This is a genomic window from Escherichia sp. E4702, assembly GCF_963883545.1.
Lineage (GTDB): Bacteria > Pseudomonadota > Gammaproteobacteria > Enterobacterales > Enterobacteriaceae > Escherichia.
In genome coordinates this window covers 1-54,855 of record NZ_CAWORF010000006.1, presented here as the reverse complement: position 1 = coordinate 54,855, position 54,855 = coordinate 1, and the positions used below count along the sequence as shown (strand labels likewise).

At 51.8% G+C, this 54,855-nt stretch carries 66 protein-coding genes and 2 pseudogenes (1 of these 68 only partly in view); 24 read left to right on the top strand and 44 right to left on the bottom strand.

The genetic code is table 11. The features are described from left to right. On the top strand, window positions 1-83 hold the 3' portion of the coding sequence (locus AACU94_RS03045; protein WP_089648813.1) for a hypothetical protein. It extends 400 nt beyond the left edge of the window; 83 of the gene's 483 nt are visible here — the last part of the coding sequence; its start codon lies beyond the left edge, outside the window; its stop codon occupies window positions 81-83. Between the two features lie 26 nt (window positions 84-109). On the opposite strand, the gene AACU94_RS03040 is transcribed toward AACU94_RS03045, so the two are convergent. From AACU94_RS03040 to AACU94_RS02910, 27 genes and pseudogenes are all read right to left on the bottom strand, one after another. Then, window positions 110-328 carry an ogr/Delta-like zinc finger family protein gene (locus tag AACU94_RS03040; protein WP_000980501.1) on the bottom strand — a complete coding sequence of 73 codons (219 nt, stop codon included), beginning with the start codon at window positions 326-328 and terminating at the stop codon, window positions 110-112. Window positions 329-397: 69 nt separating this feature from the next. Then, window positions 398-1,498: a phage late control D family protein gene (locus AACU94_RS03035; protein WP_135488919.1), complete on the bottom strand. Its 1,101-nt coding sequence runs from the start codon at window positions 1,496-1,498 to the stop codon at window positions 398-400. Further along, window positions 1,495-1,979: pseudogene (locus tag AACU94_RS03030) on the bottom strand (phage tail protein). Before AACU94_RS03030 ends, AACU94_RS03035 begins: the two are co-directional and overlap by 4 nt. Continuing rightward, window positions 1,976-5,053, bottom strand: a complete 3,078-nt coding sequence (locus tag AACU94_RS03025) for a phage tail tape measure protein (RefSeq protein ID WP_135488918.1) — start codon at window positions 5,051-5,053, stop codon at window positions 1,976-1,978. Before AACU94_RS03025 ends, AACU94_RS03030 begins: the two are co-directional and overlap by 4 nt. Beyond that, window positions 5,046-5,165 carry a GpE family phage tail protein gene (locus tag AACU94_RS03020; protein WP_000763312.1) on the bottom strand — a complete coding sequence of 40 codons (120 nt, stop codon included), beginning with the start codon at window positions 5,163-5,165 and terminating at the stop codon, window positions 5,046-5,048. The genes AACU94_RS03025 and AACU94_RS03020 overlap by 8 nt, the downstream gene beginning before the upstream one ends. Window positions 5,166-5,179: 14 nt before the next feature. Continuing rightward, complete coding sequence (locus AACU94_RS03015) at window positions 5,180-5,482, bottom strand: phage tail assembly protein (protein WP_001281016.1); 303 nt, start codon at window positions 5,480-5,482, stop codon at window positions 5,180-5,182. Window positions 5,483-5,536: 54 nt separating this feature from the next. Next, window positions 5,537-6,052, bottom strand: coding sequence for a phage major tail tube protein (locus AACU94_RS03010; protein ID WP_001207656.1), 516 nt, complete (start codon window positions 6,050-6,052; stop codon window positions 5,537-5,539). Between the two features lie 9 nt (window positions 6,053-6,061). Then, the gene (locus AACU94_RS03005; protein ID WP_135488917.1) at window positions 6,062-7,234 is read right to left on the bottom strand and encodes a phage tail sheath protein; all 1,173 of its coding nucleotides are present in this window, start codon (window positions 7,232-7,234) and stop codon (window positions 6,062-6,064) included. 228 nt (window positions 7,235-7,462) lie between these two features. After that, on the bottom strand, window positions 7,463-8,473 hold the full coding sequence (locus AACU94_RS03000) for an acyltransferase family protein (protein WP_064732948.1): 1,011 nt from the start codon (window positions 8,471-8,473) through the stop codon (window positions 7,463-7,465). Window positions 8,474-8,600: 127 nt separating this feature from the next. Further along, the gene (locus AACU94_RS02995) at window positions 8,601-9,197 is read right to left on the bottom strand and encodes a tail fiber assembly protein (RefSeq protein ID WP_000133488.1); all 597 of its coding nucleotides are present in this window, start codon (window positions 9,195-9,197) and stop codon (window positions 8,601-8,603) included. Beyond that, a complete protein-coding gene (locus AACU94_RS02990) occupies window positions 9,197-10,624 on the bottom strand; it encodes a phage tail protein (RefSeq protein WP_135488916.1) in 1,428 nt (475 codons plus the stop codon). The genes AACU94_RS02995 and AACU94_RS02990 overlap by 1 nt, the downstream gene beginning before the upstream one ends. Continuing rightward, window positions 10,621-11,226, bottom strand: a pseudogene (locus tag AACU94_RS02985) (phage tail protein I). The gene AACU94_RS02990 and the pseudogene AACU94_RS02985 overlap by 4 nt, the downstream one beginning before the upstream one ends. Next, a complete protein-coding gene (locus AACU94_RS02980; RefSeq protein ID WP_001676502.1) occupies window positions 11,219-12,127 on the bottom strand; it encodes a baseplate assembly protein in 909 nt (302 codons plus the stop codon). Before AACU94_RS02980 ends, AACU94_RS02985 begins: the two are co-directional and overlap by 8 nt. Further along, on the bottom strand, window positions 12,114-12,473 hold the full coding sequence (locus tag AACU94_RS02975; RefSeq protein ID WP_135488915.1) for a GPW/gp25 family protein: 360 nt from the start codon (window positions 12,471-12,473) through the stop codon (window positions 12,114-12,116). Before AACU94_RS02975 ends, AACU94_RS02980 begins: the two co-directional genes overlap by 14 nt. Continuing rightward, the gene (locus AACU94_RS02970) at window positions 12,470-13,048 is read right to left on the bottom strand and encodes a phage baseplate assembly protein V (RefSeq protein ID WP_135488914.1); all 579 of its coding nucleotides are present in this window, start codon (window positions 13,046-13,048) and stop codon (window positions 12,470-12,472) included. The genes AACU94_RS02975 and AACU94_RS02970 overlap by 4 nt, the downstream gene beginning before the upstream one ends. A gap of 68 nt (window positions 13,049-13,116) precedes the next feature. Further along, entirely contained in the window at window positions 13,117-13,563 is a 447-nt protein-coding gene (locus AACU94_RS02965) for a phage virion morphogenesis protein (protein WP_064670454.1), read from the bottom strand. Further along, window positions 13,556-13,987, bottom strand: coding sequence for a phage tail protein (locus AACU94_RS02960; protein ID WP_021514968.1), 432 nt, complete (start codon window positions 13,985-13,987; stop codon window positions 13,556-13,558). Before AACU94_RS02960 ends, AACU94_RS02965 begins: the two co-directional genes overlap by 8 nt. Further along, window positions 13,950-14,198, bottom strand: coding sequence for an Rz1-like lysis system protein LysC (gene lysC, locus AACU94_RS02955; protein WP_223931488.1), 249 nt, complete (start codon window positions 14,196-14,198; stop codon window positions 13,950-13,952). The genes AACU94_RS02960 and lysC overlap by 38 nt, the downstream gene beginning before the upstream one ends. Further along, window positions 14,083-14,511, bottom strand: a complete 429-nt coding sequence (lysB, locus tag AACU94_RS02950) for an Rz-like lysis system protein LysB (RefSeq protein WP_135488913.1) — start codon at window positions 14,509-14,511, stop codon at window positions 14,083-14,085. The genes lysC and lysB overlap by 116 nt, the downstream gene beginning before the upstream one ends. After that, window positions 14,508-14,885, bottom strand: a complete 378-nt coding sequence (locus AACU94_RS02945; protein ID WP_000730946.1) for a DNZ54_00345 family protein — start codon at window positions 14,883-14,885, stop codon at window positions 14,508-14,510. Before AACU94_RS02945 ends, lysB begins: the two co-directional genes overlap by 4 nt. Before the next feature lies 1 nt (window position 14,886). Continuing rightward, the gene (locus tag AACU94_RS02940; RefSeq protein ID WP_135488912.1) at window positions 14,887-15,399 is read right to left on the bottom strand and encodes a lysozyme; all 513 of its coding nucleotides are present in this window, start codon (window positions 15,397-15,399) and stop codon (window positions 14,887-14,889) included. Continuing rightward, on the bottom strand, window positions 15,380-15,595 hold the full coding sequence (locus AACU94_RS02935; protein ID WP_000171568.1) for an HP1 family phage holin: 216 nt from the start codon (window positions 15,593-15,595) through the stop codon (window positions 15,380-15,382). Before AACU94_RS02935 ends, AACU94_RS02940 begins: the two co-directional genes overlap by 20 nt. A 3-nt stretch (window positions 15,596-15,598) precedes the next feature. After that, window positions 15,599-15,802, bottom strand: a complete 204-nt coding sequence (locus AACU94_RS02930; protein ID WP_000868175.1) for a tail protein X — start codon at window positions 15,800-15,802, stop codon at window positions 15,599-15,601. Then, window positions 15,802-16,266, bottom strand: coding sequence for a head completion/stabilization protein (locus AACU94_RS02925; RefSeq protein WP_000673523.1), 465 nt, complete (start codon window positions 16,264-16,266; stop codon window positions 15,802-15,804). Before AACU94_RS02925 ends, AACU94_RS02930 begins: the two co-directional genes overlap by 1 nt. A 95-nt stretch (window positions 16,267-16,361) precedes the next feature. After that, entirely contained in the window at window positions 16,362-17,012 is a 651-nt protein-coding gene (locus AACU94_RS02920) for a phage terminase small subunit (protein WP_000059183.1), read from the bottom strand. Window positions 17,013-17,015: 3 nt separating this feature from the next. Continuing rightward, on the bottom strand, window positions 17,016-18,074 hold the full coding sequence (locus AACU94_RS02915) for a phage major capsid protein, P2 family (RefSeq protein ID WP_000742496.1): 1,059 nt from the start codon (window positions 18,072-18,074) through the stop codon (window positions 17,016-17,018). 16 nt (window positions 18,075-18,090) lie between these two features. Beyond that, on the bottom strand, window positions 18,091-18,924 hold the full coding sequence (locus tag AACU94_RS02910; protein ID WP_135488911.1) for a GPO family capsid scaffolding protein: 834 nt from the start codon (window positions 18,922-18,924) through the stop codon (window positions 18,091-18,093). Between the two features lie 142 nt (window positions 18,925-19,066). On the opposite strand from AACU94_RS02910, the gene AACU94_RS02905 reads away from it, so the two are divergent. Together AACU94_RS02905 and AACU94_RS02900 are read left to right on the top strand one after the other, a co-directional pair. Beyond that, window positions 19,067-20,833: a terminase ATPase subunit family protein gene (locus AACU94_RS02905; RefSeq protein WP_001098422.1), complete on the top strand. Its 1,767-nt coding sequence runs from the start codon at window positions 19,067-19,069 to the stop codon at window positions 20,831-20,833. Continuing rightward, entirely contained in the window at window positions 20,833-21,870 is a 1,038-nt protein-coding gene (locus AACU94_RS02900) for a phage portal protein (protein ID WP_135488910.1), read from the top strand. Before AACU94_RS02905 ends, AACU94_RS02900 begins: the two co-directional genes overlap by 1 nt. Before the next feature lie 616 nt (window positions 21,871-22,486). On the opposite strand, the gene AACU94_RS02895 is transcribed toward AACU94_RS02900, so the two are convergent. The 12 genes from AACU94_RS02895 to AACU94_RS02840 form a co-directional block, all read right to left on the bottom strand. Beyond that, window positions 22,487-23,227 carry a GIY-YIG nuclease family protein gene (locus AACU94_RS02895; RefSeq protein ID WP_240726429.1) on the bottom strand — a complete coding sequence of 247 codons (741 nt, stop codon included), beginning with the start codon at window positions 23,225-23,227 and terminating at the stop codon, window positions 22,487-22,489. A 191-nt stretch (window positions 23,228-23,418) separates the two neighbouring features. Beyond that, a complete protein-coding gene (locus tag AACU94_RS02890; protein WP_135488908.1) occupies window positions 23,419-23,652 on the bottom strand; it encodes a DinI family protein in 234 nt (77 codons plus the stop codon). Between the two features lie 10 nt (window positions 23,653-23,662). Further along, window positions 23,663-23,851 (bottom strand): hypothetical protein, encoded by a 189-nt coding sequence (locus AACU94_RS02885; RefSeq protein ID WP_103253965.1) that lies wholly within the window; start codon window positions 23,849-23,851, stop codon window positions 23,663-23,665. A gap of 158 nt (window positions 23,852-24,009) precedes the next feature. Beyond that, the gene (locus AACU94_RS02880; protein ID WP_135488907.1) at window positions 24,010-26,424 is read right to left on the bottom strand and encodes a replication endonuclease; all 2,415 of its coding nucleotides are present in this window, start codon (window positions 26,422-26,424) and stop codon (window positions 24,010-24,012) included. After that, on the bottom strand, window positions 26,421-27,278 hold the full coding sequence (locus AACU94_RS02875) for a DNA adenine methylase (protein WP_135488906.1): 858 nt from the start codon (window positions 27,276-27,278) through the stop codon (window positions 26,421-26,423). The genes AACU94_RS02880 and AACU94_RS02875 overlap by 4 nt, the downstream gene beginning before the upstream one ends. Then, on the bottom strand, window positions 27,275-27,577 hold the full coding sequence (locus tag AACU94_RS02870; protein ID WP_053902321.1) for a DUF3850 domain-containing protein: 303 nt from the start codon (window positions 27,575-27,577) through the stop codon (window positions 27,275-27,277). Before AACU94_RS02870 ends, AACU94_RS02875 begins: the two co-directional genes overlap by 4 nt. Continuing rightward, a complete protein-coding gene (locus AACU94_RS02865; protein WP_000752613.1) occupies window positions 27,574-27,801 on the bottom strand; it encodes a TraR/DksA family transcriptional regulator in 228 nt (75 codons plus the stop codon). Before AACU94_RS02865 ends, AACU94_RS02870 begins: the two co-directional genes overlap by 4 nt. After that, entirely contained in the window at window positions 27,801-28,034 is a 234-nt protein-coding gene (locus AACU94_RS02860) for a DUF2732 family protein (RefSeq protein ID WP_001244163.1), read from the bottom strand. Before AACU94_RS02860 ends, AACU94_RS02865 begins: the two co-directional genes overlap by 1 nt. A gap of 67 nt (window positions 28,035-28,101) precedes the next feature. Continuing rightward, window positions 28,102-28,443 (bottom strand): DUF5347 domain-containing protein, encoded by a 342-nt coding sequence (locus AACU94_RS02855; RefSeq protein WP_000963473.1) that lies wholly within the window; start codon window positions 28,441-28,443, stop codon window positions 28,102-28,104. Next, complete coding sequence (locus AACU94_RS02850) at window positions 28,407-28,607, bottom strand: phage filamentation protein Fil family protein (protein ID WP_000956182.1); 201 nt, start codon at window positions 28,605-28,607, stop codon at window positions 28,407-28,409. Before AACU94_RS02850 ends, AACU94_RS02855 begins: the two co-directional genes overlap by 37 nt. Before the next feature lie 7 nt (window positions 28,608-28,614). Then, window positions 28,615-29,124: a phage regulatory CII family protein gene (locus AACU94_RS02845; RefSeq protein ID WP_020937144.1), complete on the bottom strand. Its 510-nt coding sequence runs from the start codon at window positions 29,122-29,124 to the stop codon at window positions 28,615-28,617. A gap of 32 nt (window positions 29,125-29,156) precedes the next feature. Beyond that, window positions 29,157-29,405: a Rha family transcriptional regulator gene (locus AACU94_RS02840; RefSeq protein ID WP_135488905.1), complete on the bottom strand. Its 249-nt coding sequence runs from the start codon at window positions 29,403-29,405 to the stop codon at window positions 29,157-29,159. 116 nt (window positions 29,406-29,521) lie between these two features. Between AACU94_RS02840 and AACU94_RS02835 the strand changes: the two genes are divergently transcribed. The 9 genes from AACU94_RS02835 (at window position 29,522) to csiR (ending at window position 40,798) form a co-directional block, all read left to right on the top strand. Next, window positions 29,522-30,154 carry a phage repressor protein CI gene (locus AACU94_RS02835; protein ID WP_135488904.1) on the top strand — a complete coding sequence of 211 codons (633 nt, stop codon included), beginning with the start codon at window positions 29,522-29,524 and terminating at the stop codon, window positions 30,152-30,154. A gap of 2 nt (window positions 30,155-30,156) precedes the next feature. Continuing rightward, entirely contained in the window at window positions 30,157-31,182 is a 1,026-nt protein-coding gene (locus tag AACU94_RS02830) for a site-specific integrase (RefSeq protein ID WP_001547641.1), read from the top strand. A 369-nt stretch (window positions 31,183-31,551) separates the two neighbouring features. Continuing rightward, window positions 31,552-32,807, top strand: a protein-coding gene (locus tag AACU94_RS02825) for an IS3 family transposase (RefSeq protein ID WP_135488903.1) whose coding sequence is annotated in 2 segments (ribosomal slippage) — window positions 31,552-31,903 and window positions 31,903-32,807 — 1,257 coding nt in all. Because the reading frame shifts where the segments join, the coding sequence is not laid out codon by codon here. Window positions 32,808-33,360: 553 nt separating this feature from the next. Then, a complete protein-coding gene (gene glaH, locus AACU94_RS02820) occupies window positions 33,361-34,338 on the top strand; it encodes a glutarate dioxygenase GlaH (RefSeq protein ID WP_135488902.1) in 978 nt (325 codons plus the stop codon). Between the two features lie 19 nt (window positions 34,339-34,357). Further along, window positions 34,358-35,626, top strand: coding sequence for an L-2-hydroxyglutarate oxidase (lhgO, locus tag AACU94_RS02815; RefSeq protein WP_135488901.1), 1,269 nt, complete (start codon window positions 34,358-34,360; stop codon window positions 35,624-35,626). Between the two features lie 22 nt (window positions 35,627-35,648). Then, on the top strand, window positions 35,649-37,097 hold the full coding sequence (gene gabD / locus AACU94_RS02810; RefSeq protein ID WP_135488900.1) for an NADP-dependent succinate-semialdehyde dehydrogenase: 1,449 nt from the start codon (window positions 35,649-35,651) through the stop codon (window positions 37,095-37,097). A 13-nt stretch (window positions 37,098-37,110) separates the two neighbouring features. After that, window positions 37,111-38,391, top strand: coding sequence for a 4-aminobutyrate--2-oxoglutarate transaminase (gene gabT, locus AACU94_RS02805; protein WP_135488899.1), 1,281 nt, complete (start codon window positions 37,111-37,113; stop codon window positions 38,389-38,391). 326 nt (window positions 38,392-38,717) lie between these two features. Continuing rightward, window positions 38,718-40,118 carry a GABA permease gene (gene gabP / locus AACU94_RS02800; protein ID WP_135488898.1) on the top strand — a complete coding sequence of 467 codons (1,401 nt, stop codon included), beginning with the start codon at window positions 38,718-38,720 and terminating at the stop codon, window positions 40,116-40,118. Between the two features lie 20 nt (window positions 40,119-40,138). Then, the gene (csiR, locus tag AACU94_RS02795) at window positions 40,139-40,798 is read left to right on the top strand and encodes a DNA-binding transcriptional regulator CsiR (RefSeq protein ID WP_130217237.1); all 660 of its coding nucleotides are present in this window, start codon (window positions 40,139-40,141) and stop codon (window positions 40,796-40,798) included. A 6-nt stretch (window positions 40,799-40,804) separates the two neighbouring features. Here the strand turns inward: csiR and kbp are convergent, their stop codons facing one another. Beyond that, window positions 40,805-41,251, bottom strand: coding sequence for a potassium binding protein Kbp (kbp, locus tag AACU94_RS02790; protein ID WP_064529911.1), 447 nt, complete (start codon window positions 41,249-41,251; stop codon window positions 40,805-40,807). Between the two features lie 82 nt (window positions 41,252-41,333). Then, window positions 41,334-41,492 (bottom strand): YqaE/Pmp3 family membrane protein, encoded by a 159-nt coding sequence (locus AACU94_RS02785; protein ID WP_000508177.1) that lies wholly within the window; start codon window positions 41,490-41,492, stop codon window positions 41,334-41,336. Window positions 41,493-41,674: 182 nt separating this feature from the next. Here AACU94_RS02785 and AACU94_RS02780 point away from each other — a divergent pair, with 182 nt between their 5' ends. Together AACU94_RS02780 and AACU94_RS02775 are read left to right on the top strand one after the other, a co-directional pair. Then, on the top strand, window positions 41,675-41,974 hold the full coding sequence (locus tag AACU94_RS02780; RefSeq protein WP_130208087.1) for an ArsR/SmtB family transcription factor: 300 nt from the start codon (window positions 41,675-41,677) through the stop codon (window positions 41,972-41,974). 9 nt (window positions 41,975-41,983) lie between these two features. After that, window positions 41,984-42,508: a rhodanese family protein gene (locus tag AACU94_RS02775; protein WP_130259147.1), complete on the top strand. Its 525-nt coding sequence runs from the start codon at window positions 41,984-41,986 to the stop codon at window positions 42,506-42,508. Window positions 42,509-42,554: 46 nt separating this feature from the next. On the opposite strand, the gene stpA is transcribed toward AACU94_RS02775, so the two are convergent. Next, window positions 42,555-42,956 (bottom strand): DNA-binding protein StpA, encoded by a 402-nt coding sequence (gene stpA / locus AACU94_RS02770; RefSeq protein WP_064529914.1) that lies wholly within the window; start codon window positions 42,954-42,956, stop codon window positions 42,555-42,557. 662 nt (window positions 42,957-43,618) lie between these two features. Between stpA and alaE the strand changes: the two genes are divergently transcribed. Further along, window positions 43,619-44,068, top strand: coding sequence for an L-alanine exporter AlaE (gene alaE, locus AACU94_RS02765; RefSeq protein ID WP_130208083.1), 450 nt, complete (start codon window positions 43,619-43,621; stop codon window positions 44,066-44,068). A 37-nt stretch (window positions 44,069-44,105) separates the two neighbouring features. Here the strand turns inward: alaE and AACU94_RS02760 are convergent, their stop codons facing one another. Beyond that, complete coding sequence (locus AACU94_RS02760) at window positions 44,106-44,450, bottom strand: DUF2002 family protein (RefSeq protein WP_130208081.1); 345 nt, start codon at window positions 44,448-44,450, stop codon at window positions 44,106-44,108. A 151-nt stretch (window positions 44,451-44,601) separates the two neighbouring features. On the opposite strand from AACU94_RS02760, the gene AACU94_RS02755 reads away from it, so the two are divergent. After that, window positions 44,602-44,931, top strand: coding sequence for a DUF883 domain-containing protein (locus AACU94_RS02755; protein WP_001295174.1), 330 nt, complete (start codon window positions 44,602-44,604; stop codon window positions 44,929-44,931). Between the two features lie 55 nt (window positions 44,932-44,986). On the opposite strand, the gene pdxR is transcribed toward AACU94_RS02755, so the two are convergent. Next, a complete protein-coding gene (gene pdxR, locus AACU94_RS02750; protein WP_135488897.1) occupies window positions 44,987-46,321 on the bottom strand; it encodes a MocR-like pyridoxine biosynthesis transcription factor PdxR in 1,335 nt (444 codons plus the stop codon). An 87-nt stretch (window positions 46,322-46,408) separates the two neighbouring features. Here pdxR and AACU94_RS02745 point away from each other — a divergent pair, with 87 nt between their 5' ends. The 8 genes from AACU94_RS02745 (at window position 46,409) to proX (ending at window position 54,452) form a co-directional block, all read left to right on the top strand. After that, window positions 46,409-46,840 carry a carboxymuconolactone decarboxylase family protein gene (locus AACU94_RS02745; RefSeq protein ID WP_000209788.1) on the top strand — a complete coding sequence of 144 codons (432 nt, stop codon included), beginning with the start codon at window positions 46,409-46,411 and terminating at the stop codon, window positions 46,838-46,840. A gap of 207 nt (window positions 46,841-47,047) precedes the next feature. Then, window positions 47,048-47,293: a glutaredoxin-like protein NrdH gene (gene nrdH, locus AACU94_RS02740; RefSeq protein ID WP_001223227.1), complete on the top strand. Its 246-nt coding sequence runs from the start codon at window positions 47,048-47,050 to the stop codon at window positions 47,291-47,293. Continuing rightward, on the top strand, window positions 47,290-47,700 hold the full coding sequence (gene nrdI, locus AACU94_RS02735; RefSeq protein WP_000080944.1) for a class Ib ribonucleoside-diphosphate reductase assembly flavoprotein NrdI: 411 nt from the start codon (window positions 47,290-47,292) through the stop codon (window positions 47,698-47,700). The genes nrdH and nrdI overlap by 4 nt, the downstream gene beginning before the upstream one ends. Next, entirely contained in the window at window positions 47,673-49,817 is a 2,145-nt protein-coding gene (gene nrdE / locus AACU94_RS02730; protein ID WP_135488896.1) for a class 1b ribonucleoside-diphosphate reductase subunit alpha, read from the top strand. The genes nrdI and nrdE overlap by 28 nt, the downstream gene beginning before the upstream one ends. Before the next feature lie 9 nt (window positions 49,818-49,826). Beyond that, a complete protein-coding gene (gene nrdF, locus AACU94_RS02725) occupies window positions 49,827-50,786 on the top strand; it encodes a class 1b ribonucleoside-diphosphate reductase subunit beta (RefSeq protein WP_135488895.1) in 960 nt (319 codons plus the stop codon). A 357-nt stretch (window positions 50,787-51,143) separates the two neighbouring features. Continuing rightward, window positions 51,144-52,346: a glycine betaine/L-proline ABC transporter ATP-binding protein ProV gene (gene proV, locus AACU94_RS02720; protein WP_135488894.1), complete on the top strand. Its 1,203-nt coding sequence runs from the start codon at window positions 51,144-51,146 to the stop codon at window positions 52,344-52,346. Continuing rightward, on the top strand, window positions 52,339-53,403 hold the full coding sequence (proW, locus tag AACU94_RS02715; RefSeq protein WP_130208067.1) for a glycine betaine/L-proline ABC transporter permease ProW: 1,065 nt from the start codon (window positions 52,339-52,341) through the stop codon (window positions 53,401-53,403). The genes proV and proW overlap by 8 nt, the downstream gene beginning before the upstream one ends. Window positions 53,404-53,459: 56 nt before the next feature. Continuing rightward, window positions 53,460-54,452, top strand: coding sequence for a glycine betaine/L-proline ABC transporter substrate-binding protein ProX (proX, locus tag AACU94_RS02710; RefSeq protein WP_001216525.1), 993 nt, complete (start codon window positions 53,460-53,462; stop codon window positions 54,450-54,452). The last annotated feature ends 403 nt before the right edge of the window (window positions 54,453-54,855 follow it).

Sequence of the window (54,855 nt, the reverse complement as noted above, 5' to 3'; positions counted from 1 at the left end):
CAGCCAGGATGAAAGGCACTATCATCATAGATGAGCCTGGCTTTATACATTTTCTTGAAACAGGTGAGATCCCAGATGAATAAAAACCTGCCGTAGCAGGTTCTCTTTCTCAAAAATTCATATGCCCCTGACCACCTGGCAATGGATGTGGAGGGGCTGTAGCAATCAATGCAGGTGTCACAATAAACCGGACCACTGTTTCATGGGTAACAAAAGTGCTCCCGCAGTTAATATTTTGGCACTGGCAGTAACGCTCTTTGGTGCTTTCCGTTACTTGAAAACTGCTCCTTGTGTGCGCCGCATGACCACACTTTGGACAATTCATCATATCCAGATCCCTACCTTTGCTATCAGCAATCATTGCAATGATACACAAAATATCAATATTGAGAACCATTTATTCCATTTCAAGACCGTCAATCTTCACTTCAAGCTCCAGACTGGTCGTAAAACCGTTATCCGGGCTGACGGTATGTGTCAGAGTCGTAATAGTCCATTCCGCATCATCTATCGGCTGTTTAAAGCCAATGACCTTCACAGGCATTTCCGTGTAGAGATCTGCCCGCCCTTCCGCCAGTTGTAGCGAGAATGACGCAACACCGCGTTGCAGGCGTTCCCACTGCATTTTCGCTGCCCGTTCAGCGTTGCTCCGGTTGGCATAAGTGCGATTAAGTACCAGCACGTTTTCATCCGTACCCACCAGGTAATCGCCCTGCTTCGCTTCCGGCTCTTTCTTCGGCTTCTTGGTCCTGCGCTTACGCTTCACCGTAGTGTTTTCTTTCTTCGCGGGTTCGCGGGTATGCAACCAGCTGGCAATGACGCCCGTGTAGGCTCCGCGATCTGCCAGGGTAAAGCGGTGACTGTCGCCGTCCTTACGTGTGATAGTGATCACCGGCAGTGGTTTACCGCTGGCACTTTTACCCTGTCCCTGCCGGATAAATAACAGATTGCCATTTTTCACCGACGCAATAGCACCGTACTGGCGCGCCAGCCGCATCAGAAAACTGCCATCACTCTCATTAGTCTGGTCTATATGATCCACGGGTTTATCAGACAGGTCTTTACCCAGAGCCATCTTCAGTTTGTGCCGCGCAGCTATTTCCTTCACCACTTCCCCGACAGTGGTCTTGTGCCACGATTTTTCACGGCGGGTATTCAGCGTTTCCCGAAAATCAGCACTTCGCGCCCGGATAGTCAGGCGGTCCGGTGCGCCAGTGTGTTCAATTTCATCCACCGTGAATGCCCCTTTCGGGAAAAGTGGCTGCCCTTTCCATCCCAGCGCCAGCGTAATGACCGCACCACGACGCGGCAGCACGATTTTTCCATCGGCATCATCCAGTTCCAGATCAAGCTGGTCCGCTTCAAAGCCCCGGTTATCCGTCAGCGTCAGCCCCATCAGGCGGTTGTCCAGCACAGTGGTGATATCCCTGCCCTCAATACTGATGCTGAATGCCGGAGTTTTGTTGCCTTTGTTAAGCAGTTCAGAGCTGAAATTCACGACAGCAGCCCTCCCACCGTTTTACTGATATCGCTTAATGCAGATGTTGCCGTGTCCTGCAGATTATTCAGCTGCGCACTGAGATCACCGAACATATCGGACAGGGATTCATCCACCCGTTTGAGCGACAGGGTGAACTCAATCCGGCGCGGCATACCGTCGCGGAAAACTCCGTTTTAGTCTGATTCAGTCCCTCAATCACATACATGCCGTAAATCGTGCCGCTGCCTTCAATCAGGGGCCATGCTTTCCCCTGTTCTGCCATCTGCTCCAGTGCCAGCAACGACAGCCTGCCGCCTGTTATCTCCGGCATAAGAACACCGGAAAGCGTCAGCATGTCGTTGTCCGGTCCCAGAAACTGCGTGGACGGACGACGATTTACCCGACTGTTTGCCGCATGTCGCCAGCTGCGTTGATACTGCAGCTCCTGATACGGTACGGTGCGCAGCATAAACACGTACAATCCCAGCACCATCATCATGCGTCGTATCCCCCCTGATCGCTGTAGTTACTCCTGGCCTTTGCCTTCAGTCTGCGTTCACGTTCATCAAGCTGGCGTGCCACCTCCCGCGCAATATCCTGCGCACTTTGTCCTGGCTGCGTCTGGATGATGATCTGCGTCGGTGCCTCAATCCGGTGAACGGGCGGCACAGCAGCTGCGCGACTCACCATCGCTTCGCCGCCTTTCGCGGGAAGTGCCAAAGGGTGCAACGGTGGAAGCTCTGCTGGCGCGGCAGCAACACCCATCATTCCGGCAACAACCGCAGCCAGTGCAGCTGTATTTCTCCGGCTGGTCACGTTTGCCGGACCGTTAACAATTTCAGGCCCGTTTTCACCGACAATGCCGAACTGCCCGCGCGGGATATACCCGCCGCTGTCATACATCCCCGCAAAGCCATATCCCCATGACGGAAAACCACCCGATGGCATCATCACTTTACCGTCTGCATTCACCGTCGCAGGTTGCTGACGCGTCACGCTTTCCGGCAGTTTCGCTTTTGCAGCCTCTTTACTGACAATGCCGAGTTTCTCCAGCAACCAGGAAACGCCGGATTTCAGCGAGTCCAGCGGATGCATGACCATATTCAGCCCTTCCGCCAGTGCCTCCCCGAATCGTCGCCCCATTGCCGCTGCACTCTGCAGTTCGGCAGAGGTCGACTTAACAGGCGTCAGCAGGTCAGTAAACCAGCCCCACAGCGCCTGCACTTTGTCTCCAATCCACTGGAACACAGGCTTAAGTGGTTCGAATGCGGCACTGATGGGACCAGCCGCTGCTTTGAATCCTTCCACCACGCCACCGAGAAATGCGGTGATGGGTTGCCAGTATTTCCAGACAACCAGCGCCACGCCTGCCAGTGCAGTAACCACAAGACCTATCGGACTGAGCAGAGCACCTAACAGACCAGATATGGCATACAGGGCCACGCGCAGCATCGCCAGCGGACCGGATGCCAGCACACGAAGCACCGCGCCTGTGGCAGTCAGCCCGCCGCGTAGTGCTGCCAGAGGATTCATAAACATCACAGCAACAGCACGTAAACCGGATAATCCAGACCGCAATAGTGCAACCGGCGCACCTGCTACAGTTTTCAGGACATTCCCCGTCAGTGATGCCGTGCGGCGCAAAGACGACAACGGCGCAGTAAGTAAACCCGCAGTGCTCCCCGATGAAGCAAGCCCGCGTCGAAGCACTGCCAGTGGCGCGCCTGCCAACCCGGACAACGCGCTGCTGGTTCGTGTTACTGCATCCGTAACGGAAGGTAACGTTTTGATACCCAGCACAGAGAATCCCAGACGGATCACTGCCAGCGGCCCCAGCACTGCAGCCAACACCACCGCTAAGGTGCCGAGGCCCACTGTCACCGCAGCCACAACCGCTGCTACTTTCATCAGTGTGCCCGTCAGTTCCGGGTTAGCTTCCACCCAGCGGCGCAACGCCCCCGTGACGCTTTTCACCGTGTACAGAATATCCATCAGCGGCTGGCGCAGCGTTTCGCCCAGGCTGCTGAAGGTGTTCTGCGCTCCGGTTTTGACCAGCAACCACTGCGCAGAAAGTGAATCCTTGTTAATGTCGGATTCTTTCTGCATGGAGCCGAGCGCATCATTGCCCGCTGTCAGTTTTAGCTGGCGCTGCAGTTCCGGCAGGTTGTTTGCCAGTTTCGCCGCGTCATCGCCAAACTCTTTACCAAACAACATGGTCATGGCAGACAGACGCTTATCCTGCGGCAGTGCGTTCACCTTCTCCAGCACACGCTGGATAGTTCCCATCGCATCCTTCGTCATCTGCTTTTCAATCACTTCAGGATTGAGTTTCAGCAGATTCATTCCTTCAAAGAAACTCTTACTTTGCATGGTGGCAATGGACAATTCACGCACCATCGCGTTTGCTGCACTGGCTGCAACCTCCGGCGCAGCGCCCAGTGTCAGGAAGGTGGAACCCAGCGCCGCCGCTTTACGATAATCCAGACGGTCAGCCACACCGCCCAGGCGTTGCATGACATCAATGATGTCCGCTCCTTTCGACATGGCGTTATCATCCAGATAGTTCAGCGCATCACCGAGCTGTTCAATATTGCGGGTAGGGATTTTGTAGAGCTGGGCGATTTTCCCCAGACTTTCTGACAGTTCATCCGCTGGCAGTTCAAAGGCTGTTGCCGCCTTTGCCGCCGTGCTGGCGAAGGCCAGCAGGTCACGTTTCTGGTCTTCCCAGCTGTCGTCAGGGTTTGCGACGTTCATGCGCGCCCCACCTTCAACCAGTGCGGCGAAGTCCACCGCACCGTTTTCCATCGGCAACTGTTCGCTGGCAGCCTTGATGGCATCCTGCATTTCATAAAAACGCGCAGTGCGGTTGCCATTATCGTCACGCAGACCATTGACCTGCTTTGCCACACCTTTCATGGCATCTTCCATGCTGGTATAGCTTTTTACTGCCGCCATCACTGGTGCGCCCATTGCCAGCCCTGCAGCCGTGGTGGTGGCTCCGGCACCTGCAATCCGATCCCTTACTTCAAGACGCCTGGCGTAAGCCCCCCGGGCGGCGTGCATTTTTCGCTGTTGCTCCCCGACACGTCGTAACCTCGCTTCCTGCTCAGAAAGCTGCCTGTTATAACGCATCGTTTCACGGGTAATGCGGGCCGTCGCACTGGCGCCATCATTAGCTGAAATACCAGCACGATAAAGTTCTGCACGCACAAGCGCCGTCTGCTGCTGCAGCTTTTTCTGGCGTTCTTCCAGGCGCTGAACAGCCAGCCGTTGACGGCCCAGAGCAACAACCTGACGTTGCGAAGGCGGCCCCATTGATCCCAGTTCATGACTGAGTAAATTTGCACGCTGGCGGGCATAGTTCAGCCTGTCGCCTAATTTCTGATTTTCTGCCTGCAGCTTTCGGAAGCTGTCCAGACTGCTCCCGGCCTGATCAAGCTGCTTTATTGCATCGCGGGATTTTTTGACAGCAGCAGCCAGTTCTCTTGAACTGGCCTGCGCGGATCGAAATGGGCGGGTGAGCTTGTCAACCGCATTCAGAATCACCTGCAGACGCAGGTTATTGTCACTCATGGCTGGCCCCGCTTCTCTGAATCGCTTTATACCGCCATTCCAGCACTTCGGTCAGCGGCATAACGTCAGTAACGGATGGCGGCCAGTGAAAGATGGTGGCGATATCTGCCACCAGATCGTCAACCGTCAGGCTGTCGGTAAACCGGCAAGCACCGACTTCTTCAACAAAAAAGTGACAACCTCAACCGACATGGCAGTGAGATCTGCCGGGTCCATCTCTGCGATTTCCTGTGCAGTCAGTGCCGGACTGGAGATGCGGGGGATCACGGTCATCATCGCGTTCACATCCATATCCATAATGGCCTGCAGGCGTGTGCCGCGCAGCGCACCAGACTGCGGTTTACGCAGCACAATTTCGGTAATTTCTGTTTTACCGCGCATGATGGGGGTATCCAGTTGAATGGTCTTTTCAGTCTGCTTATCGCTCATTTTGTTGTCCTGTAAATTGGGTTCTGGCGCGGTATTCCGCGCCGTTCAGATACTTCAGAGGCCGAGGGCGTTGCGGTGCGCTTCCATCAGGTCCACTCCGTCCACAATTTCCACCATGTTGATAAGGTCCACTTCATAGAGCACCTCACCATTGATGGTCAGCTTCGCGTAGCTGTTGGTGCTGGTCACTTTGGTGGTGTTGCTTTCGCCCGTCTTCCACTCGCCGGAATCCACTTCTTTGTGACGTCCACGCACCACAAGCTCCACGGCCTGCACTTCCCCGGTATCGTCACGCTGGATAGAGCCGGTAAAGCGCAGCTGGATGCCATCCACCGTAGCTTTGCCCATCTGCTTAAACAGCAGCAGTTCAGTACCACCAATGGAAAATTCTGTATCCAGTGCGCCGTCATCCAGCCCCAGATCCACATCCACCGCCCCCGGCATACCGCCGCCGCGATACTTCTCATATTTGCGGGTGAATTTCGGCAGCGTCAGCGACTCAACGATCCCCTGCCAGTTGTTCCCGTCGTTAAACAGGTTCAGGTGTTTTAATTTGCGTGGTAAAGCCATGTTGTCCCCTTACGCGCTGACCTGGCTGGAGAAATTCACCAGGTACTGATCGGTGATGCGCTGTCGCAGCATCAGGTTTTCAAGTGGCGGCACTGGCGTGTAGTCGTAATCGATGGTGAGCTTCCCGGCTTTCAGAGTGTCTTTATCGTTCACCGACTCGTCCAGCCAGCAATCACCACCAATGAGATAGCCCTGACTGACCAGGCTACGCATTTTGGCGCGGATACCTTCGATAATGTCGCGGGCCAGCGACGGGTTCAGCGGTTTGTCCACCGCCCACATGTGCGCTTCTGCCATCGTGTCCATCAGTACCTGCGCCGTGCGGGTGTAGTTTTCGAAGGCAAAGAGCGGGTCATCACTCAGGCAGCGGGACCCCCAGAAGCGGAAACCGTCTTTGCGCACAAGCGTGGTGACGTCGTTCTGGTTCAGCAGACCTGCATCTGTTGCCGGGTCCTGCAGATCCCAGAACACATCAGCAGAAATTCCGGTGACACCGTTCACGCCCACGTTGGACAGGCTTTTGTGCCATCCGGTCTGCTCGTCAATTTTGGCGCGCAGGCCAAGCGCACGCGCGGTGGCATATGCCGTTGCTTCGGCATTCAGCACCGTGTCCCAGCTGATAAAATCCGGCCAGATCAGCATCCCTTCACGCTGACTGAAGTTTTCGCGGTAGGTAAGCACTTCTTCCACTGTTTTGCAGCCATACGCCGACAGGTAAGCAAACCCGCGCAGGCTTTGCGCCACGCTCAGCAACTCAGTCGCAACGGCTTTGTTATCGTGACCTGGCACGCCGAGAATGCGCGGTTTAACGCCGAGCTGTGACTGGGCAGATAACAGGGCTTTCATGCCTGTTTTTTTACCCTCGGCGGTCACTGCGCCAATGATATTGGTTGTGGTTTCTTCTTCCGTTTCACCCTGTGGCACACGCACAACAACGGTCACGGGTTTTGCCTGGTCAGCGATGGCATCCAGCGAACGGGCCAGCGTGCCGGACTCACCCGCTTTACCGCTGGCGGTCAGTACATCAGTGATCAGCACGGGTTTATTAAGAGGAAACATTTTTGCATCGGCATCATCGCCCGTGCAGACCATGCCCACGATGGCGGTGCTCACCGTGGTAATGGATCGGGTGCCTTCGTTGACTTCAACAACGCGCACCCCGTGGTGGTAATCCTGAGCCATAGTGGCGAACCTCCTGATTGGTTTAGGCTTCGCCCTATGTTGTATTGATTACGCCATGCAGACAGCTGATGTGCGTTGTACGGTTAATCACACAACGTCGCAGGAAATTTTCGGAACGGCGTTGATAACTAAAAACGTTGTTCTGGGATAGGGGGCACTTTACAGGACGGGAATTAATACTCGTTTTAAAAGGCTTCGTCGGTTGACGAGAGCCTTTTTTGCTTTTACTTAAATATTTTGATTCTGATAAGCCTGCGTTATTCTTTTCATAAGCTTATGTCTGAACGATTCCAAGGGAGATTCAATGCAATGATAGGCAATAGCCCCACCGCCAATACATAAAGCTATAGTAACTAAGTATGCAGTAACATTATCCAAAAATTTAGGATAAACAATAAAAATTATCATTATATGAAACAAATAAATTGAAAAACTATATTTCCCCAAATCCGCCATGATTTTTGAAGATAAAACCGCGCTTACATACCCACTGGAATTTACTTGCAGATATACAAAGAGAGCAATAAATGGCCCTAATACCACAAATTTATTACCCAGCCAACCATTAGCCCCCTGAAAAGGAGGGGTCAACATTATAAATATTAATATAATCGCAATTGACACCCCATCACTAACGAGAGATGATATTTTAATTTGAAAATAGTTATACATAAACGCAATTATAATTCCATACATAAAAACAGGAATATAATACGGTAGCCTACCGTTGATTTCGTCATCCGTATAAGGGTATATAAAAGCGAACGCTAAGGTTAACAATATCAAAAACAACAAAGAATATTTTCTACCTGCAACTTTCTGGATACTAGATGCGAGATAAACCACAATCGGCAACAAAAAGTAAAACTTGAATTCTATCGGAATAGTCCAGAGATGGATGTAAGTACTATCAAATGAAATTATCGATTTCATTTTCTCTAAATCATAAAATCCCATAAGGTAATAAATTAATACTGCAATATAAAAAATCGGTAATATCCTTATTGTTCGCCCTAAAAGATAACTCAACACATTCAAAAACGAAAAACCAGAATTAATAAATTTATGTGTCAACAAAAAGGCGCTAAGAACAAAAAACAACCAAACACCGGGCTGCCCCGTACCTCCAAGATGATCATGAAGTGAGGGAAAGAATAGTCCCGTAGCATGCATCACCACAACAATCATCAAAGCGAAACCTCTCACGCCATCGGCAGAACGTATTTTATTCTCTTTCATATTGATTTTTTTATTAAAAAACGAGAATCTAATATTATCACAGAAACAGACAACAAACAGCCTCCCCCTCGTATTCATACCATATAGGCAGTGTGGGGGAGGATGATACTAACCATTTAATTCTCAGTCACTCGGGCTTCCTCGGCCACGTTATATCTGGCGCAGTTGACGTGTCTACCAACTGCACCGCTTTGATGTAATTCATCCAAGTGATTAGTCTGACTTTATCTTCATCACTGATAATTCCTAATTGTAGTTCTGTCTGCCATAGATTGATTGTTAGCTGAGCCTTTGCCAGAAGCTCCGCTTTCTTCTGATCAGCAGTTTCCACGTCAACCTCGTGCTGCATCTCGGTATCTGTCACCCATGCACTACCGTTCCACTTATCGTATGGTGTAGCAGGAGGTAGTTTCGTAGTTTTTTCTGGGTAATCGCCGAGCACTGTTACAGCTATTTTTTTGCCAGTTTCGGTGCTGTAAACAGTCTCACCTCGATGATCAGCAATATATTCCCACGCGGTAAGATCCTTAGTCCGGCAAATGGTTAACCCTTTTTTACTTTTACCCGGCATATCAATGCATGAATTAGCTGGAATCCCAACCCCTACAGCAAGAAATTCAACACTAGAAGAAAGATATTCACGAGTTTCAATATCAAAGTTAAACACCGTTATATTGCCAGATTCCACAGCTATAAACTCATTATTTAGTTTCGCTTCTGTCATTATGCTGCTCTCACAATGTAATTAAATGAAATATTCCGTGGACGTGTTTCTGCCGCTGTTCGTGTTATCGTACTTGAATCTAAGTGAGCCTGTTTATATTGTGAGATGCTTGTTGCCTGTGTAACAATACCGTCTCCGCTTTCACGATCTATACCCGTAAAAGCTCCATCAGCATAAGTAAACATACCGTTTGTACCATAGCCAATGGAGCCGATAATCGGCTGCATAGCATCAGTCTGAGACGTTAGAACCTGACGTCCAGCGTCTACGCCACGCCCATCGTCCCAGCCGCGAATAAACTCACTGCGTAGATCTGGTAATTTTAATGACGGATAAACCTGCGCCAGTTTCGGATATTGCGAGGAACTGAATGATGCTCCATTACACTTCAACCAACCTTCCGGCGGTATTGCAGTAGGCCACGGAACAGGAACACCGACTGGCAACGCACTGCCCTCCCCAAGATGAAGGTTTTTTAGAAAAGCAGAAACATCGGCAATATCAGCGCCATTAGCTGCTTTGTTCATTTTTCCCGCCAGCGCACTCATTACTGTTGTCGCAAAGTTAGGATCATTCCCCAGCGCAGCAGCCAATTCATTTAACGTATCCAGCGCCTCCGGCGATGAACCGACCATCTCGGCAACTGCCGCTTTCACAAATGCCGTGGTGGCAATCTGCGTATTGTTCGCCGTTTGCGCTGCAGTCGGAGCCGTCGGCGTTCCGGTCAGGGCCGGACTTGCCAGTGGAGCTTTCAACGCCAGTGCGTTATTTAGCGCAGTGACCACCGCCTGCACAAATGCCGTGCTAGCAATCTGAGTCGTGTTAGTTCCCGCCGGTGCTGTTGGCGTTTTCGGCGTGCCAGTCAATGTTGGGCTGTCTTTGGGCGCATACTGCGTATGAGGATCTGCAGCAGCAAGATGCTTTGCCATCAGGTCATCCACATACACCTTAAGCTCAAGCACCTTGTCATCCACATACTTGCGGGTTGCCAGCACCACTGAAGGGTCAATTTTCAGTGTGATATTATCGGTACTGCTGGTAATCAGCACCATGCGCACGGTCTGGGTGCGCCCGCTGCCTTCAGCTAGTTGCGGCTTATAGCTTTCCGGGCAGTTTCCCACGGCAATCAATGCCCCTGATTCATCAAACAGGCCCACTTCACGGATCCACCAACCGCCCTCGTTTTCGGGGATCACCTGTTCAGCAATAATCTGGCTGCTGTTCTGCGGGTCGATATAGAGCATATTCAGCGCAGCCCGGCGTTTCTCATTTACCAGTGCCGTCTGCTTTGCGTCCGGCGTTGGTAATGTTCCGCCGCCATCGCCTACCGCCATATGGGTAATTTTAAGCGGCACACCAAGTGCAGTGGCGCTGGCAAGTTTCGCCGCACCAATCTCCGTCAGCAGGGTATAAAATTTTGTGCTCATGGATTCACTCTCACTGTGTCAATAACGTGGACTGCCCCGCCCTCATGCGCGGTGCCGCCAGAAATAATCGTTTCGTTGATATACGGATAAATCGTGATTTCTTCGCCAAGATAACTGGCGGCCCCCACCCAGTGCGGGCCACTGGTCTGCAGATTGATGGACATGCCGATCATGTGACGGCTACATGGTTTGGCATCGCTTATCAGCCGCTCAAGTTCCAGATAGGTATCTTCAGTGATGCCCTGGTCCTGCACACCAATGTCCAGGCGAAACGTGCCGGGTGCTTATCCGGTCTGCCACCACTCAATAATGCGGATCAGAAAGCCGAACGGCTCCACCACCCGCCGCACGGCACTGGTGGTTCCTTTATGCTGATGGATATAAAAGGCATCCTTTACCACCTGGCGTTTGACGCTTTCCGTCCAGTCCTCGTCCCATCGATCCACAGAGAACGCCCAGGCGAGATAAGGCAGGAAACTGACCGGACAGGTAGCCGGATCCCACAGGTCACGCAGAGGCACCTGCAAATCAGAAATCCCGCTGCAGGTTTGCGCCAGTCGGCGCTCCAGTGGTGTTGAACCCGGTGGCAGCAGACTATTCATCCGTTCCTCCGTTGGTTACGCTCCACTGCGTACATGATGCCGCCTGTGTTTTGTTCAGGACCACATCCGCCAGCGGGGAAGCCAGCTCCACACGCTGCACCCCCTCAACATGCAGGGCGGCAAAGATGGCACTACGGCGAATATCCCGGCCAAGCCGCGTCTGACTGGCGATGTACTTCTGCAGACTGGCTTTTGCCGCAGCCATTACCGGCTCTGCTTCCGGCCCCGGATAGAGAAAAATGGTGGCTTCCACGCGGTACGGGATGATTTCTGCGCTGCGAACCGTCAGACGGTCAGCCACCGGGCGGACATTCTCACTGTTCAGGGCTTTCTCCACCACATCCAGCAAATCTTTTTCTGCTGTTCCGTCGCCTTCACGGCTCAGGACAGTCAGTACCACCTCTGCAGGTGCCGGACTGGTTGCACTGGCATCCGCCACCCGACCGTCGGCGCTTCGGGCATGAAATTCATAAGCGGCAGTTGGTCCCGCAACTGAAAGCCCCTCAAAGGCTGCAGGCACACGCAGGCGTAACGCTTCATCGCTTTCCATCACTGCCGCAACGGGCGGCACAGCGTCATTATCAGCAGGCGTCACCGTCAGGCGCTTCACGTTGTAGTTGGCAGCGAGCTGGTCCAGATCGCCGCCCATCGCGTAAGCCACCATCACCGCCTGCGCGGCTTCGTTAATGCGCTGGCGCAGAAGCAACTCACGGTAAGCGTTCTCCTGCAACAATTTAGTGACGGGTTCAGATTCCAGTTCCAGCGTACGCATCACTGCTTCCTGCTCATCTTTCGGATGAAGCGCCACAAATTCTGCCTTGCGTTCGGCAAGCAGCGTCTCAAAGTCTGGCACATCGACAATCTGCGGCGCAGGCAACTGCGAAAGGTCAATCACTGCCATTCTCTGCTCCTGTTGATACGGAAAGTGACACAGGCACACCGTTATTACGCCGCCCGGTCAGCGCCACCACCATTGAACCGTCAAAATTGCTGTTGATGGTGATGGAATCCAGCGTCAGCCGTGGCTCCCAGCGACTCAGCGCCACATACACTGCCGACATGACCTGCAGGCGTAACGCCGGATTTTGTGGCTGATCTATCAGTGCCGACAGCAGGGAACCATATTCACGACGGGCAATACGGCTACCCTGCGGTGTCAGCAGAATGTCCCGCACCGACTGGCGCAGATGGTCAATATCAGTAATGGCTTTACCGCTGGTATTGTTCATCCCGCTATAAAGCGTCATACCGGACCTCCGGTTGTGTCGCCGCCTTTCAGGACGCCAGTATGCTGATGTGCATCAACCACGATCCCGTTAGAACTCATTGCACCGCCGCCCTGGGTAACGCCACCATTGATCACCACTTCACTGTTAATACGTGTGCGGTCAGCATCCAGTACAAACTCACTGGTTTTCAGGGTTATGTTGTCGGCAGCCTCAATGACCATGGATTTGATGCCCCTGACATACCAGCGCCCGGTGGTGGGTTCGTATTCAAACCAGCCACCGTCAGGATGTTCTGTCACGCAGGCTTCCGCCGACGTCGACGGTGGCGCGAACTGATTCGAATAGACAGCGGGCAGCGCAAAGGCGGTTTCCAGATTGCCTCCCAGACTCAGCAGTACCACCTGCTCACCTTCCGATGGTCGCCACCATGTGCGGGCATTCCCGGCACGCAGCGTCAGCCAACTGATCCAGTTAGTTTCAAGGTCGCCCGTTTTCACCCGACACAGCCAGTTTTCCCGGTCCACTTCGGTGACTACACCTGTGCGGATCAGATTGGTGATAAGGCGCATGATTTCGGTTAATTGTGCGTTCATAGGGAAAGGTTGCCATCAGGGGAAGAAAGGCGGCAGTGCTGCAACTTGTATCAGTGCTGATACAAAGATCACCCCGCCAGCCATTGCAGAATCATGTCACGGGTCATTGCCTCAACATCATCATTTACACCCAGAAGGCGACGCTCTGCGTAACGGACCTCCGGTCCCTTACGACTGACGCGATCGCGCAGGCCGTAGTGATGAACACGGGCAATGCGCTGTACCTTGCCTTCAAACTGGACGCTGGCAGAGTCGGCGCTGGCGGCAGTTTTCAGGTATTTTGTGGTGCGCAGCTTTGCAAACATCTGACGTTTGATACGGCCTTTTTTACTGCGTGCTGTTACTCGCCTCGGTTCATAGCTGCTGCCATCAGGATTGCGCTGCATCCTGATGTTCTGCTGCTGTGTCCGGCGCAGTTCCTGCGCCAGCTGGCGCATCATGCGGCTTCTGGCGGCTGGTTCCAGATTCGCCAGCAAGGCATTCAGCCAGTCGTCCACCTTCTGCAGTTCAGCCACGTTTCACCGTCCACATTTCATCAGGTTCATCGGGTTCCGCTACCGCTTCAACACTCGACACACTCCCGTCAGTGCTGACCAGCACACGCTCCGTCAGTTGCAGGTTCAGGCTGATATCACAGACATCATTGCGCAGAATATCCACCTCAAAGGTGAATAACTTTTCCCGTAACGCCGGGTTATTGATGGCATCGGGCTGGTTATCACGCAGCCACAGCAAAACCGGGGCCATCAGCAGATTCTGGTCGCCGCTGAAATCCTCAATCACCGCGTTCAGGGTGTAACGGTACTCCCACGACATGGAGCTGGCCCCCGTGGCAACCAGCGAACCGTTATCCACAAACAGATGCAGTTTGTCCGGGTTATTGCGGACATAAGGCACCGCTTTATTGAGGGCGTGGCGCAGGGATTGTGGTTTGTTCACTGTTTCTCTCCTGACACGCAATAATCATGTCCACTTTGTCTGCACAGACCGCCCAGGCGGCCTCCGTTTCATCCAGCAACGCGTTCAGGTCACCGTTAGTGCGCGGCGCTGCCTGCCCCAACCGACACGGCGTCACTCGCGGACAACCACTGACGGTAAGCTGCACCTCCGGTGAGTGTGGGGCGTTCCCGCAGCCGGATAATGTCAGCAGGCAAAGGAGTATCAGCCCAGCGGCGTAAATCCTCGTTCTCACGTTTCAGTTCCTCAATCCGGTGTTGTCGTTGTCTCAGCAGTGCGCTGGTCTGTTCAGCTTCGGCATAGAGCCGCGCCTGCTCCCGGTTATTGGTTTCAGTCAGAATGGACAGGCTGATAAGCTGGCTGTTGCTCTTTGCCAGTGCCTGGCTTTTGCTCTGCAGCTCGTCTGCCTGCGTGCTGATGGTCTGGCTGGCATCAGCCAGCCGCCACGTCTGCCAGCCCAGCGCCGCCAGTAATAACGCCAGCACAACCAGCAGCAACCGGTTCATGCTGCTACCTGTTGCGCCATCTGATTACGGGTGATCCAGAAGGCAATAACGGTCAGTAGATAAAAGACCAGGGTAATAGCCCACCCCGTCCAGGCGAGACTGACGACAATCAGCAATCGCATCATCCAGCTGATAAATACGTTTTCTTTTCGGGTAATTGTCTTCAGCAAAGATGCCCTCAACTCCTGCCAAAGCGGGCCGTTCTTAATTAACGCAGCCAGTGATACCGGAATTACCGCCCATGTCAGCAGACAGGCTACCCAGACACCAGATGCTGCCAGTACCGGAAAAATCCCCTGCGGATACACCATTGCGGCGATTAACAGCGCTATCCATAACATCAGAAACAGTCCGCTGATTACTTTCTTTTTCATTTCAGTTTGCTCCCTGTAAGCACCAGGCCATCTCCCGCGCACGGCGGTTATCCAGCCCCTGATTAAACACACCTTTTACATACACCCAGCGCGGCAACTGTCGGCACGCATCCGCCCAGCGCCGCTGATTGAGCAATTTCACCAGTGTGGAACTGCAGGCATTGCTAGTTCCCACGTTGAAGGCAAACGACACCGTAGCGTCATACACCTTCTGTGGTGGCTGTTGCTTCACACACCTTTCCAGTGCCCGCTCCACACGCAGCACGTTGGAGATCAGCCCTTCTGCTGCCTGTCGTTCCGTGATTGTTTTGCCGGGAATGACGCCCCATGTATTACCAATGCCGTCGGTCCAGACACCCGCGCTGCACTGATACGGCTGCAGACGACAGCCTTCGTAATCAGCAATCAGTTTCAGCCCCTCCACGGAGGTGTGAAGCTGCTGAAAACCCGGTAGCGTGGCAGCAATAGCCAGCACGGCCCCGATAAGGCAGCGTTTAACGATTGATGGATTCATAGTCCTCCCGCGAGATCTGCCCGTCGCGCAGAAGCTGGTAGGCTTTGTGTTTGTAGTACCAGTTGATAGCCAGCATCAGCACACCGATCATCAGGCCGCCCAGCGTTGAGGCATCCTTGATGGACAAATCGCCCAGCCAGGCCAGCACGACGGCGATGCAATACGTGATAAAGGCGCTGATTCGCTCAAGCGTCATAATTCAGTCCCATAGCTGGACGGTCTGCACGGTGGTGGTAGTCGGAATGTCCGGCAGCTCCACCTGCAGCCCGTGAGGTAAAAAGGGGCCGTATTCGGCAAGCCCCGGGTTTGCCTTCAGTACCTGCTCCGTGACACCCTGCGTGCGCCCGTAATGACGCCAGCAAAGCGCGTCCACCGTGTCATACTGATGCGCACGCACTTTCATCAGATAAGCTCCACTGTGCAGTGCGGCGCATCCTGTACCCGGCTGATGGCCCAGCGGGCGTCACGCCACAAATCACCGCTTGCTTCCGCCAGTTCCTCGCCTCGCTTCACACCCGATGCCGTGGCGTCATAGTCCTGGTATCGTTCGTTGAGCATGGCGCGTGCCCAGCAGTAAACCGCGTTGAAATAGTGCTGAATGCGCTCACTTTTGCCGTCCAGCTGTTCCGCCGGAACCTCAGCCAGCGACGCATACCCCAGCATCTGCTGACGTCTGCGAAACTCATACAGCTCTGCGTTGACCTCCGAAATTGCCGACAGCGCAACCTGCTTTAAACGCGGCTGCGTCACCGTGCCGTCAGTGCGCATGACACTGCGAAACTCCGACAAGTCCACATCAGGCCAGAACGGCGTATTCCTGATGATTTCCGCCTGTTCCGGTGCCTGTTCTGGCGCAACAAACTTCATGCTGCTTTCTCCTGAAATAGAGGGCGGTGGACGGGGTTTTGATGTGGCAGTGCCTTTCGCCACCCCGTGCCGCCCGTGCGCGGGGGCACGTTCTGTCAGCGGCTGTCATTGCGCAGTCTGCGCTCCAGCTGCTGTTTGTCTTTTTTCACGCCACAGCGGGGATCGAGCTGTAACGCATGGTTGAGATGATTAAGGGCGGAAGCCGGATTGCTTTCACTCAGGACAGCGCCAATCGCTTTATGCAGACGCGCCCGTGACTGGTCCGGCATATCCAGACCGTCTGTCAGCTCCAGCGTCTGCAACAACAGATCGGCATCAAAGCCGGTGGCGGCAAGTATTGCGCTCTGCGCGGCGTCTGCCATTTCCTCTGCCAGCACGGTCTGCACGTTGCGGTTACCCAGCGGCATCACCCAGCCATGACGCAGGGCATGACGCCCGATCTCCAGCGCCCCGGCATAATCTCCGGCATCAATACGCCACAGCATCACGTACATCAGCACGTCATCCTGTTGAGCGCCTCCGGCAGCCAGAACACCCTCCGCCCAGGCGGCGTACTTCGGCAACAGCTCCACTTTGATTTCCGCTTTTTTGACCGTGGACTGAACGCCCTTGAGACGGCGGCGGTCTTCCGCCAGTTGCAGCAGCATCAGGTCATAGCCCGACGCGTGGCGAACGCTGCCGCCCTCACGGGCGGCCTGTTCAGCCTGAACGCGCAGGCGATGCTGCCGTGCGGGACTCAGGCTCATGGGTTACGCTCCGGCTTCTGCTGCGGCGGCGCTAAAATCGCCAATCTGGATGTTTTCCACCAGTGCAGCGCAGCGGTAGTCCTCAACCACATAGGCTTCGTTAACGGATTCAAAGTTTTCAATCCGGTCACGTTTCGGGTTGTCGATAACTGAACGGCGGCGGGTGTCTTCCTGCCAGTAGATGGACAGGTTATCCAGACGGGTGATCAGCAGCGCATTCGGCGGGAAGAACGGCGCACGCACGGCCTGCAGGCCACCCATGCGTTTCTGGCTGATGATCATATCTGCAGCCAGTTTTTCACTGTTCTCCTGCTCTTTGTTGACCAGCGGGAAATACTTGTCAGACAGCAGTTCACGACCGCAAATCACCACCAGATCGTCATCGTCCTGGTAGACCACGTCGATAAGCTCATTGACCGCATCCATCACTACAGCGTCCAGGTTGGCATATTCGCCACCTTTGCCGACTTTCACTGCGCCCGGTGTGGTTTCACCGCCCGTGGTGGTGCTTCCCATGACGTGATCCGGTGCATCCTCACGGATTTTCTGCAACCAGCCTTTGTTCACATCCTGCAGCAGCGGGTTTTCGCTACGGTTAGAGGTTTTCGCGCGCTTCACGCCGTTAAAGCCGATCATGATGCGGTCCAGTGCCTGACGTTTCACGATGGCGTCACGGATACGCACCTGGAAATCCTGAAACTTCGCCCACAGATCCAGCTTCGCGTAGGTCAGCACCGTGTCAAAGTTGGTCTGCTCGCATTTATATTCCACATCGACCATCAGGGTCGGATCGACGGGTTCACGCTCTTTCGCGGAGGTATCAGTGGTTCCGGCAATGGTACTACCAACACCCAGCCCCAGCAGCTGACCGGACTGTTCAGTCACTGGCGTGACGTTAATCAGCGTCAGGAAAGCGGCGGACTGCTGGATCTGGTCTTCCAGCGTCTGCTGTACAGACGGCTCCACGGTGAATTTGCTGGACAGTTCTTCAACTGCCACACCGTTCAGACGTGCCAGCTGCTGCAGGTAAGCGTTAAAAGCAAAGCGGGTATTCTTCTTCATCAGGTTTTGTGCTCCATCAGCAATTGGTCAGAGTGTCAGCGGGGGCGTTACCGCCTGTTGCACGCTGGCGGTAGTCCTGGCGGCTGTCTTCATGACTCAGCTTATTCACCAGTTCGTTAAAGGCGGTTTGCTGCTCCTGCAGAGCAGTCTCCAGCTCAGACAGGCGTTCTTCCTGCTCAGACAGGGATTTTTCGGTGCGTGCGTTCAGGTTCTGCTGCTCAGTGGCGACCAGCTCCACGGCCTTATGCACATCAGAGAACCGGGCATCGTCGGACTGCTCTTTTTTGGTGAACAGCGCCGTGACACGGGTAAACAGGGACGGCTTGTCCTCCTGGATTTCTTCCAGTTCGATCACCGTTTCCTCTGCAGCGGTAAAGAGATTGGCAGGATTCTGCTTGCGGTTTGCCAGCGGGTTATGGGCTGCACTGGCGCTGAATGTCAGCATTTCCGTACCCAGACTGGCAGGGTCATCAGTGGCAGCCAGGCCGACCAGGTAGGCTTTGCCCGTATCAGCGAACTTCGGGCTGACTTCCATAGATGTGAATAATTTCTGGCCTTTTTTCACCAGTTCCACCAGGGACTCCGTTGGCTCAACGTCGGCATACAGCGCCATCTTGCCTGCCAGCGGACCTTCCGTGATTTCTTCAGCAAACAGCGCCGTCACCTTGCCGTAGCGGTTAAAGGTGCTGTCCGGCAGATAAGACTTGATGTGCTCAAGGTTAATCAGCGCGGTATACACCGCCGGGTTGTAGCTGGCTGCCATCTGTTCCAGCCATTCACGCTGGATTTCGCGTCCGTCGGTGGTGGCACCTTCCACCCCGATGCGAAAACGCTTTGCTTTCACTGTCATGAGCCGTGCTCCGTTAGAAAAAACTTACTGGAGCCTTATGGTTGCGGTGATGGGGGCAGTGAAACAATGCGCGGTATTTGTACCGACAACCACACAAACCGCAGGCGGGGAAAGCCTTCATTCAAGGCTGTAGGTTTGTGCCATGAACACCACACTGACACCCGCAGATCTCGATCCCCGTCGGCAGGCCATGCTGCTGTACTTTCAGGGATACCGCGTCGCCCGCATTGCTGAAATGCTGGGCGAGAAAGTTGCAACCGTTCACAGCTGGAAAAAACGCGACAAGTGGGGTGACTATGGGCCGCTGGATCAGATGCAGCTCACCACCGCCGCACGCTACTGCCAGCTCATTATGAAGGAGCACAAAGAAGGGAAAGATTTCAAAGAGATTGACCTGCTGGCGCGCCAGTCGGAGCGCCACGCGCGGATCGGCAAGTTTAACAATGGCGGCAACGAAGCCGACTTAAACCCTAACGTCGCCAACCGCAACAAAGGCCCGCGCCGTCAGCCGGAAAAGAATGTCTTCACCGATGAACAGATTGAGAAGCTGGAAGAAATCTTCCATTCCTCCATGTTCAACTACCAGCGCCACTGGTGGGAAGCCGGAAAAACCAACCGCATCCGCAACCTGCTGAAGTCACGCCAGATCGGCGCGACCTTTTACTTTGCCCGTGAAGCCCTGATTGACGCCCTGCTTACCGGGCGTAACCAGATTTTCCTTTCCGCCAGCAAGGCTCAGGCCCACGTCTTTAAACAGTACATCATCGACTTCGCCAAAGAAGTGGAAGTGGAGCTGAAAGGCGATCCGATGGTGCTTCCTAACGGGGCCACACTGTATTTCCTCGGCACCAATGCCCGCACTGCCCAGAGTTACCACGGCAACCTGTATCTGGATGAATATTTCTGGATACCGAAATTCCAGGAGCTGCGCAAAGTAGCTTCCGGTATGGCTATTCACAAAAAATGGCGACAAACCTATTTTTCCACGCCATCCAGCCTGACCCACAGTGCTTATCCGTTCTGGTCCGGTGCGCTGTTCAACCGTGGGCGCAACAAAGCCGATAAGGTGGACATCGACCTGTCCCACAACAATCTGGCCCCCGGCCTGCTGTGCGCAGACGGGCAATACCGCCAGATAGTCACCGTGGAAGATGCGGTGCGCGGCGGCTGTAACCTGTTCGATCTCGACCAGTTGCGCATGGAGTACAGCCCGGACGAATACCAGAACCTGCTGATGTGTGAGTTCGTGGACGATCTCGCATCCGTGTTCCCGCTCAGCGAGCTGCAGGCGTGCATGGTGGACAGTTGGGAAGTCTGGACCGACTTTCATGCACTGGCGCTACGCCCGTTTGGCTGGCGCGAAGTGTGGATCGGTTATGACCCGGCAAAAGGTACGCAGAACGGCGACAGCGCCGGATGCGTGGTGGTGGCACCGCCAGCCGTGCCGGGCGGTAAGTTCCGCATTCTTGAGCGTCACCAGTGGCGTGGGATGGACTTCCGCGCCCAGGCTGACGCGATCAAAAAACTGACCGAACAGTACAACGTGACCTATATCGGTATCGACTCGACCGGCGTTGGTCACGGGGTTTATGAGAACGTGAAAGCGTTCTTTCCTGCCGTCCGGGAGTTTGTCTACAACCCCAACGTTAAAAATGCCCTGGTGCTCAAGGCCTACGACATTATCAGCCACCGCCGTCTGGAGTTTGACGCCGGGCACACCGACATTGCGCAGTCATTCATGGCAATCCGTCGCGCCACCACCGCCAGCGGCAACCGCCCGACCTATGAAGCCAGCCGCAGCGAAGAAGCCAGCCATGCCGATCTGGCCTGGGCAACAATGCACGCACTGTTTAACGAACCGCTGCAGGGCGAGTCCGCCAATACCAGCAATATTGTGGAGATTTTTTGATGAAAGAACATATCGCGCCAGGCGAAACCGTAACTGCAGAAGAAACTAAAAAATCCGTTGCGGAGGCTTTCAGCTTTGGTGATCCCATTCCTGTACTGGACCGCCGCGAACTGCTGGACTATGTGGAATGCGTACAGATGGATCGCTGGTATGAGCCGCCCGTCAGCTTTGACGGACTGGCGCGCACCTTCCGCGCCGCCGTGCACCACAGCTCCCCGATCAGTGTTAAGCGTGACATTATCAGCAGTACCTATATTCCACATCGCCTTCTCAGCCAGCAGGCATTTACCCGTTTTGTGCAGGACTATCTGGTTTTTGGTAACGCCTACCTGGAGAAACGCACGAACCGCTTTGGTGAAGTTATTTTGCTGGAGCCTGCACTGGCAAAATACACCCGACGCGGGCTTGACCTTGAAACATACTGGTTTGTGCAATACAGCCTGACTACACAGCCGTATCAGTTCACAAAAGGTAACGTCTTCCACCTGATGGAGCCGGATATCAACCAGGAGATTTATGGTCTGCCGGGTTACCTTTCTGCCATTCCGTCAGCTCTGCTCAACGAATCCGCCACGCTGTTCCGCCGCAAGTATTACATTAACGGCAGCCACGCAGGCTTCATCATGTATATGACCGACGCCGCACAGAACCAGGAGGATGTGAACAACATCCGCAAGGCAATGAAAAGTGCTAAAGGACCGGGCAACTTCCGCAACCTGTTTATGTACTCGCCTAACGGCAAAAAAGATGGCATTCAGATTATCCCGTTGTCGGAAGTCGCGGCGAAGGATGAATTTCTGAACATCAAGAACGTCAGCCGCGATGACATGATGGCGGCTCACCGCGTACCGCCGCAAATGATGGGCATCATTCCCAACAACACTGGCGGCTTTGGTGATGTGGAAAAAGCGAGCCGTGTCTTCGTCCGCAATGAACTGATGCCACTGCAAAAGCGACTGCAGGAGCTGAATGACTGGCTGGGTGAAGAAGTGGTCCGCTTCGAACCCTACACATTAGATATTTCTGTAAAAGACTGATGACTGATAAATGCAGTTGCCCTGGCTGCGAACGACAGCGCAAAGGCTGTCCCGGATACCAGCCATGCTCGAAAGGTAACACTACCAAAAATTATTTACCGCCCCCCAGGAAACGATAACACCAACCTAAGCGCCTCAGCAGCATTCTGCGGGGGCGTTTCTTTTTGCCCTGACATCTTCCCCCCCCCATCAAATGAGGCCGCCAGCGGGCCAGAGGCTGTGCCGGATTTTGGCCATTTTACCCCGTTGCGCGCGCTCGTATCCCCGCCACGCCTGCCCGCTTTATGTAGTGATTTTCATGCACCTGCATGACATAAGCAAAAGCCCGCCAGTTCTGGCGGGCCTCAGCAAAAACGATCCTCAAACGATCATGCGGATTCATGCGGCATAGACATGCACTAACGAGTGGGGTGAAGGTACGTATCTGATTGACCACTTGAAAACCGACACATTCGAGCTATCAAAGCTAACGGAATGCTGTGAGTCAGGGGCGGAAGTTCACGGTCTGCTGCTACCCGATGTGCTTTGATAATATCTGCGTATTTGATTGGAAGTGCTCAGATCGCCCCACAGAACTTTTCAGGCTGATACGACCGTAGGAAGGAAGAAACACTTTTTATTTTAGCTTCATCATGTTTTGTGTGATCACTTCGAAAGGAACGATATCACCAATTATGTAATTGAGTTGAAAATACTGTCTGAGCTCAACGCCCCCCATAATGCGGGGTGAACCAGTCTGATTGGCAGTTCGGTTAATCATTGCAGTGATGGAAGACGTACCATCACGAAGAACAATTTTAATGTTCTCTCCGTCTTTACCAAAATGTTGAGAACTTACTACCGGCACATTGAAGAATCCTCTACGCCAGTACGTATCTGTCATATTGAAAGTGAATTGTTTGATACTGCTATGTGTGATGATTTCAGTTTCAGATGATACTAATTCCTCACTCTTCAAGACTGGGCTCTGAATTCCATTCCATTCAGGACGGATAAGACTAATGATTGAATCCTCAAGCCCAGCAGCAAGATTCAAGTGAAATTGCCCATAGCGCATTAGTCCTGAATCTGGAAGCACCAAGATATCTACGGCAACATTGTTAGATAGCATCTCAATAATGTTAGCGTTATTTTTTATATTCGTAGATTGGGAAGGGCCAGGACGTGAATAATGGTACATCCTGTTACGTAGTAGACGAGTGGTTTTACCAACGTACTTTACCTCACCATCACAAACAAATGCATAGAGGTTGTTCTTCACATCTGTGAATCTGTCATCGAGATGATATTTCAGGCTGCCGTCTATAATCTGCCAGAATCCTACCTTGATAAAACCAATCTCAGTCAAACGATTCATGTTAGGGCTCCATATGGGAAGAGTAAAAGCATTATACATACTGAACTCCTCACCAGTTTGATGTCAGTAACGTTCGCTTCTGACTCTAAACGGACTATTGCTTATCAAAATATCCGCCCACCTTACGCCTCGTTTCACTCGTTGCCCAAACCAGCCCCCATCAGAATGAATCCTCCTGGGGGCAACGTTTCTTAATGCAGCCAGCTGTCGTCTTCCCATACCTGCTGCATAATTTTCATCACTTGTTTTTTTTCTTCGTCCAGTTTCAGTCCGCTCAGTTCCACACCGTTAGAGCTACCTTTGCGGATGCGGATTACCGTTTTTGGATACAGGGGGCGCAGATTGCGGTAAAGCTCGGATTCAAGGGCATCCAGGGTAGACTGGCTAATTTTTTGCTCTTTATCGATCATTATTTCAATGCGCATAAATTACCCCTCAGTTAACAACATCCATTGAGCGGTTATATTCGTGGGTTCTGATTTTTGCCATGAGTTCATCCGTCAGTTCTGAAATCCAAAGCAGCGCAAGCTCTTTTTCCTGATCACTACATTCACTGGCCACTACAAGCTTAAGAAAAAAATCAATTCGCTGGAGTTTCAACGACTCTAAAAAATAATCCTGCATCTTCCCTCCTATCTCACTGTGGGTAGATAATACTGTATACTTAACCACTGGTTTTACATACAGTACATAATAATATCGTTAAAGTAAAAAGTTTTTTTAAAATCAATAGGATTTATCCTTTGCTTATTATTTAGAGCATTAATTGTTAATCAGCGTAATTAATACAGGTTCCGCCATTTATCATCTTCCTGGATACGCTGGTTCCGATAGAAGATACGCAGGCCTGCTCCTGACGGAATACTGCCGCCGCGAAGGAGTAAATCGACCTCTTTCTCGCTGCCATCAAATCCTCTGGACTTCAGTTCATAGACGAGCTGCTGACGCTGACGCTCTGTAATTCGCTGTTTGTAGTCTTTACGCCGTTTCGGTTTAACCAGGCGTAATCTTGCTGCCAGTTCCCGGCGCTCTTTTTTGCTCATACTGTGCAGGTAATCGTGCAACTCCTTGTCATCCATGCGGGTGATATCCGTTCTGGTATCCCCATCAGCTGATTTGTCTTTCCCTTGTTGGTTCATATTTTCAGCAAGGGGACAGTTATTGCCACGAGTCCAAGGGGCGCAAGCGCCCTGGTCGGCTGCCGCCTCCTGAACGTCAACGGCCTTACGAACCATTTTCCACTTCACCGCATGAGTGCAGATCTTGCCCTCTGCAATGGGTGACCAGATGCCATAAATACGAATACCGTGATCGCCATAGGCGGTCGGCTCTTCGTTGATTTCATAAGCGGTTCTGATGAGGTGATATTTACGGGGAACCAGTACACCGCCCTGCTTCATAATGTAGGTGGCAAAACAGCCAGCATCAGCAGCAGCCAGAATGGCATCAAGGCGCGGGTTATCCAGTACTGGCGCACCTGCTTTTTTGTCACCCTGTTGCCTTGCCGCCTGACCAGCCAGCAAGCGAAGTTCACGGTACACCTGACGCCCCGGAATACCAAAGAAGCGGAACTGCTGAACACGATGCAGAGACGCCCAGGCATTAACGTATTCGGCGTTATCACGCAGGGATTTACCCGTTTCCTTGCTGATCTCGCCAGCCAGACCACGTCCGTCAATGTTCTTACTGATGTATTTCGCGATGTAGCTTGTCGGCGTTCCTTTGCGCGGGTTTATCAGCTCAGACTTAAAGCGTGGCCCCGTGTTATTGCCCAGCTCCTCGCGGTCTTCACGGATGGCAAACTTACGCAACAATGCAGTAATGGCGCGGCGGTCTTTTTTGCGCATGAAACACATGAGATGCCAGTGCACAGTACCGTCATGGTGCGGCTCAGCCACCCGCACGCCATACCAGCGCAGCCCGGTTTTATGCATTGCCTTACGAAATGCAGCAAACATGCCGACCAGATAATCACTGCTTTGTCTTACCGTCGCATTTGTCCAGGTCGGGTTGGGCCTGCCGTTATTTAGCGTGGAATGGAAACGTGACGGACAGGTGATGGTGTAGAAAACGGCGCAGTCACCGCGCATTTCCGCGATAAGCTCCAGGCCTTTAACACAGGCCATCATCTCATTGCGGCGATGCGCAGGGTTGCTGCTGCTGGCGTTTACCACATCCTCCATGTCCAGCGTGTCGCCGTCTTCGTTCACCAGTTCATGAGAACGAAAAAACTCCAGCGACTTACGGCGCTGCTCACGTTTATGCATCACGGCTTCATAGCTGACATAGGGAGATGCTTTTTTGCTGACCAGGCAGACAGCACGCAACTGCTCTTCCCGCCATTCGCAACGCATCTTCCATAATTTCCGATACCACCAGTCGGCGCATAACATACGCGCCAGCGAACCCGGAATGAGTTCATAGGGCACGGGTTTACGGCGGTTTCTTTTCCGACGGAGTTGCTCAAACGCAGGCGGGATAACATCCAGTCGCAGGGTTTCTGCTGCCACCTTTTCCCATGTCTTGCGGATTTCTTCTGGCTTAACGTCATCGGTGGCATACAAATCACCACAAGCGGCATCAAGACACATGCTCATATGCGCAGCGACAAGAGTAGACAGGCGTTTCACCTGATCCTGACTCATTTCAGGCAGGATCAGCAGGCCGTCCAGCCCTTCATGGCTCGCCATAAAGCGAAAAGAAGTGGATAGCTGACTGTCGCGGACATGCTCCAGCCGTTCCAGACATGGCTTAATCGTCTCACGCAAATAGCGGGAATAAGCCTTTGGCCTGCCCAGGCTGCTGAAGTATTCAATACGTTGCATCAGCGGCTTGCTGATATGGGAAGGCTGGGCGTTAACGTCCGCCAAAATGACCATGTCCGGATTAAAACGCTGCTGCTCATGCGCCAGCTTTGCCCGGCTAATTAGCTTATCCTGCTCCATTTCGCGTTGGACAGGATCACGGGATTCATTAAAGAAATAACGCTCCCAGACCTGATCACTCAGTGCCTCGCGGCGCAGTTGTTCCTTCTCGTTATCGGTAGCGTACAGAGTGATCAGGTTTGAAAGCGCAGAAACCGGCGCAACTTCCGCCGGGTCCAGATAAGGGTTAATGGCCTTTTTCGGGCTGTTCCATGAGAATGCTGCGGCGACCTCGTTAAAGCCGCTGCAGTTGTTCATATCAGCATGGCTCATGCACGCACTCCGTACACGGCAGAACTATCCACGCCACGCGAAGGATCAAATCCCACCCAGCAGCGCGGCCCGGAAACAGCGATGATTTCTGTTGCAGATTTACTCTCACCAGCTGCTACACCGATGCTGCGTTTTGCCTTGATGTAGTGGTGAGTAAAATTGCGATACAGCGAACGGATCAGGGATGTGTCACTGTTAGAAACAATGACCGGATGTCCTTCTGATGACCGATGTTCAAGAACGGATGCCAGGTGATACTGGTCATCTTCAGTGAAGCCGTCAGTGTGATAGCCGGAAAACGTACCGTCATAAGGCGGATCGCAATACACCACATCCCCCGCCTTCAACATCGCCAGCGTTTCATCAAAGCTGGCGCAGATAAACGTTGCCCGCTGGGCTTTCTCTGCAAATGCGCGAATTTCTTTTTCAGGGAAATACGGATTTTTATAATTACCGTACGGAATGTTGAAATGCCCGCTCTTGTTATAGCGACATAACCCACGGTAACCATGACGATTGAGATACAGGAAATATACCGCTTTCATGAAATCAGTAATTTCAGTGGAGTAATTAAACTCCTGCCTTATGTTGTAATAAGCCACATCCCTGTTTGCTTCCTCAAATAAAGCTCTGGCACGAGATATAAACGCCTCGCAATCAGCAGCAACCTTTTTATAGAGGTTGATTAAATCAGGATTAATATCCGCAACAAGATAGCTGGGGTAATCCGTCTCCATCATCACAGCACAGGAACCCGCGAAAGGTTCAACCAGTCGCGGGCCAGCAGGAAGATGTTTTTTCAGTTCGGACATAATGGCGGTTTTATTTCCCGCCCATTTCAGGATGGTGCTCATACAGCACCTCCTGCAATAACATATCCTAAAGCTTCCAATGGGGTTAATGGACGAATTGATAGCATCACCCATTGTTCTGAAACTACCATGACGTCATTAACCGGAAGTATATGAGTGATAACAGCAGCCCATTCTCTACCCGTAAATACGCCATGCTTCCATTCGCAAAGAGAAAGAACATCACCAACTTTATAGCCACGATCGTCTTTACGAAGTTCAGCCGTCTTTTGACCTGCAACCACAGCGTTGAAATACTTAGGTGCAATTTTTAATTGATGGATACGTACTGCCCTTGTCATACAGCACCTCCGTTGTAATGTTTGCCTTTCAGCTCTGCAATTTCCTGGCAGGTAATGCAAAGCTGCACACCCGGAATGGCACGGCGGCGTGCTGGCGGAATTGGCGCTTCACACTCAATGCAAAGCACGCGAGACACGCCCGGTGTTTTGGCACGGGCAGCACGGATATGGCGCTGGCGTTCTTCTTCAACGCGCTGCTGTACGAGATCCATTGCATCAGCCATTAGTGGATCTCCTGCGCTTCGTTCTGGATTGCTTCAGCAGTCACACGCAGCAGTTCTGCCGCTTCCACGTGGTTTAGCTGACGGGATGAGATATGACACGCCAGGCTATCAAGGCGAGCTGCCATTGCTTCAGCCCTTGCCCGGCGTTCTTCCAGACGAGCCTCTGTCAGTAAAATATTAAGCCCTGCATCATCCGGTCCGGTTTTAGTCGTGAGGATTTCAATATTACGCATAATCAATTCTCCTGAATTTAGATAAAGGGATGCCCGGCGGGTTTACGCCATTAATTTCATTAGTTGGTTAATTCGGCATGGTTAGCCGTCTGGGAAATAAGCTCACCACTGCACGAAAATGATTCATTGCTTTAATCAACTCCCGCTTTTCGTCAGTGGTCAGCTCATTGATGCTGATGCTATGACGTTCAGCCGGAATTTTTGCCATAAAGAATATGGCTGCCAGTGCTCGTTTATTTTGTTCGTTATTGATATCCCGTGGATCACGCATATCTTTAATAAACCGCTCAAGCTCTGACTCAATATTCAGGCCAAATACTTTCGCCCTTAACTCCGCAATGTGGTTAAGTCCATTCAGGCGTTCACCGGGGCTTAATGGAACAGTCGCCGCAGCGCCTTCAATAGCCATTTGTTCCCCCGTTTTTTCGTAGATAGTTCTGCCAGCAATTCATCTTGTGAACGGCACGGATGCCAGCGTTTACCATCCTCCCCCATGATCCAGCCGTGACCGTAGTGCATTGCCGGGCTCTGTTTTACCAGCAGCGATGCAAATGATGGTTCTTTCGTCAGCATAAGCACCTCACAGCAAACCGAATGAAGCACCGAGGCCAGTCACGGTATCAACTGCACTCGCCATCGCAGGATTAGCCTGTAAACGGGCCTGCAATGAAACAGCAGCCAGCGCCATCAGTCGTGTAACAGAGTTAATGCTGCTGATCGCATCACGACGGCCTGCACTGGTTTTTACATCGCCAGAAACAGCACCTGCAGCAACACGCCCGATCTCTGCGGTTGCACTCATGACGTAATGTGGCAGTTTCTCTTTTGCTACCTCATTAATCGGTACACATGGCAGACAATGAATCTGTGCCAGAAAACCATCTACCAGTGTTGAGTCTTCTGTCAGATCAGTAAGCAGCCAAATTTCTGGTGCAGTAAGCTGATGCGGTTGTTCTGGGTTGAGTTTGTTTCGCAGTGTCTGAACATTCATTTCTGCACGTTCTGCCAGCTTCGCCATATTGTGACGTAATGCAAAAGCTCTACAGGCTTCATCAAAATGCGGATGTTTGGAAATCTTGTAATCAAACATGCTGCCCCCTTAGAAAGTTCTCATAATTGAACTTAGTCACCAACGATGACATTAAAGTTGAAATTGGATTGGCCCATATTTTTCCTGACTTGTTCCTTTTTGTACTCAAGGTAACGTATACATACTCTGTCTTTTACTTTTTCCTTTTTTTCCATGAATTTAGCGAGCTTTCCATTATGAATCATTTGATATACCGAACCGCGAGAGTAGCCTTCCCATTCCGCGAACTCTGCTGGTGTCGCCATCACTTTTGGTACACGAATTGAAATGTCGTTGCTCATAGTGCAGTATCTCTTAGTTTGTAATCGTCTCATCTCGTTTTATGTGGTTTGGTTTTGCTTTTCAAACCATGAATGGATATTAAGATCGCATTTTATATACGTCAAGGAGTTTGATTATGAGTCTAATCAAGGGTGGAAATGATAGTGGGGGTCGTGATGCCATCAACAGGCTGATAAAAGCCTACAATTTCAGCTCACGCCAACAGCTCTGCGAACACTTAAAAGTATCAAAAAGCACCATGGCAAACAGATACTTAAGAGATAGTTTCCCAGCAGAATGGGTAATTCAATGTGCTCTAGAAACCGGGATCTCGCTTCTTTGGTTGGCAACCGGACAGGGTGATATGTATGCAGATAACGGTGACGCAAACATTCTCAAAAATGATAATGACGTCACAATTAGACCACTTTCTAAAATCGTAGCTCCCAGTATCAAATACACAGAGTTAAGAAATGGTGAACTTCAATCATATGACGAAATTTTATTAGATAGCAGATTGGTTGAGGGCGACTCGTCAAACTATCTATTCATACAAACGACAACAGAAAGTTTTATTGTTGATGTATCTGTAAAACAGATCAGTAATGGCTCCTGGCTTGTTGATATTGATGGAGTGAAAAGCATCGTAAAAGTAGCTCGAATTCCCGGAAATAAACTTGTTGTTCATCAGGAAGAAACAACCTTTGAATGTGCAGTTGATGACGTAGACGTTGTAGGGCGTGTGGTAAAAGTGATTAAGAGTATCTAATCATGACGATCAGAAAACAGCCGAACGGAAAGTGGTTATGTGAATGCTACCCAAACGGGCGAGATGGCAAACGCGTACGCAAACAATTTGCGACGAAAGGCGAAGCCATTGCGTTTGAGAATTTCACCATGGACGAGGTAAACAAGAAACCTTGGCTGGGAGAAAAGGAAGATCGACGACAACTGTCAGAAGTGATTGAGCAATGGTATTCCCTGTACGGTCAGACACTCGCTGACCCTAAGCGATTAATGGCTAAGTTAAAAATCATTTGTAATGGGCTTGGTGATCCCATCGCTTCTGAATTGACAGCAGGTGATTTCACAAAGTACCGGGAAGCCAGATTAAAAGGTGAGGTCAAAAACGAAGATGGCGTGCTCATGTCACCAGTTAAGCCCAGAACGGTGAACCTTGAACAACGTAACCTATCCTCAGTTTTTGGCACATTGAAAAAGCTGGGACATTGGTCTGCACCCAACCCCCTCGCCGGTCTGCCAACGTTCAAAATTGCAGAGGGTGAACTGGCGTTCCTTGCTGCTGATGAAATCAAACGCCTGCTTGACGCATGTGCTGAATCTCAAAGTCCCAGTCTGCTAATGATTGCCAAGATTTGCCTGGCAACCGGGGCAAGATGGAGCGAAGCCGAAAACCTGCAAGGTAACCAGATATCAAAGTATCGAATTACCTATACCAAAACAAAAGGAAAGAAAAACCGAACAGTTCCTATTTCTCAGGAACTGTATGAAGAATTACCCAAAAATAGAGGAAAGTTATTCACACCATGCCGAAAGGCTTTTGAGCGTGCGGTAAAACGAGCTGGAATTGAACTACCTGAAGGTCAATGTACCCACGTTCTGCGCCACACTTTCGCCAGCCACTTTATGATGAACGGCGGAAACATTTTGGTATTGAGGGATATTTTAGGACACGCTGATATTAAAATGACCATGATTTATGCCCATTTTGCACCGGATCATCTGGAAGATGCCGTTACCAAAAACCCACTTCATAACCTCAACTGGCATCGCTAATAAATGGCGGCATTTTGGCGGCGGAACACTAAAAACAAGTAAAACAAGCAAATACAGATTAACACTAACATCATGATTTAAAATGATAAAATATGATTTCGTTAGTGTAAAAATGGTATGTAGGAATTTCGGACGCGGGTTCAACTCCCGCCAGCTCCACCAATCATGATTGGATGGTGTTATCACAACAAAAACAGGAAGTTAGAAGTCTCATCAGGACACCGACCAGACGGTGAGGAGACAAAAAAGGATACGCAACGGAGTCGCGACTCCCTGTGACATTAAAGCCCGCTGATGCGGGCTTTTTTATTGGTCCTGACCCGTCCTGAATAGCGTTGACACGTTCCTGACTTAAATCTGGAGAACGTGATGATGACTGAGCTCAAACGCACCCAACGTGATTATCCTCTATCTTTTAAAATAGCTGTTGTTGAGCAGGTTGAAAAAGGCGAGATGACCTATAAACAGGCCCAGCAGCGGTATGGCATTCAGGGGCGCTCCACCGTTCTTGTCTGGTTACGTAAATATGGCCGGCTTGACTGGAGTCCTGGACTTCCTGACCTGGTGAAGAGGAAACTGCCTGTGACTCAGACAACTATCCCGCTCACACCCGAGCAAAGAATCAGGGAACTTGAAACGCAGCTTGAGCTGGCGAACCAGAAAGCTGAGTTTTTTGAATCAGTTATCAATGTCCTGAAAAATGATTACGGGGTGAGTATCGTAAAAAAGCGGCCCGGCAAGTCCTCGCGCAAAGTCCGGTCCCCAAAATAACTGTTACGCGTGCCTGTCTGTTCCTGGGACACAGCAGACAGGCATGGTATCAGGACAACGCAAGGCGCAGAAAACGGCAGGAACATCATGCTCAGGTTCTTGATTTTGTTGCCCGTGTCAGATGTCGTCAGCCTCGAATCGGTGCGCGTAAGCTGCACTATCTGCTGAACACTCAGGCCGATAAAAGACTGAATATCGGGCGAGACAGCCTGTTTAACCTGCTCGATGAATACCGACTCCTGGTGCCAGTAAAACGGGCATATCACAAAACGACCAACAGTCATCATCGCTTCTACCGACATCCAAACCTGCTCAAACCAGGCCCTGAACAGGTTACCGCTCTTGAACCAGAACAGGTCTGGGTCGCCGATATTACTTACCTTCCACTGCGCAATGGCACGGCCTGTCTGAGTCTGGTCACCGATGCCTGCTCCAGAAAAATTATGGGCTACCATGTTGGGGAAAACCTGCAGACAGAAAATGTGGTAAAAGCGTTCAGACAGGCGCTGAAGCTGAGAAAAACGACGAGTCCCCTGGTGCATCATTCTGACAGAGGGCTGCAATACTGTTCAGCTCTTTATCAGTCAGTTCATGAAAGAAACGGAATAACCTGTTCAATGACTGATGGTTATGACTGCTACCAGAACGCACTGGCTGAGCGAATAAACGGTATCCTGAAAAATGAGTTTTTACTCTCGCGTCCTGCAGACCTGGCGCAGGCCCGGGAAATGGTCAAAGAATCCGTAGCAACTTATAACCATGAGCGGCCACACCTGGCTCTGAAATACAAAACGCCCGATGACGTTCATCAGGCGTTTTACAGACAGAAAAGTGTCAACTTATATCAGGACTAGTCATCCAGATTCCATCGTGTGTAAACCCCATTCAATTACAGTCCAGACATATACAGCATCCCTCAGGTCAGTATCAGCTTCTCGAAAAATGGTAACTGTCATTAACCCGTTGCCAGAAATAGAAAAATTAGCCTCCATAGCCAGTCTTCCCGGAATCTGTTTGTTCATTAAGATTGTTATCGATGTCATCAAATAACATCGGTTGAATGGGAGTGTTCTTGCTCACATTAGTCGATACGGAACTCAGTAAGTTGAAGTAACTCCGAACTCTGAAAAAGCAGTTTAAATAGCATTTCAACAAATGAGCAAACAAATGCCATCAGGTCGAAAACTGGATAAAACCGAAATTAATATATTGTTTTAATTATATATTTATATTCAGCCCAATTCTTATCCCTTACATTTTTTGTTATTAATTTGTTGTTTTTGATCACAATAAGAAAACAATATGTAACTTTTGTGCGCATTTTTCAGAAATGTAGATATTTTTAGATTATGACTACGAAATGAGCATCGCCATGTCACCCTACATCTCATAAGAGGATCGCTTCTGATGAATGCACTGACCGCCGTACAAAACAACGCTGTCGATTCAGGCCAGGACTATAGCGGATTCACCCTCACCCCGTCGGCGCAATCCCCGCGTCTGCTGGAACTCACCTTCACCGAACAGACGACCAAACAGTTCCTCGAGCAGGTTGCCGAGTGGCCCGTGCAGGCGCTGGAGTACAAATCGTTTCTGCGTTTTCGGGTGGGTAAAATTCTTGACGATCTCTGTGCGAACCAGCTGCAACCGTTGCTGTTGAAGACGTTGCTAAACCGCGATGAAGGTGCGTTGTTGATCAATGCGGTGGGTGTCGATGATGTCGCGCAGGCAGATGAGATGGTGAAGCTGGCAACGTCGGTGGCGCATCTGATTGGACGTTCCAATTTCGATGCCATGAGCGGTCAGTATTATGCGCGTTTTGTCGTGAAAAATGTTGATAACTCAGACAGCTATCTGCGCCAGCCGCACCGCGTAATGGAGCTGCACAACGACGGCACCTACGTCGAAGAAATCACTGATTACGTACTGATGATGAAAATCGACGAGCAGAACATGCAGGGCGGAAATTCGCTGCTGCTGCATCTCGATGACTGGGAACATCTGGACCACTTTTTCCGCCACCCGCTGGCGCGCCGTCCGATGCGCTTTGCCGCGCCGCCGAGCAAAAACGTCAGCAAAGATGTTTTCCATCCGGTGTTCGACGTTGATCAGCAGGGTCGCCCGGTGATGCGCTATATCGACCAGTTCGTCCAGCCGAAAGACTTCGAAGAAGGCGTGTGGTTGAGCGAGCTTTCCGATGCCATTGAAACCAGCAAAGGCATTCTTTCTGTGCCCGTTCCCGTTGGCAAATTCCTGTTGATTAACAACCTGTTCTGGCTGCACGGTCGCGACCGCTTTACCGCGCATCCGGATCTGCGTCGTGAACTGATGCGCCAGCGCGGCTATTTCGCTTACGCCACTCACCACTACCAGACGCATCAGTAAGCGCAAAGGAATTGAGCGGATGTATGATTTTGTGATTATTGGCGGCGGCATCATCGGCATGTCGACCGCCATGCAACTGATTGATGTCTATCCGGATGCCCGCATTGCGTTGCTGGAAAAAGAGTCCGGCCCGGCCTGTCATCAGACGGGCCACAACAGCGGCGTGATCCATGCCGGGGTTTATTACACGCCCGGTAGCCTGAAGGCGCAGTTTTGCCTGGCGGGAAACCGCGCCACCAAAGCCTTTTGCGATCAAAACGGCATTCGCTACGACAACTGCGGCAAGATGCTGGTTGCCACGTCCGATCTCGAAATGGAACGGATGCGCGCCTTATGGGAACGCACAGCGGCGAACGGTATCGAGCGCGAATGGCTAAACGCCGACGAACTGCGCGAGCGCGAACCGAATATCACCGGGCTCGGCGGTATTTTTGTGCCGTCCAGCGGCATTGTCAGCTATCGCGAAGTGACGGCGGCGATGGCAAAAATCTTCCAGGCCAGAGGCGGTGAGATTATCTATAACGCCGAAGTCAGTGGCCTTAATGAGCATAAAAACGGCGTGGTGATACATACCCGCCAGGGCGGCGAATATGAAGCATCGACGCTGATTAGCTGTTCCGGGCTGATGGCTGACCGGCTGGTGAAAATGCTCGGCCTCGAACCTGGCTTTATTATCTGCCCGTTCCGCGGCGAGTATTTCCGCCTTGCGCCGGAGCATAACCACATTGTTAACCACCTGATTTACCCCATTCCCGATCCGGCAATGCCGTTTTTGGGCGTGCATCTCACCCGCATGATCGACGGCAGCGTCACCGTCGGGCCAAACGCGGTGCTGGCGTTCAAACGCGAAGGCTATCGCAAGCGCGACTTCTCATTTAGCGACACGCTGGAGATTTTGAGCTCGTCGGGGATTCGCCGGGTGCTGCAAAACCATCTACGCTCAGGACTGGGCGAGATGAAAAACTCGCTGTGCAAAAGCGGCTATCTGCGGCTGGTGCAAAAGTATTGTCCCCGGCTTTCGTTAAGCGATCTCCAGCCCTGGCCTGCCGGTGTGCGGGCTCAGGCGGTATCGCCGGACGGCAAGCTGATTGACGATTTTCTGTTTGTCACCACCCCGCGCACGATCCACACCTGCAATGCGCCCTCCCCGGCAGCGACATCAGCAATTCCTATTGGTGCGCATATTGTCAGCAAGGTACAAACGCTATTGGCAAGCCAGAGTAACCCCGGACGCACGCTGCGAGCGGCACGTAGTGTGGATGCCTTACACGCCGCATTTAATCAATAACCTTTGAAAACAGGAAGTAACAATGAAACTTAACGACAGTAACTTATTCCGCCAGCAGGCGTTGATTAACGGGGAATGGCTGGACGCCAACAATGGCGAGGTCATCGACGTTACCAATCCGGCGAACGGCGACAAGCTGGGTAGCGTGCCGAAAATGGGCGCTGATGAAACCCGCGCAGCTATCGACGCCGCCAACCGCGCCCTGCCCGCCTGGCGTGCGCTCACCGCCAAAGAACGCGCCAATATTCTGCGTAACTGGTTCAATTTGATGATGGAGCATCAGGACGATTTAGCGCGCCTGATGACCCTCGAACAGGGTAAACCGCTGGCTGAAGCGAAAGGCGAAATCAGCTACGCCGCTTCCTTTATTGAGTGGTTTGCCGAAGAAGGCAAGCGTATTTATGGCGACACCATTCCCGGTCATCAGGCCGATAAACGCCTGATTGTTATCAAGCAGCCGATTGGCGTTACCGCCGCTATCACGCCGTGGAACTTCCCGGCGGCGATGATTACCCGTAAAGCTGGCCCGGCGCTGGCGGCAGGCTGCACCATGGTGCTGAAACCCGCCAGTCAGACGCCGTTCTCTGCGCTGGCGCTGGCGGAGCTGGCGATCCGCGCGGGCGTTCCGGCTGGGGTGTTTAACGTGGTCACCGGTTCGGCGGGCGCGGTCGGTAACGAACTGACCAGCAACCCGCTGGTGCGCAAGCTTTCGTTTACCGGCTCGACCGAAATTGGCCGCCAGTTAATGGAACAGTGCGCGAAAGACATCAAAAAAGTGTCGCTGGAGCTCGGCGGCAACGCGCCGTTTATCGTCTTTGACGATGCCGATCTCGACAAAGCCGTGGAAGGCGCGCTGGCCTCGAAATTCCGCAACGCCGGGCAAACCTGCGTTTGCGCCAACCGTTTATACGTGCAGGACGGCGTGTATGACCGCTTTGCCGAAAAATTGCAGCAGGCGGTGAGCAAACTGCACATCGGCGACGGGCTGGATAAAGGCGTTACCATCGGGCCGCTGATCGATGAAAAAGCGGTAGCAAAAGTGGAAGAACATATTGCCGATGCGCTGGAGAAAGGCGCGCGCGTGGTTTGCGGTGGTAAAGCGCACGAACGCGGCGGCAACTTCTTCCAGCCAACCATTCTGGTGGACGTTCCGGCTAACGCCAAAGTGTCGAAAGAAGAGACGTTCGGCCCTCTCGCCCCGCTGTTCCGCTTTAAAGATGAAGCCGATGTGATTGCGCAAGCCAATGACACCGAATTCGGCCTTGCCGCCTATTTCTATGCCCGTGATTTAGGCCGCGTCTTCCGCGTGGGCGAGGCGCTGGAGTACGGCATCGTTGGCATCAATACCGGCATTATTTCCAATGAAGTGGCCCCGTTCGGCGGTATCAAAGCCTCGGGTCTGGGTCGTGAAGGTTCGAAGTATGGCATCGAAGATTACTTAGAAATCAAATATATGTGCATCGGTCTTTAACTGGAGAACGCGAATGAGCAGCAATAAAGAGTTAATGCAGCGCCGCAGTCAGGCGATTCCCCGTGGCGTTGGGCAAATTCACCCGATTTTCGCTGACCGCGCGGAAAACTGCCGGGTGTGGGACGTTGAAGGCCGTGAGTATCTTGATTTCGCGGGCGGGATTGCGGTGCTCAATACCGGGCACCTGCATCCGAAAGTGGTTGCGGCGGTGGAAGCGCAGTTGAAAAAACTGTCGCACACCTGCTTCCAGGTGCTGGCTTACGAGCCATATCTGGAGCTGTGCGAGATTATGAATCAGAAGGTGCCGGGCGATTTTGCCAAAAAAACGCTGCTGGTCACCACGGGTTCAGAAGCGGTAGAGAACGCGGTGAAAATCGCCCGCGCCGCCACCAAACGTAGCGGTACTATCGCCTTTAGCGGCGCGTATCACGGGCGCACGCATTACACTTTGGCGCTGACCGGCAAGGTAAATCCGTACTCTGCGGGCATGGGGCTGATGCCGGGCCATGTTTATCGCGCGCTTTATCCTTGCCCGCTGCATGGCATCAGTGAAGATGACGCTATCGCCAGTATCCACCGAATCTTCAAAAATGATGCGGCGCCGGAAGATATCGCCACCATCGTGATTGAGCCGGTTCAGGGCGAAGGCGGTTTCTACGCCGCAACGCCAGCCTTTATGCAGCGTTTACGCGCGCTGTGTGACGAACACGGGATCATGCTGATTGCCGATGAAGTGCAGTCCGGCGCGGGGCGTACCGGCACGCTGTTTGCGATGGAGCAGATGGGCGTGGCGCCGGATCTCACCACCTTTGCGAAATCGATCGCGGGCGGCTTCCCGCTGGCGGGCGTCACCGGGCGCGCGGAAGTGATGGATGCTGTCGCACCGGGCGGCCTGGGCGGCACCTATGCGGGTAACCCGATTGCCTGCGTGGCGGCGCTGGAAGTGTTGAAGGTGTTCGAGCAGGAAAATCTGCTGCAAAAAGCCAACGACCTGGGGCAAAAGCTGAAAGAAGGGTTATTGGCGATCGCCGAAAAACACCCGGAGATCGGCGACGTACGCGGGCTGGGGGCGATGATCGCCATCGAGCTGTTTGAAGATGGCGATCACAGCAAACCGGACGCCAAACTCACTGCCGAGATCGTGGCACGCGCGCGCGATAAGGGCCTGATTCTTCTCTCCTGTGGCCCGTATTACAACGTGCTGCGCATCCTGGTACCGCTCACCATTGAAGACGCACAGATCCGTCAGGGTCTGGAGATCATCAGCCAGTGTTTTGATGAGGCAAAGCAGTAGCACCGCACCATGCCGGAGGCGACGCTTACGCGTCTTGTCCGGCCTACGGGGATCCTGGTCGGATAAGGCGTTTGCGCCGCATCCGACAATCGGCACACCATGCCGGAAGCGACGCTTTGCGTCTTGTCCGGCCTACGAGAATCCAGGTCGGATAAGGCGTTTACGCCGCATCCGACAATCTGTACGTGAACAGGAACAAATCTATGTCGGCCGGATAAGGCGGAGCCGCTCTCCGGCAAAAAGAATCAATAACAATTAAACGCGTGACCCGACGCGGGAAATGTCGGGGCGCTCTCCCAAGTGACACACTTTCGAGAGGATTCAGGATGGGGCAATCATCGCAACCACATGAGTTAGGCGGCGGGCTGAAATCACGCCACGTCACCATGTTGTCTATTGCCGGTGTTATCGGCGCAAGTCTGTTTGTCGGTTCCAGCGTCGCCATCGCCGAAGCGGGCCCGGCGGTATTACTGGCCTATCTGTTCGCCGGGCTACTGGTGGTTATGATTATGCGGATGCTGGCGGAAATGGCAGTAGCCACGCCCGACACCGGCTCCTTTTCCACCTATGCCGATAAAGCTATTGGCCGCTGGGCGGGCTATACCATCGGCTGGCTGTACTGGTGGTTTTGGGTACTGGTTATCCCTCTGGAAGCCAACATCGCCGCCATGATCCTGCACTCGTGGGTTCCCGGCATTCCCATCTGGTTATTTTCCCTCGTCATTACCCTCGCCTTAACCGGCAGTAATTTATTAAGCGTTAAAAACTACGGCGAATTTGAGTTCTGGTTGGCGATATGCAAAGTGATTGCCATCCTGGCATTTATTTTCCTCGGCGCAGTGGCGATTAGCGGTTTTTACCCATATGCAGAAGTGAGCGGTATTTCAAGATTATGGGATAGCGGCGGCTTTATGCCCAACGGCTTCGGGGCGGTATTAAGCGCGATGCTGATCACCATGTTCTCGTTTATGGGCGCGGAAATTGTCACCATCGCCGCCGCAGAATCCGACACGCCGGATAAACATATTGTTCGCGCCACCAACTCGGTTATCTGGCGTATCTCTATTTTCTATTTGTGTTCTATTTTTGTCGTCGTGGCTCTCATTCCGTGGAATATGCCAGGACTGAAAACCGTGGGTTCCTACCGTTCCGTGCTGGAGTTGCTGAATATTCCGCACGCCAAATTCATTATGGATTGCGTTATTTTGCTGTCGGTAACCAGTTGCCTGAACTCGGCGCTGTATACTGCGTCAAGGATGCTCTACTCCTTAAGCCGTCGCGGGGATGCGCCCGCGTTAATGGGTAAAATCAACCGCAGTAAAACCCCGTACGTGGCAGTATTACTCTCCACCGGCGCAGCGTTTTTAACGGTGGTGGTGAACTATTACGCGCCTGCGAAAGTGTTTAAATTCCTGATCGACAGCTCCGGCGCTATCGCCTTGCTGGTTTATTTAGTCATTGCCGTTTCGCAATTACGGATGCGTAAAATCCTGCTGGCGGAAGGCGGCGATATTCGCCTGCGCATGTGGCTTTATCCGTGGCTCACCTGGCTGGTGATTGGCTTTATTACTTTTGTGTTGGTGGTGATGCTATTCCGTCCGGCTCAACAGTTAGAAGTGATCTCCACCGGCTTATTAGCGATAGGGATTATCTGTACCGTGCCAATTATGGCTCGCTGGAAAAAGCTAATAATGTGGCAAAAAACGCCCATTCATAATACGCGCTGATAATGATCAGGAGTCACACCATGACCATTACCTCTCTGGATGGCTATCGCTGGCTGAAGAACGATATTATTCGCGGCAATTTTCAGCCGGATGAAAAATTACGGATGAGTTTGCTGACATCGCGTTATGCACTTGGCGTTGGGCCGTTGCGGGAAGCGCTTTCGCAACTGGTGGCAGAACGACTGGTCACGGTGGTGAATCAAAAAGGGTATCGGGTGGCGTCTATGTCAGAGCAGGAGTTGCTCGATATTTTCGATGCCCGCGCCAATATGGAAGCAATGCTGGTGAGTCTGGCGATTGCCCGCGGTGGCGATGAGTGGGAGGCTGACGTTCTTGCGAAGGCACATCTGCTCAGTAAGCTTGAGGCCTGTGACGCCAGTGAGAAAATGCTTGATGAGTGGGATCTGCGTCATCAGGCGTTTCATACTGCAATTGTGACAGGCTGTGGTTCTCACTATTTGCTGCAAATGCGTGAACGGTTGTTTGATCTGGCGGCGCGCTATCGCTTCATCTGGTTGCGGCGAACGGTGCTTTCCGTGGAAATGCTGGAAGATAAACACAACCAACATCAAATTTTAACCGAAGCTGTGCTGGCGCGGGATGCCGCGCGCGCCAGTGAGTTAATGCGCCAGCATTTGCTGACGCCGATTCCCATTATCCAGCAGGCGATGGCGGACTAACCGCTATTACTCTGGAATACGCAACACTTGTCCCGGATAAATTTTATCCGGGCTTTTCAGCATCGGTTTATTCGCTTCGAAGATTTTATTGTACAGATTGGCGTTACCGTAGACCTGTTTGGAAATGGCGCTAAGAGTGTCGCCAGACTTAACGGTATAAAACTGGCTGGCAGTGGCTGGTGTCGCAGTTTTTACCTGATCGTCGACGCTGGCGATACCAGAAATATTCCCCACCGCAACAAGGATTTTTTCCTTCGCTTCCTGGCTCAAACCATCACCAGTCACCGTCGCTTTGCCATCGGTAATTTGGATATTTACTTTATCGGCATCTGGAATGCCGGTTTTGTTCAGATGCTCCTGCACCTTCTTCGCCTGATCGTCTTTATCATGCTGACCAGTAACTGTATCCCAGAGCTTTTCTCCGGCATCTTTCACAAAATTGAACAGACCCATAGTTACCTCGTTCGTTAACGGAAACACTCAGAAAGTGTAGCAGAGGAACGCGGCGTACTAACGCCGCGGAGTAAGCACAGAGTTAATCGCGGGTTTGCACCCAGAAAGCGTGAATTAAACCAGGGATATACCCAAGCAGCGTCAACAAGATATTAATGATGAACGCCCAACCAAATCCTTTGCCCAGCAGCACGCCGAGCGGCGGCAAAATGATGGTGATGACGATTCTCCAGAACCCCATATGTACTCCCTATAAGAAAATTAACCATTGTTTAAAAAGAGATTTTATCTCCTAAACGAAATAATTTTAGCGGAACCTGCCAGTTTCAGCCTACGCGTTTACCCTCATTTACGCTGCTGACGCTGGTATACGTTGAACTTTTAGTTTAGAATTTACTTAATTTAGAAAACACTAAAATAACTATGACTGAGCTCGCCCAACTACAGGCCAGCGCCGAACAGGCTGCGGCCTTACTGAAAGCAATGAGCCACCCCAAACGGTTGTTGATTCTGTGCATGCTTTGCGGATCACCAGGGACCAGCGCCGGAGAACTGGCTCGCATTACCGGACTTAGCGCCTCCGCCACGTCACAGCATCTGGCTCGCATGCGTGACGAGGGACTTATTGACAGCCAGCGGGACGCCCAACGCATTCTTTATTCCATTAAAAATGAGGCGGTAAATGCCATTATCGCCACCCTGAAAAATATCTATTGTCCGTAAGGAGTGACGATGGCTTTGATAACAATTTCACCGCATGACGCGCAAGAATTAATCGCGCGTGGTGCAAAGTTAATCGATATTCGTGATGCCGACGAATATCTTCGTGAACATATTCCAGCAGCCTCTCTGGCACCATTATCCGTGATAGAACAGTCCGGTCTTCCAGATAAATTACGTAGCGAACAAATTATATTCCACTGTCAGGCGGGTAAACGCACCAGCAATAACGCCGATAAATTAGCAGCGATTGCCGCCCCCGCAGAGGTCTTTTTACTGGAAGATGGGATCGATGGCTGGAAAAAAGCGGGATTGCCGGTAGCAGAAAATAAATCTCAACCGTTGCCATTAATGCGTCAGGTACAGATCGCCGCTGGCGGCTTAATATTAATCGGCGTCGTACTGGGTTATGCCATTAATAGCAGCTTCTTCTTATTAAGTGGATTTGTCGGCGCAGGATTAATGTTTGCAGGAATCAGCGGTTTTTGCGGGATGGCAAGGCTATTAGATAAGATGCCGTGGAATCAGCGAACTTGAGAAGCAACGCCGGATGCGCCATAGAGGCGGCATCCGGCGCCAGGGATTAGATCAGGAAATCGTCGAGAGATTTACCTTCTGCCAGCGCCTGAGCAATTGGCTTCGGCGTACGGCCCTGACCGGTCCAGGTTTTGGTTTCACCATTGAAGTCGGTGAATTTATATTTTGCTGGACGCGGTTCACGCTTTTTACCTGCACGCGGAGCAGCGGTGCCGTTAGCCAATAACTCTTCCGGGTTAATACCATCAGCTTTCATCAGCTCCAGCCAGGTGCTAATTTTTTCCTGGCGTTCTGCCAGTTCACGCTGCTGCTGTTCTTCTTCTTCACGTCTTTCTTTAGTGACAACCCTGAATTTTTCGAGCATTTCTTCAAGAACGTCAATGGAGAATTCGCGAGCCATTGCACGAAGGGTGCGGATGTTATTTAAGCTTTGTAACATTACAGACATAATAAAGAAAACCTTTTAACGCCAAAACAAAAAGTATTTCGCCGCGTAGTGTAAGCGATCACTTATTATATTTCCACAAAATTTAATATATTTACAATCGCGAAGGGATATTATTTCGTGCGTTATTTGCTGACACATTAATGCTTATATGCAAATTATATAGCAGCCATTTAACTTACTTATTACAGCTACTGGTGAGTGTTCCGGCGTACGATACAACCTCCCGGCCGATAACGGAACACACAACCAGCATAAATATGCACATAAAAAGAATACATATTAGTCATGTCAACTTGAAACTTTGTGCTGCCATTACAGGCTTTACAACATAAAAGATGCTGAATGAGGCCAGGCGCGCCCCTAAGCCGAATTCTCTACGCTTTGCTGCGTAAACACACCTTGTACACTTTGCTAAAAAATATCAGAACTACGTCATAACATAATGATTTAAAATAATATTATCTTTTAAGACATAAAAAAATCCAGAATGTACAAAAAATGCGCCACTACGGAATATTTTATCTACAAAAACCAAGGAAATAAAAATTTTTCACTAATTGATAAGTCATAGCCAGCGATATACGCTATGCGAAAGTGCAAACGGTAATTTAAACCACTGCATTCACATTCATCCGATTTCGCGTTTATTAAGGAGCATGGGCATGTTCTCACCGCAGTCACGCTTGCGTCATGCAGTAGCAGATACGTTCGCGATGGTTGTTTACTGTTCTGTCGTGAACATGTTTATCGAAGTATTTCTCTCCGGAATGAGCTTCGAACAGTCCCTTTATTCCAGACTGGTAGCGATTCCGGTGAACATCTTAATTGCATGGCCATACGGTATGTACCGCGATCTATTTATGCGAATGGCACGCAAAGTTGGCTCGTCGGGCTGGGTAAAAAATCTTGCGGATATTCTGGCTTATGTGACGTTCCAGTCACCGGTATATATGGCAATCTTACTCGTCGTGGGCGCGGGTTGGCACCAGATTATGGCAGCGGTCAGTTCAAACATCGTCGTTTCGATGTTGATGGGTGCGGTCTATGGCTACTTCCTTGATTACTGCCGCCGCCTGTTCAAAGTCAGCAATTACCAGCAGGTAAAAGCCTGATCCTTCTTTGTCGCGACTGGCAATGCCAGTCGCGTCTTTAATTGGCTTCGCCAAACAATCCATGTAAATAACGTTCAAGCGCAACACGCGAGCTGAAACCGTGTGGAATGCCGTAATGCTCGTGACGCTCACCCGCTAAATAGAGCGGGAACCGCTGGTAATGATCGCAAGTTTTAATATCGGAAGCCGGTTCTGCCAGTGTCGAACTACGTTCTTTTAACGTGGGATGAATTACCAGTGCGGTACGTCCCATTCGCGCTTCGCGATTAACATAGACATAATTTTCCCCGCGGCGATAACCATAAGCTTTCTGGGTTACCACATCGACGGTAAAACCGACTTTCTCAAGTACGCGCGCCACCTCGTCTGGTCGTAAATACATATTCTATCCTCGTTATTATCTACCGCGGCCCTACCTTACCTGATTGAGCATTCACAACGCTTTCAGAAAAGTCCATAAAGCCACGATGAATCTCTGTTAAGAAAATTATGGTCTACACTGAAAATTACATTGAATCCTGATGGGAGATCATATGTTTAACAGACCGAACCGTAACGACGTCGATGATGGCGTGCAGGATATTCAGAATGATGTCAATCAATTAGCTGACAGCCTGGAATCTGTATTGAAGTCCTGGGGCAGCGACGCCAAAGGGGAAGCCGAAGCCGCACGCAGTAAAGCTCAGGCTTTACTGAAAGAAACCAGGGCGCGGATGCATGGTCGAACTCGCGTCCAGCAAGCCGCGCGCGATGCTGTTGGCTGCGCAGACTCTTTTGTTCGTGAAAGACCCTGGTGTAGTGTGGGAACAGCTGCTGCGGTAGGTATTTTTATCGGCGCGTTGTTAAGCATGCGTAAATCGTAGTGAAACAATGATAATAAATACACGTCCCTGGCCCCGAAGCCTGACTTCGGGGTTTTTAACTTAAGGCACTGCGTAATTGTTGTGCCACCTGCTGCGCCATACTTTCGCTAACGATATTGGTAAACGAGAGCAGCAATCCTCCTTCCCCATTTGAGCGGATACGCCAGTCGCTAAGTGCCTGCACCGCAAGGCCAGCAGCATTGGCTTTACGAGCATGGACAATATCGTCGCCCACCATGCTGATAACCATCTGGATACCACCTTTTTGCGGCACAACCTGAAATCCCTGCTGCGTCAACGCCTGCTCAATCCACTGCCGACGTTGAGCATAGTGCTGACGCATTTTCTTCAGATGCCGCCAGAAATACCCCTCACGAATGAAATCTGCCAGTGTGTTCTGCCACAGTACGGGTACCGCACATGGCTCCAGTGACGCCTGTTGCCGGAATTGCGTAATCTGCTCCACCGGCACCACCAGCCACGCACAGCGCAATGCAGGAAATAGCGCTTTGCTGAATGTTCCGGCATAAATCACCCGCTGCGGTGCGTCGAGACTTTTTAGTGCCGGTAACGGCTTACCGTGATAGCGAAACTCACTGTCGTAATCATCTTCAATAATCCATGCCTGACTACGTTCTGCCCATTCCAGCATCTGGTGCCTGCGCGCTAAAGAGAGCGCCACGCCCAGCGGGCTCTGGTGTGCCGGAGTAATCAGAGCAAAACGCGCATCAGGATAATTTTGTATTCCGCTTGTGACATCCAGCCCGTTGTCATCAACCGGCACAGGTAAAATTTCCACACCGTGGCGAGTGACAATCAGGCGAATCAGTGGAAAGCCGGGATCTTCCATCCACATCCCGTTTCCCGGTTTCGCCAGCGCGTGTAGAATTAAAGCCATTGAGGCCGCATAACCATGAGTGATAAAGACCTGCTCTGGCTGACAATCAATCCCGCGTGAAACGCGTAAGTAATCAACTATTGCCTCGCGCAACGCCGCCTCACCGCAGACATCGCCTAATGCCAAATCAAAGCGCGTCTGGGTACGCAGACGGCGGCCCATCACCCGCGCCCACTGCTCTCGCGGAAAGAGATCGAGTGCGGGTAATCCCAATTGAAATGGCAGTGGCTGCTGACTTTCACCAGCAAAAGCCACGACATCCACAGCAGATTGTTGCGGATGTATCTGCTCACTGACAAATGTGCCAGCCTGTCCCCGCCTGACCAGCCATCCTTGCGCCACCAGCTCAGCATACGCATTTTCGACAGTGGATCGAGAGACACCCAGTTCCTGCGACCAGGTACGACTCGAAGGTAGCCTTGCGCCAGGTTTCAGTTCCCCTTGCTCAATAGCCGTTTTTAACTGACGGGCGATATCCTGATAACGTGGCATATGGTCTGCTTTTTTACGTAATTTATGGCTCTCTTTAGCAGTCCATTATAGTGCTACATTGCGGGCGTTAATAAGAGGAGAAACTGTATGACTACATTACGTCAGCCTTACTACGAACTTAGCCCGGCAGTGTATAACGCACTGGTGCAGGCCAAAACGGCACTGGAAAATAGCGCGCTGGATACCACACTGATGGAGTTAATTTATTTGCGCGTCTCGCAAATCAACGGCTGCGCATTTTGTCTGGAGATGCACAGCAAAGCATTACGCAAATCCGGCGTGCCGCAGCACAAACTGGACGCCCTGGCAGGCTGGCGCGTAAGCCATCATTTTGACGATCGCGAGCGGGCGGCGCTGGCATGGGCGGAATCGGTAACCGATATTGCCCGAACCCATGCGGAAGACGAGGTTTATCAACCTTTGCTTGAGCATTTCAGCGCAGCAGAGATCAGCGACTTAACGTTTGCCATCGGGCTGATGAATTGTTTTAACCGTCTGGCCGTTTCCATGCGCATGTAACTTCTTGATGCCGGGTAATCGCCCGGCTATAGAACAACAATACCCCTACCCCGTCACGCTCATATCCAGGGCAATCCTGACCACTATTTGCTATATATTGTGTGGTTGAATCTTTTTTTAACTACATATAGTATCTCTGTATCAACAGAGAGACAACCCGACGCGTATCATCGCGCCGTATCTTCATTTTAAACGGAAATACGAATCATGCGCATTACTATTTACACTCGTAACGATTGCGTTCAGTGCCACGCCACCAAACGGGCGATGGAAAACCGGGGCTTTGATTTTGAAATGATTAATGTCGATCGCGTTCCTGAAGCGGCGGAAGCGTTGCGTGCTCAGGGCTTTCGTCAGTTGCCGGTAGTAATTGCAGGCGATCTTAGCTGGTCTGGTTTCCGTCCGGACATGATCAATCGTCTGCATCCAGCGCCACACGCGGCCAGTGCATGAGCCAGCTCGTCTACTTTTCCAGCAGCTCCGAAAATACGCAGCGTTTTATCGAACGTTTAGGGCTGCCCGCGGTGCGCATCCCGCTCAATGAGCGGGAGCGGATTCAGGTAGACGAGCCTTACATCCTGATCGTGCCCTCTTACGGCGGCGGCGGTACGGCTGGCGCGGTGCCACGACAGGTAATTCGCTTTTTAAACGACGAGCACAACCGGGCGTTGCTTCGTGGCGTGATTGCTTCGGGTAATCGCAACTTTGGTGAGGCGTATGGCCGCGCCGGAGATGTGATTGCTCAAAAATGCGGCGTGCCGTGGCTGTACCGCTTTGAACTCATGGGTACGCAAAGCGATATCGAAAACGTTCGTAAAGGAGTAACCGAATTTTGGCAACGACAACCGCAGAACGCCTGACGCAGAACACGATGGATTACCACGCGCTGAATGCGATGCTTAACCTTTACGATAGCGCAGGTCGCATTCAGTTCGATAAAGACCGCCAGGCCGTTGACGCCTTTATGGCGACGCATGTGCGTCCGAACAGTGTGACCTTCAGTAGCCAGCAGCAGCGCCTGAACTGGCTGGTCAACGAAGGTTACTATGATGAAAGCGTTCTTAATCGCTACTCTCGCGATTTTGTCATTACGCTGTTTGCCCACGCGCACGCCAGCGGTTTTCGTTTTCAGACATTCCTCGGGGCATGGAAGTTTTACACCAGCTATACGTTGAAGACATTCGACGGTAAGCGTTATCTGGAAGATTTTGCCGATCGAGTCACGATGGTGGCGCTGACGCTGGCACAAGGCGATGAAACACTGGCGACGCAACTGACTGATGAGATGCTGTCAGGACGCTTTCAGCCAGCCACGCCAACATTCCTCAACTGCGGTAAGCAGCAGCGCGGCGAACTGGTTTCCTGTTTTTTGCTGCGTATTGAAGACAATATGGAGTCGATTGGTCGGGCGGTAAATTCCGCACTGCAACTGTCGAAACGCGGCGGCGGCGTAGCATTTTTGCTGTCGAATCTGCGGGAAGCGGGCGCGCCAATTAAACGTATTGAAAATCAATCTTCTGGTGTAATTCCGGTGATGAAAATGCTGGAAGACGCATTTTCCTATGCCAACCAACTCGGCGCTCGTCAGGGGGCTGGTGCAGTCTATTTACATGCTCATCATCCCGATATTCTGCGTTTTCTCGACACGAAACGGGAAAATGCCGACGAAAAAATCCGCATTAAAACACTGTCGCTTGGCGTGGTGATCCCGGATATCACTTTCCATCTGGCAAAAGAGAATGCGCAGATGGCGCTGTTTTCGCCTTATGACGTAGAGCGAGTTTATGGCAAGCCGTTTGCCGATGTGGCCATCAGCCAACACTATGACGAACTGGTTGCCGATGAACGCATCCGCAAAAAATACATCAACGCCCGTGATTTCTTCCAGCGACTGGCAGAGATCCAGTTTGAGTCCGGCTATCCCTACATCATGTATGAAGACACGGTTAACCGTGCTAACCCTATCGCCGGGCGCATAAATATGAGCAATCTCTGCTCAGAGATTTTGCAGGTTAACAGCGCCTCAGAGTATGACGAGAATCTCGACTATGCCCGCACAGGCCATGATATTTCCTGCAATTTAGGTTCGTTGAATATTGCCCACATCATGGATTCCCCCGACTTTGCCCGCACGGTAGAGACTGCCGTGCGCGGTTTAACGGCGGTGTCAGATATGAGTCATATCCGCAGCGTGCCGTCCATCGAAGCCGGAAATGCCGCCTCACACGCCATCGGACTGGGGCAGATGAATTTACACGGCTATCTGGCGCGAGAAGGCATCGCTTATGGTTCGCCGGAAGCACTGGATTTCACCAATCTCTATTTCTATGCCATCACCTGGCACGCACTGCGTACCTCGATGTTGCTGGCGCGCGAACGCGGTGAAACCTTCGCCGGGTTCAAACAGTCACGCTATGCCAGCGGTGAATATTTTAGCCAATATCTGCAAGGGAACTGGCAGCCGAAAACGGCGAAAGTTGGCGAACTGTTTGCCCGCAGCGGAATTACGTTACCTACCCGTGAGATGTGGGTGCAACTGCGCGACGACGTGATGCGCTACGGCATTTACAACCAGAATCTTCAGGCGGTGCCGCCAACCGGTTCTATCTCTTATATCAACCATGCCACGTCGAGTATTCATCCGATTGTGGCGAAAGTAGAGATACGCAAAGAGGGCAAAACAGGACGCGTTTACTACCCTGCCCCGTTTATGACTAACGAAAATCTGGCGCTGTATCAGGACGCTTACGAAATTGGTGCAGAAAAGATCATCGATACCTACGCCGAAGCGACTCGCCATGTCGATCAGGGGCTGTCGCTGACGCTGTTTTTCCCCGATACCGCCACCACTCGCGATATCAACAAAGCGCAGATTTACGCCTGGCGCAAGGGTATCAAAACGCTCTATTACATTCGCCTGCGTCAGATGGCGCTGGAAGGCACTGAAATTGAAGGCTGCGTCTCCTGTGCACTTTAAGGAATATCTATGAAACTCTCACGTATCAGCGCCATCAACTGGAACAAGATATCTGACGATAAAGATCTGGAGGTGTGGAATCGCCTGACCAGCAATTTCTGGCTACCAGAAAAGGTGCCGCTGTCGAACGATGTTCCTGCGTGGCAAACATTAAGTGTCGTAGAACAACAACTGACGATGCGCGTTTTTACTGGCCTGACGCTGCTCGACACGATGCAAAATGTTATCGGCGCGCCTTCGCTGATGCCCGATGCGCTAACGCCTCATGAAGAGGCGGTATTATCGAATATCAGCTTTATGGAAGCGGTTCATGCCCGCTCTTACAGTTCGATTTTCTCGACGTTGTGCCAGACCAAAGATGTCGATGCCGCCTACACCTGGAGTGAAGAAAACGCGCCGTTGCAGCGAAAAGCTCAGATTATTCAGCAACATTATCGCGGCGATAATCCGCTGAAAAAGAAAATCGCCAGTGTCTTTCTTGAATCATTTTTGTTCTATTCTGGCTTCTGGCTGCCGATGTATTTTTCCAGTCGCGGTAAGCTAACCAATACCGCCGATCTGATCCGTCTGATTATCCGCGATGAAGCAGTCCACGGTTATTACATCGGCTATAAATATCAGAAAAGCCTGGAAAAGTTCTCCCAGGCACAACGTGAAGAGTTAAAGAGTTTCGCCTTCAATTTGTTGCTGGAACTTTATGACAACGAGTTGCAATACACCGATGAGCTGTACGCCGAAACAACGTGGGCTGACGATGTAAAAGCGTTTCTCTGCTACAACGCCAATAAGGCGTTGATGAATCTGGGCTACGAACCGCTTTTCCCGGCAGAAATGGCAGAAGTGAATCCGGCAATCCTCGCCGCGCTTTCGCCGAATGCCGATGAAAATCACGACTTCTTTTCCGGCTCTGGCTCCTCTTATGTGATGGGGAAAGCAGTCGAAACAGAAGATGAAGACTGGAATTTCTGACGGGGTTATTTTTCAAAAATATCACTACCCGCAGCAGGGAAATAATTCCCGCCAAATATCTTTATATCACGCAAATAATTTGTGGTGATCTACACTGACTCTCTGTTGCATTATTCGCCTGAAACTACAATATTCAGGCGTTTTTTCGCTATCTATAACAAAAAATATCAACTTTTCTCGATTTGCTCTCAGCCCTTATATCACGGGAAATTCCGGCAATTTGCTCGCATCAATATTCATGCCACATTTGCCATCAGGGGTTGCCTCAGATTCTCAGTATGTTAGGGTAGAAAAAAAGTGACTATTTCCATTGGGTAATATATCGACATAAACAAATAACAGGAATCTTTCTATTGCATGGCAATTAAATTAGAAATTAAAAATCTTTATAAAATATTTGGCGAGCATCCACAGCGAGCTTTCAAATATATCGAACAAGGACTTTCAAAAGAACAAATTCTGGAAAAAACTGGGCTATCGCTTGGCGTAAAAGACGCCAGTCTGGCCATTGAAGAAGGCGAGATATTTGTCATCATGGGATTATCCGGCTCGGGTAAATCCACAATGGTACGCCTTCTCAATCGCCTGATTGAACCCACCCGCGGGCAAGTGCTGATTGATGGTGTGGATATTGCCAAAATATCCGACACCGAACTCCGTGAGGTGCGCAGAAAAAAGATTGCGATGGTCTTCCAGTCCTTTGCCTTAATGCCGCATATGACCGTGCTGGACAATACTGCGTTCGGTATGGAATTGGCCGGAATTAATGCCGAAGAACGCCGGGAAAAAGCCATTGATGCACTGCGTCAGGTCGGGCTGGAAAATTATGCCCACAGCTACCCGGACGAACTCTCTGGCGGGATGCGTCAACGTGTGGGATTAGCCCGCGCGTTAGCGATTAATCCGGATATATTATTAATGGACGAAGCCTTCTCGGCACTCGATCCATTAATTCGCACCGAGATGCAGGATGAACTGGTAAAATTACAGGCGAAACATCAGCGCACCATTGTCTTTATTTCCCACGATCTCGATGAAGCCATGCGTATTGGCGACCGAATTGCCATTATGCAAAATGGTGAAGTGGTACAGGTCGGCACACCGGATGAAATTCTCAATAATCCGGCGAATGATTATGTCCGTACCTTCTTCCGTGGCGTTGATATTAGCCAGGTATTCAGTGCGAAAGATATTGCCCGCCGCAGCCCTAATGGCTTAATTCGTAAAACCCCTGGCTTCGGCCCGCGTTCGGCACTGAAATTATTGCAGGATGAAGATCGCGAATACGGCTACGTTATCGAACGCGGTAATAAGTTTGTCGGCGCAGTCTCCATCGATTCGCTTAAAACCGCGTTAACGCAGCAGCAAGGTCTTGATGCGGCGCTGATTGATGCGCCGTTAGCGGTCGATGCACAAACGCCTCTTAGCGAGTTGCTCTCTCATGTCGGACAGGCGCCCTGTGCAGTGCCCGTGGTCGACGAGGACCAACAGTATGTCGGCATCATTTCGAAAGGAATGCTGCTGCGCGCTTTAGATCGTGAGGGGGTAAATAATGGCTGATCAAAATAATCCGTGGGATACCACACCAGCGGCGGACAGTGCCGCACAATCCGCAGATGCCTGGGGTACACCGGCTGCTACACCGACTGACGGTGGCGGCGCCGACTGGCTGACCAGCACGCCTGCGCCAAACGCCGAGCATTTTAACATTCTCGATCCGTTCCATAAGACGCTGATCCCACTCGACAGTTGGGTCACTGAAGGGATCGACTGGGTCGTTACCCATTTCCGTCCCGTCTTCCAGGGCGTGCGCGTTCCGGTCGATTACATCCTCAACGGTTTCCAGCAATTGCTGCTGGGTATGCCGGCACCGGTGGCGATTATCGTTTTCGCTCTCATCGCCTGGCAGATTTCCGGGGTCGGAATGGGCGTGGCGACGCTGGTTTCGCTGATTGCCATCGGCGCAATCGGTGCCTGGTCGCAGGCCATGGTTACCCTGGCGCTGGTGTTAACCGCCCTGCTGTTCTGTATCGTCATCGGTTTGCCGTTGGGGATCTGGCTGGCGAGAAGTCCGCGAGCGGCGAAAATTATTCGTCCACTGCTTGATGCCATGCAGACCACGCCCGCGTTTGTTTATCTGGTGCCAATCGTCATGCTGTTTGGTATCGGCAACGTGCCGGGCGTGGTGGTGACGATCATCTTTGCGCTGCCGCCGATTATCCGCCTGACTATTCTGGGGATTAACCAGGTTCCGGCGGATCTGATTGAAGCCTCGCGCTCATTCGGTGCCAGCCCGCGCCAGATGCTGTTCAAAGTTCAGCTACCGCTGGCGATGCCGACCATTATGGCGGGCGTTAACCAGACGCTGATGCTGGCCCTTTCTATGGTGGTCATCGCCTCGATGATTGCCGTCGGCGGGCTGGGTCAGATGGTACTTCGCGGTATCGGTCGTCTGGATATGGGGCTTGCCACCGTTGGCGGCGTCGGGATTGTGATCCTCGCCATTATCCTCGACCGCCTGACGCAGGCCGTTGGGCGCGACTCACGCAGTCGCGGCAACCGTCGCTGGTACACCACTGGTCCTGTCGGTCTGCTGACCCGCCCATTCATTAAGTAACTCTGCACTTGCCCGGTGACGCCGGGCATATCACCCTGCCCAAAAAAGGAATAACAATGCGACATAGCGTACTTTTTGCGACAGCGTTTGCCACGCTTATCTCTACACAAACTTTTGCTGCCGATCTGCCGGGCAAAGGCATTACCGTTAATCCGGTTCAGAGCACCATCACCGAAGAAACTTTCCAGACACTGCTGGTCAGCCGCGCGCTGGAGAAATTAGGTTATACCGTCAATAAACCCAGCGAAGTGGATTACAACGTTGGCTATACCTCGCTTGCATCTGGCGATGCGACCTTCACCGCCGTGAACTGGACGCCACTGCATGACAACATGTACGAAGCTGCCGGTGGCGATAAGAAATTTTATCGTGAAGGGGTATTTGTTAACGGCGCGGCACAAGGTTACCTGATCGATAAGAAAACTGCCGACCAGTACAAAATCACCAACATCGCGCAACTGAAAGATCCGAAGATCGCCAAACTGTTCGATACCAACGGCGATGGCAAAGCGGATTTAACCGGTTGTAACCCAGGCTGGGGCTGCGAAGGTGCCATCAACCACCAGCTTGCTGCGTATGAACTGACCAACACCGTGACACATAATCAGGGGAACTATGCGGCGATGATGGCCGACACCATCAGTCGCTACAAAGAGGGCAAACCGGTGTTTTACTACACCTGGACGCCGTACTGGGTGAGTAACGAACTGAAGCCGGGGAAAGATGTGGTCTGGTTGCAGGTGCCGTTCTCCGCACTGCCGGGCGATAAAAATGCCGATACCAAACTGCCGAATGGCGCGAATTACGGCTTCCCGGTCAGTACCATGCATATCGTTGCCAACAAAGCCTGGGCCGAGAAAAATCCGGCAGCAGCGAAACTGTTTGCCATTATGCAATTGCCGGTTGCGGACATTAACGCCCAGAACGCCATTATGCATGACGGCAAAGCCTCAGAAGGCGATATTCAGGGCCACGTTGATGGCTGGATCAAAGCCCACCAGCAGCAGTTCGATGGCTGGGTGAATGAGGCGCTGGCTGCGCAGAAGTAATTTTTATTCGGGCGGATAAGGCGTTTTCGCTGCATCCGCCGTTCTGTGCACAATGCCTGATGCGACGCTGGCGCGTCTTATCATGCCTACAAACCCACTCATTCCGTAGGCCGGATAAGGCGTTTTTGCCTCATCCGCCGCTCTGTACACAATGCCTGATGCGACGCGGCCGCGTCTTATCAGGCCTACAAACCACACTCATTCCGTAGAGCGGATAACGCGTTTTCGCTGCATCCGCCGGTTCTGTACACAATGCCTGATGCGACGCAGCCGCGTCTTATCATGCCTACAAAACACACTCATTCCGTAGGGCGGTATAAGGCGTTTTCGCTGCATCCGCCGTTCTGTACACAATGCCTGATGCGACGCTGGCGCGTCTTATCCATTGCCTACAAACCCACTC

Coding starts and splice junctions, on each gene's coding strand:
- AACU94_RS03040 (WP_000980501.1), bottom strand. CDS start 328: ATGATGAATTGTCCAAAGTGTGGTCATGCGGCGCACACAAGGAGCAGT.
- AACU94_RS03025 (WP_135488918.1), bottom strand. CDS start 5,053: ATGAGTGACAATAACCTGCGTCTGCAGGTGATTCTGAATGCGGTTGAC.
- AACU94_RS03015 (WP_001281016.1), bottom strand. CDS start 5,482: ATGAGCGATAAGCAGACTGAAAAGACCATTCAACTGGATACCCCCATC.
- AACU94_RS03010 (WP_001207656.1), bottom strand. CDS start 6,052: ATGGCTTTACCACGCAAATTAAAACACCTGAACCTGTTTAACGACGGG.
- AACU94_RS03005 (WP_135488917.1), bottom strand. CDS start 7,234: ATGGCTCAGGATTACCACCACGGGGTGCGCGTTGTTGAAGTCAACGAA.
- AACU94_RS03000 (WP_064732948.1), bottom strand. CDS start 8,473: ATGAAAGAGAATAAAATACGTTCTGCCGATGGCGTGAGAGGTTTCGCT.
- AACU94_RS02995 (WP_000133488.1), bottom strand. CDS start 9,197: ATGACAGAAGCGAAACTAAATAATGAGTTTATAGCTGTGGAATCTGGC.
- AACU94_RS02990 (WP_135488916.1), bottom strand. CDS start 10,624: ATGAGCACAAAATTTTATACCCTGCTGACGGAGATTGGTGCGGCGAAA.
- AACU94_RS02980 (WP_001676502.1), bottom strand. CDS start 12,127: ATGGCAGTGATTGACCTTTCGCAGTTGCCTGCGCCGCAGATTGTCGAT.
- AACU94_RS02975 (WP_135488915.1), bottom strand. CDS start 12,473: ATGACGCTTTATAGCGGGATGAACAATACCAGCGGTAAAGCCATTACT.
- AACU94_RS02970 (WP_135488914.1), bottom strand. CDS start 13,048: ATGAACGCACAATTAACCGAAATCATGCGCCTTATCACCAATCTGATC.
- lysB (WP_135488913.1), bottom strand. CDS start 14,511: ATGAACCGGTTGCTGCTGGTTGTGCTGGCGTTATTACTGGCGGCGCTG.
- AACU94_RS02945 (WP_000730946.1), bottom strand. CDS start 14,885: ATGAAAAAGAAAGTAATCAGCGGACTGTTTCTGATGTTATGGATAGCG.
- AACU94_RS02940 (WP_135488912.1), bottom strand. CDS start 15,399: ATGAATCCATCAATCGTTAAACGCTGCCTTATCGGGGCCGTGCTGGCT.
- AACU94_RS02935 (WP_000171568.1), bottom strand. CDS start 15,595: ATGACGCTTGAGCGAATCAGCGCCTTTATCACGTATTGCATCGCCGTC.
- AACU94_RS02930 (WP_000868175.1), bottom strand. CDS start 15,802: ATGAAAGTGCGTGCGCATCAGTATGACACGGTGGACGCGCTTTGCTGG.
- AACU94_RS02925 (WP_000673523.1), bottom strand. CDS start 16,266: ATGAAGTTTGTTGCGCCAGAACAGGCACCGGAACAGGCGGAAATCATC.
- AACU94_RS02920 (WP_000059183.1), bottom strand. CDS start 17,012: ATGAGCCTGAGTCCCGCACGGCAGCATCGCCTGCGCGTTCAGGCTGAA.
- AACU94_RS02915 (WP_000742496.1), bottom strand. CDS start 18,074: ATGAAGAAGAATACCCGCTTTGCTTTTAACGCTTACCTGCAGCAGCTG.
- AACU94_RS02910 (WP_135488911.1), bottom strand. CDS start 18,924: ATGACAGTGAAAGCAAAGCGTTTTCGCATCGGGGTGGAAGGTGCCACC.
- AACU94_RS02905 (WP_001098422.1), top strand. CDS start 19,067: ATGAACACCACACTGACACCCGCAGATCTCGATCCCCGTCGGCAGGCC.
- AACU94_RS02900 (WP_135488910.1), top strand. CDS start 20,833: ATGAAAGAACATATCGCGCCAGGCGAAACCGTAACTGCAGAAGAAACT.
- AACU94_RS02895 (WP_240726429.1), bottom strand. CDS start 23,227: ATGAATCGTTTGACTGAGATTGGTTTTATCAAGGTAGGATTCTGGCAG.
- AACU94_RS02890 (WP_135488908.1), bottom strand. CDS start 23,652: ATGCGCATTGAAATAATGATCGATAAAGAGCAAAAAATTAGCCAGTCT.
- AACU94_RS02885 (WP_103253965.1), bottom strand. CDS start 23,851: ATGCAGGATTATTTTTTAGAGTCGTTGAAACTCCAGCGAATTGATTTT.
- AACU94_RS02880 (WP_135488907.1), bottom strand. CDS start 26,424: ATGAGCCATGCTGATATGAACAACTGCAGCGGCTTTAACGAGGTCGCC.
- AACU94_RS02875 (WP_135488906.1), bottom strand. CDS start 27,278: ATGAGCACCATCCTGAAATGGGCGGGAAATAAAACCGCCATTATGTCC.
- AACU94_RS02870 (WP_053902321.1), bottom strand. CDS start 27,577: ATGACAAGGGCAGTACGTATCCATCAATTAAAAATTGCACCTAAGTAT.
- AACU94_RS02865 (WP_000752613.1), bottom strand. CDS start 27,801: ATGGCTGATGCAATGGATCTCGTACAGCAGCGCGTTGAAGAAGAACGC.
- AACU94_RS02860 (WP_001244163.1), bottom strand. CDS start 28,034: ATGCGTAATATTGAAATCCTCACGACTAAAACCGGACCGGATGATGCA.
- AACU94_RS02855 (WP_000963473.1), bottom strand. CDS start 28,443: ATGGCTATTGAAGGCGCTGCGGCGACTGTTCCATTAAGCCCCGGTGAA.
- AACU94_RS02850 (WP_000956182.1), bottom strand. CDS start 28,607: ATGCTGACGAAAGAACCATCATTTGCATCGCTGCTGGTAAAACAGAGC.
- AACU94_RS02845 (WP_020937144.1), bottom strand. CDS start 29,124: ATGTTTGATTACAAGATTTCCAAACATCCGCATTTTGATGAAGCCTGT.
- AACU94_RS02840 (WP_135488905.1), bottom strand. CDS start 29,405: ATGAGCAACGACATTTCAATTCGTGTACCAAAAGTGATGGCGACACCA.
- AACU94_RS02835 (WP_135488904.1), top strand. CDS start 29,522: ATGAGTCTAATCAAGGGTGGAAATGATAGTGGGGGTCGTGATGCCATC.
- AACU94_RS02830 (WP_001547641.1), top strand. CDS start 30,157: ATGACGATCAGAAAACAGCCGAACGGAAAGTGGTTATGTGAATGCTAC.
- glaH (WP_135488902.1), top strand. CDS start 33,361: ATGAATGCACTGACCGCCGTACAAAACAACGCTGTCGATTCAGGCCAG.
- lhgO (WP_135488901.1), top strand. CDS start 34,358: ATGTATGATTTTGTGATTATTGGCGGCGGCATCATCGGCATGTCGACC.
- gabD (WP_135488900.1), top strand. CDS start 35,649: ATGAAACTTAACGACAGTAACTTATTCCGCCAGCAGGCGTTGATTAAC.
- gabT (WP_135488899.1), top strand. CDS start 37,111: ATGAGCAGCAATAAAGAGTTAATGCAGCGCCGCAGTCAGGCGATTCCC.
- gabP (WP_135488898.1), top strand. CDS start 38,718: ATGGGGCAATCATCGCAACCACATGAGTTAGGCGGCGGGCTGAAATCA.
- csiR (WP_130217237.1), top strand. CDS start 40,139: ATGACCATTACCTCTCTGGATGGCTATCGCTGGCTGAAGAACGATATT.
- kbp (WP_064529911.1), bottom strand. CDS start 41,251: ATGGGTCTGTTCAATTTTGTGAAAGATGCCGGAGAAAAGCTCTGGGAT.
- AACU94_RS02785 (WP_000508177.1), bottom strand. CDS start 41,492: ATGGGGTTCTGGAGAATCGTCATCACCATCATTTTGCCGCCGCTCGGC.
- AACU94_RS02780 (WP_130208087.1), top strand. CDS start 41,675: ATGACTGAGCTCGCCCAACTACAGGCCAGCGCCGAACAGGCTGCGGCC.
- AACU94_RS02775 (WP_130259147.1), top strand. CDS start 41,984: ATGGCTTTGATAACAATTTCACCGCATGACGCGCAAGAATTAATCGCG.
- stpA (WP_064529914.1), bottom strand. CDS start 42,956: ATGTCTGTAATGTTACAAAGCTTAAATAACATCCGCACCCTTCGTGCA.
- alaE (WP_130208083.1), top strand. CDS start 43,619: ATGTTCTCACCGCAGTCACGCTTGCGTCATGCAGTAGCAGATACGTTC.
- AACU94_RS02760 (WP_130208081.1), bottom strand. CDS start 44,450: ATGTATTTACGACCAGACGAGGTGGCGCGCGTACTTGAGAAAGTCGGT.
- AACU94_RS02755 (WP_001295174.1), top strand. CDS start 44,602: ATGTTTAACAGACCGAACCGTAACGACGTCGATGATGGCGTGCAGGAT.
- pdxR (WP_135488897.1), bottom strand. CDS start 46,321: ATGCCACGTTATCAGGATATCGCCCGTCAGTTAAAAACGGCTATTGAG.
- AACU94_RS02745 (WP_000209788.1), top strand. CDS start 46,409: ATGACTACATTACGTCAGCCTTACTACGAACTTAGCCCGGCAGTGTAT.
- nrdH (WP_001223227.1), top strand. CDS start 47,048: ATGCGCATTACTATTTACACTCGTAACGATTGCGTTCAGTGCCACGCC.
- nrdI (WP_000080944.1), top strand. CDS start 47,290: ATGAGCCAGCTCGTCTACTTTTCCAGCAGCTCCGAAAATACGCAGCGT.
- nrdF (WP_135488895.1), top strand. CDS start 49,827: ATGAAACTCTCACGTATCAGCGCCATCAACTGGAACAAGATATCTGAC.
- proV (WP_135488894.1), top strand. CDS start 51,144: ATGGCAATTAAATTAGAAATTAAAAATCTTTATAAAATATTTGGCGAG.
- proW (WP_130208067.1), top strand. CDS start 52,339: ATGGCTGATCAAAATAATCCGTGGGATACCACACCAGCGGCGGACAGT.
- proX (WP_001216525.1), top strand. CDS start 53,460: ATGCGACATAGCGTACTTTTTGCGACAGCGTTTGCCACGCTTATCTCT.